The sequence below is a fragment of the Flavobacterium xizangense genome, from assembly GCF_054075145.1.
In genome coordinates, this window is the sequence record NZ_JBSIPG010000010.1 from 115,343 (window position 1) to 172,898 (window position 57,556).

The window sequence follows — 57,556 nt, forward strand, 5'->3', positions numbered from 1 at the left end:
AGACTGCCGAAATATAAAATATTTAGTTTGGTTTGCTTATTTTTATCTTTTTTAAACAATTCAATATTTATAAGATTTTGAATTACTTCAAACTTCTTATTTAAGCCAAAAACAGCATTTGTTTTGTCTGCTGCAAATTGACTTACAGACAACAAGCCATCTGCTTTTTGAATTGCTCTCTTTTCATGAAACTTATTTATCCATTTTACAGGACGATTATCTAAATCACAAAAATAGGCATCCGAGCCGTGCAACCTTACAATTATTGGACATTTATCAGGTTTTATGAATGAAGTAATTCCTGTCCAGTCTGGTGCTTCGACTAAATCAATTTCTTTATTAGAATATAATTTATTAATAATTCTTTGGATTTTTTTTCTTGTTAAGAGCCAAGAAACCCCTTTGAACTTTATATTTTTTATTTGCTGAATAATAATACCATTGTCTTCAAAAACTGCATCTACTTTTTGACCATATATAAGAACTCGAACTGAAACTCCCTGCTCTAGAAGTCCAATTGCTAAATTTTTTATACTTGTACCAATACCTCCTGAATTACCAGTTTTGGCATGCGGATATTCTGGTGTCAAAAAGGCTATTTTCATGTTTCTATTTATTGAAAAAATCTTTTAAAATTCTTGCTGTAAAAAGTTTTGCCCCTTCATCAGTCATATGCCCGCAGGAAGAAAAATACATATCTTCAACAACAACATTTTCATAATTATGAATTTCTGGATATGCTTTCTTTATCTTCTCAAAATAATTCATCCCTACAACATTTTCACACATTGGTGTCATTACGGTAATAAGATTTATGTTATTTTCTTTACATACTTTCTTAATTTCTTCGTAATATTTGTTATGTGGAATCGGATTTAAATTGACAATATTGTTTTTCATATTGCCATTTTTGTGTTTTTTTAATGGATAGAATCCTAGATTATCTAAAACGTTTGTTTTTTTATGAACTGCAGCATAAAAAACTTCTCTAAATCCAATTTTAGTTTCATATTTAATATATCTGTAAAATGGGATATAATATAATTCATTGAACAGTTCTGTAGATTCGAAATGCTTTTTTATAACCTCAGAATTATGAATATATGGTAGAAAACGACATGAAATACCTTCTGATTGTTGATCATTTGCAAGGCTTAAATCTGCTTCAAGAATTACATTTTTTATGATATATTTTCTGTCGAGCATTAGTTTTAAAAGCAATGAAGTTTCAAACATATGCCCGGCACTTATTCCATAATTAAATGTTTTTAATCCCTTATCTTCAAACATTTGAGCAACAAAATGATTATGTGCTCTTGATGTTCCCAAAAAAACAACATCATATTTTTCAGCATTTGAATTAAAAACAGTTTCTATTTTTCCTCTATTTCTGGATTGTAAGAAGACAGCTGTATAAATCCCATCTAAAATAACAGCCAACAAAAAAGTCAGAACAAAAATTTTGCCTACAAAAATTAAAAAACGTTTCATTAAAATTGAAAATATATAAATTCCTTATAATCCGAAAAAGTCCCTAAAGCCATAATTGCTACAATTGCCAAGCTAACTTTCAGCATACTTCTTTTTCCTGAAAATGGCTCAATCCTATTACGATTATTCCATTCAATTAAAGCAAATAAAAATATCATTATTATTAATTCATAATTACTTCGGTCATTTGCTAAAAACTGAATTCTAAATTCGTGGTTAACAAAAATTCGCTTTATATACAAAAGTGCTTCTGTAATTGTTTTTGCTCTGAAAAAAATCCAAGCAATACATGTTAATGAAAACGTATATAAAATGCTAAACAATACTTTTATAGAATCAAAATCAAATTTTAATTGAATATCATCCATATTGTTTCGATTACTATTTGATAAAAGCAAAGGCAAAAAATAAACAGCATTAATAAATCCCCAAACTACATAAGTCCAATTTGCTCCATGCCAAAATCCGCTTACCAGGAAAATGATGAATGTATTTCTAATTTTCATCCAAAGTCCTCCTTTACTTCCTCCTAATGGAATGTATAGATAATCTCGAAACCAAGAGGAGAGCGAAATATGCCAGCGACGCCAAAACTCGGCAATATCACGAGAAAAATAGGGATAATTGAAATTACGTAATAAATCTAAACCAAAGAGTTTTGAAACTCCTAAAGCAATATCAGAGTAACCTGAAAAATCTCCGTAAATTTGAAATGCAAAATAAACGGCACCTAGAATTAATGAAAATGAATTCATTGCGGTATAATTATCAAAAATAGCATTGGCATAAGTTGCACAGGTGTCTGCAATAACAACTTTTTTGACTAAACCCCAAATAATTTGATATACACCCTCTTTTGCGATTTGAAAATCAAACTCTCGTTTTACTTTTACCTGAGGAAGCAAATGTGTTGCCCTTTCGATTGGACCAGCTACAAGAAGCGGAAAATAACTCACGAATAGCGAATAATCAACAAAATTATACTCGGCTTTAATTCGTTTATAATAGATATCGATAACATAAGAAAGTCCATGAAAAGTATAGAATGAAATTCCGACAGGAAGAATAACTTTAAGTAAAATTGGACTCGCCTTAAATCCAATTGTATTTAGCAAATCTGAAAAAGAGGCAGCGAAAAAATTATAGTATTTAAAAATGCCTAAAAAACCAAGATTAACTATTATACTTAACCAAAACCAGAATTTACGACTGTTTTCAGATTTTCCTTTTTCAATTTGGATTCCTGTATAATAATCAAGAAATGTAGAAAAAACGAGCAAAAACAAAAACCTCCAGTCCCAGCAGGAATAAAAATAATAACTCGCTACAATTAATAAAGCATTTTGCGTGCTTTTAGTTTTATTAAAAACAAACCAATACAAGAAAAAAACGATTGGTAGAAAAATAGCAAATGCTAATGAATTGAAAAACATTTATTTATTTATGAAATTGCAAACTTATCTATTTGTAAAACAGTTTAAAATGGTCATTTACCATTTTCGGCAAAGAAAAGGAATTGCAAATTAATTCCCGCGTATTAATCAATATCTTTTTGTCTCCTAAGTAAATATCTTCAAGGGTTTTAGTTAGAGCCATTATATCTTTGGCTTCAAAAATATATCCGTTCTCAGCATTTTTTATAACCTCTACATTTCCTCCAACATTAGTGGTTATAACTGGAACATTTGCTGCCAAGCTTTCTAAAATAGACAAACTAAAACATTCCATATGTGTGGGTTGCAACATATAATCGTACTGAAAAAAAATCTCATTTAAATTGGGTTTGCTTCCTTTAAAATCAAAACAATTTTGAAGTGAATGTTCTTCAATTTTCTTTATCAGCTGATTTTTATAAGGCCCGTCGCCATAAATATCAATCTTAATTTCTTCTTTTATTTCATTTGGAAGAAACGAAACAGACACAATTAAATCCTGTATTCCTTTAGATTCTCTAAGATGCGAAGCTACTAAAAAAGTTGGCCTAGACATGCTTCTATTATCTTTGACTAAAATTTCATCTACAACAACTCCATTATAAATTGTTTTAGTTTTGGATTTTAAATGTGAACCAAAATCTTTCAAAATCTCATTTACCGTATAATCAGAAACTCCAATGAACAGATTTATATATTTTGAAAAAAGTATTCCCTTTAATTTTTTATTTATTCTTTTCTTAAATGAATATCCGTTTAAAGGTCTTGGATTATGATCAATTGCAATAATTTCTGCTTTCGAAAGTTGTTTTGCTTTCTTGAAAAAAGGAGTACACAATTCTACAAAATGAGTAATGATGTGAGAATACTCTGTTTTGTTCTCTTCAAGAAATTTTAGAAAACCATTTTCTATATTAGTTTCAGAACTATAAATTTTCAATTCTGAATAATTTCCATGATCTGAGCTATTTGGAAAAAACCAGTCAACTTCAATATCATTTTCTTTGCATTTTTTATCAAACTGCCAAAAAAAATAGTCCATTCCTCCAACTCTTTCAGGAAGCAATTTGTAATTGCAGATAATTGCGATTCTTTGAAACATTGTAATTAATAACTATGAGATCAATTGATTAAAAACTTTCCAGATTTTTTCTGATGCCAGTGAAGGCTCTTCACCAGCCACTAAAGAAAGCCAAGTTTTACACTCTGCTACGTTAGAAATTTCGTTATTAATAACTTTCTTCACTAGTTCTTTTAGTTGTTTTTTATTAGCACAAAAAACAGCGGCTTCCTTACTGGGCATTGACCTAAAATGAACATACTCATAATTTTGGCCAATATCTCGAATTCCTTTTTTTAATTGTGGCTGTTCATAATTTAAATAAATGCATGGTTTATTATGCATTACAAAATCAAAAATAGTAGTCGAACAAATGTTTACAACCATTTCACTATGCTCGCAAATATTATAGAGCAATTGCGCATCTTCTGGAAGAGGCATTAAATCCCCTGCACCACCAATCTTTTCCCACAATGGATAAATTTCGGTTACTACATCTTTATTTTGATCTAAAACAAGATCATATCTATCAGAAACATCAAAAGGACATCTTCTATAAATAACTCCTAAGTTTTCTCCTTCTAAATTTAAACTTCTTACTGCATTAATTAAATCTTCTAAATAATACTGATCCAACGGAGAAGTAGTAAAATCATCTCCAGAATAACAAATATATTTTTTAGTCAGATCCAGACCATGCACTTTAAAGAATGCCTCTCTAGACAAAGCTAAAGTTTCATCAAAATGGGGTTCAAATTGAGGAGTCCCCGTGACAAAAATCTGGTTTTCTACTATTGTCGGATAATACTGTAGCAACTCATTTTTCATTAAGTCACTCCACACGATATAATAATCAGCCTCATAAACATTCATTGCCTTAGGAACATTATCCCAGGATTGTATAAAACAAACAGTCTTTATTCCTAAATCTCTTGCTGCCAAAATTACACTAATAGCTTGCGAATTTCTTTGATTAGAACAAAATACAATTTGAGGTTTGTTTTCTAATAATTGTTCCTTGCAACTTTTATAACGTGGATTTTTTCGTTCCTGCTCCTTAATTTTTTTTCTTAATCGAGCTAAACCTTTCTCTGAGGCATAAATCTGAATCAAGAAAATAATAAAAAAACTCTTCACTGAATTGTTCACCCCTTCAAAACTTAATGGAAATTTATATTTACTATAAATCTTATCATTAAATTTTTTTTTCCAAAGATTTAATTCGATATGTTTTTTAGCTCTTAAAAAAAGAGGTGTAAAAGAGGAAACTCTGCCGTTTTGAATTTTTACTTCTTCAAATCCGAACTTTTCGTTGATTGGAAAATTACTGGCATTCCAATAAATTGAATCAATTCCCGATTTATTACCTACCTTTTTAAATGAAGAATAAACGAAATTTCTTAATCCTCCTCCATCAGGCAAAAAAACCATTATTTTTTTTGAAGACATAATAAAACCTTTAACTATAAAAACTTAAACTTTCTTATTTTTTAATTTTTCTCTTTGTACTTGTTCAATAGGTAAAACATCTTGTGTTTTAAATGTTAAAGCTTTATTAACAGCTTTTAAGTCACGAACTAACTTACGCAAACCTTCTGGTTCTAATGAAGCTGCATGATCAGTACCTTTCCAAGTTCTGTCTAAAGTATAATGTCTTTCAATAATATTTGCTCCCAAAGTATAAGCGGCTACATCTACTGCAATTCCTAAGTGATGCCCAGAAAAACCAATATGTTTTACAATATTTTCGTATTTTGCCTTTAGTAAATTAATATCCAATAAACACACGTCTTCAAACGGAACAGGATAACCTGAAGTACAGTTGTACAATACTAAATCTTGATTACGTTTACTTTCAACAAAAAAGTTAACTAAATCATCTGCTTCAGATTTTGTTGTCATTCCTGTGGAAATATGAATTTCACCTTTATAGTTATTACAAAGCCAAGACAGCATTTCATAGTTATTATTGCAAGCCGAAGGAATTTTTATAAACTCTGGTTTTAAAGAAGCTATTTCCTTGGCAGAAGTCAAATCCCATACAGAAGTAGAGTATATAATTTCTAAAGATTCGCAGTATTCTTTCAACTCAGCATGCTGTTCAAGATTGAACTCTAAATATTCACGGTGCGCTCCATAAGTTCCTCCATATGAATTTGCTGGATTAGGGTGAGGAGCATTGTATTGTTCTTCAGTTAATAATTCTACATTATTTCGCTTTTGAAATTTTACGGCATCGGCCTGACAATAAATTTTCGCCATTCGTATTAATTCTTTTGCAATCTTCATATCACCTTTGTGATTACATCCAATTTCCGCAATTACATATGGGGCTTTGTAATTTTTCATTTCTTATTTTTATTTATATTTTAATATTCAAAATTTTTAGTTTTTTTAATGAGAAAACTAATTAATATCTGACATTGTATTTCATAATCCATTCGCATACTTCTCTAATTGCTCCTGCACCGGAAATATTGTTTAACACTAAGTCAGCGTTCTGTTTTATGGCCTCGACGGCATTGGCAGGAGCAAATGACCATCCTACACTGCACATATTAGCCATATCGTTTACATCATCCCCTACATAAGCTAATGCTCCTTTTGTAATTCCTCGCATTTGCATATAATTTTGTAAAAAACTATATTTATCTTTTACAGCTAAAAAAGTATCTTCAATTTGCAACTTTCGCATGCGTTGTGCTACTAATTCAGAATCTTCTGAGGTCAAAACAATAACCTTAACGTTATTTTGCCTTAATATTTCTAATCCCATACCATCTCGCATGTCAAATACTTTAAAATCTTCACCATTTTTATTGTATGCCACACGCCCATCTGTAAAAACTCCGTCTACATCCAAAACCAAATAGTCAATACGTTGCTGTGATTTTTCTCGTTTCAAACGTTGTATCAACAAATTTTCGACAATAAGCCAATCAGACATTGAGTCTATTTCAGTCAAACTTTCCTCAGACATATGTACAAGGCCAATACTTCCACTCACTCGATTTTTTGTTTCTAAAAAAGCTTTTTTGGTAGTGACATATATTGCACCATTTTCAATTAACAATCCTTCGAAATCTTGACGTCGCGGTCTTTGAAAAACATCATAATTTTGAGGCGTTCCATCAGCATTCCAAGTAAAACGATGTGTATTTACTACCGTTAAAGCTGCATCTTTACCATCCATCACTTCTTTCAAAACAGCATTAATGTCTGTAGCTCGGGTAAAAGGAGATGTAGCCTGAAGCAAACATAAAATTTCAAAATCGGCCGTTACATTTTCGACAAACTCAATCATTACACTTTCTGTAGAGGCAGTGTCTGTCGCACTTTCTTCTGAACGCAAAGCAGTTTTCACTTTTGGAGTCCAAGCGTATTCTCGATTAACATAATTGATAATTTCGACATCGTCTGTAAACACGTACACTTCATCTAGATTAGAAAAAATAGCTTCTGAAAGCACCCAAGAAAACAAAGGGCGCCCAACTAATTTCTTTTTATTTTTTCCTGGTATTCCCTTCGATCCTTTCCGTAACGGAATGATAGCTGTTTTTTTCATACTAGTTATTTCAATATTTTTTCTCCCTTACCAATTACTTTGAAAGAGATAATTGCGATAAAAAACTTAATATTCATGATCAAATATCTTTTTCTAAACTTAAAAAACCTATATATTACTTCAAAATATATCTTATGTATTTTTTCAGATTTACGAACTAATGGATACAGCCTTATCATTTGTCTATAAACAAAAAATTGAGTCGTATCGCTTATATTATTCCCCAAAAGTAATGTATTCCTTTTAATCCCTTCTTTTAAAACTGTAAGCGCTGTAGTTTCACTCATATTGCTTGAAATACTTTTAGGATTAGTTCTGTAGTAATATAAATATTTATCTAATATTTGGATTTTTGGATTTTTTAATAACATTCGAATATGAAAATCCCTATCTTGTTCTTTTAAAAGATTTTCGTTAAATAATTCTTTATCTATTAAAAATTGTTTTTTCCATACTGGATCAACAATATACCAACTTACTTTTAGAGTAATAAAATCATCCAGTAAAGAACTCGTTAGTTGCGTACGATCTTCATATTTTATTACTTCCTCAATATTTAATGAAGTGATTATCGTTTTTGATAGTACAACATCTGCAGAGCTATCAGAAATTGCTTTTAATTTATACTTTACAAAATCAGGATGCAAAATATCATCGCTGTCTATAAAATTAATATAATCTCCCTTTGATTGTTGAAAGCCAAAATTTCGAGCACCATTTGCTCCTTTGCTATAATTAGAGGGCCTATGGTATAATCTAAAACGAGAATCGTTTTTTATGTAATTCAAAACAACATTGAAGCTATTATCAGTCGAACCATCATCGATAATAATACACTCCCAATTAGAATCGGATTGACGTGTTATACTCTCAAGAGTTGACAAAATAAAATCTTCCCTATTAAACAAAGGAATTATTAAAGATACCATCTAAAAACTTGTTGCATATTTATATTTTTCAGTTGCGACAATAAAAACAGATTTTACACCTGTATATGATTTTGTAAATAATTTTATTTCCTTACTCTTTAGCATTTCAATAACCTCATCAACAGTTTGTTTCTCACCAAATCTATTGTAATCATCAAACAAAATTATGAAATCATCCAAAGGTGTCTTGTCTTTTAAAATTGTAAAAATATCAAACCTTGAAAAATTTTCAGAGCCATGAGGGCCATCTATCAAATAAAAATCAATAGAAATATCTTTAATACTTTCTATGTTATCATAACTTTTATAGGTTGCTCCTTTATAAGTTTTCTCTAATAAAGGCATTATCTTCATAGTTGAACTATCCGAAAAAGTATTATTATTCAAATAAATATTTTTCCAATTTTCGTCGTGCTCGATTACTATATGATCTTTGAACTCCTTGTTTGAATCAATATTTAGTGATCAGCTTTGTAGACTCTCCTAAACCAAATTCTAATGTTTTTTTTTGTTTATAATCATTTAAAATTCTAAACAAAACATAAAAAAAGGTATAACTTCCAGCCCATCTTCCAATATTCAAAGCTACCTTATCTACCAACGTTTCTTTTATACTATCATGAAAAACATTTGCCCATAACAACTCTTCATTTAGCCTCTTACTAGCATAAATTGCTTTTACAACATTTTTTATTTTTTTTTATCATTTTTAACAATTTTATGCATCCTTTTTATATTCGCTTTTTACTGCTTATCAACTATTATAAAATTTTATAGTGATAAACTTCCCTTTTTGGCAAGTTTTATTTCTATTCTTTCAAAAATATTTATTTTTCTGCCCTCCAATAAATTTTAGTCTCAGGAAGTTGATTATACATTTCAATTTCACGTTGAGTTAATCTATTACTGTTTTTTATTATCTTAGGAATTGAAAACACTAAATCTAACATAGCAAACAAAAGTGCTTTAAAAGCTCTAAAATCGCCTTTTAAAACTTTTAATTTCAATTGCATCAAAATAGAATATACCATTTTCCTAGGTATAAGTTTTAATGGAAAGAACAAAAAGTACAGATACCATCCAGCACGCAAAGATCTCTGCAAACGTAAACTATAATCTTGATTATTTTTTCTGGCCTTAACATTAACTCTGTGATTTATTAAAATTTCAGGCAAATAATGTATTTCCCATTTTTTTTTAAATAATTGATAAGAAGCGAAATCTTCTTCACCATAAAAAACAAACCAATCTGGGTAATCTGGTATATCTCTCCATGCGGACATTCTCCATACATGGCCACATCCTACAAAGCTTTTCATTCTGTACGAAATTTCATTGGATTGAATTGTCGCAGGCTCTTCTAGATTCCAATAAATTCTAAATCCCAATACCCCTATATTGGCATTTTTATAAAATTTTTCTTTTATGACCTCTAATGGATTATGTGTAATAAAATGTGAATCATCATCAATTATAATTGCAAACTCAGTGGCTACTAAGTTCATAAGACGATTTCTACTATAAATTAATCCTTTGCTTTTCTCATTCTGAATTAATTGAATACTTGGGTATTTCTCTCTTATAAAAGCAGAAGTCCCATCTATCGATCCATCATCACATATAATAATTTTCACATCTTGGCATTGTAATAAATTTTGGCTTTTTTGTAATGTAAAAGCCAAGTCTTTTTTACGATTCTTAGTTGTAATTAAAATTGAAAATTTTGGATTTGACATTAATTGGTATGCAACTTATTTATTACTTTTTTCAAATTCTCCACTGAGACATATTCCTCAAGGTCTTTTCGGTCCAAATGTAGCTCTTTAGAATTATGTTTCCATAATTGATATAACTTTTCAATCAATGAAGCGATTTTTCGCACATCGTCTACTTCTGCCCAAAATTTATAATCTTCACCTAATAATCTTCTCGTTTCACTATAATATGGTGCTAGAGATAGAATTGCTCTGTTTGCCTTTACACAATGTGGAAATTTAGCTGGAAGAAAAGGACTAATCTCTCCTTTTGCTTCCAAAATGATATTGACTGATACATTCTGCTGCAAATGATAAACCTCATCAAAAGATTTATTTTTGTTATAGAAAAAAATTTCAGGATTACTTTTTTTATAATTTTCCAACATTTCACTATGATAAGAAGCAGTTCCTATTAACAAAAGTCTAGCATACTCCCTTGCATCTGGATTTTGTTTGAGAAACAATACAAAACCTTCAACCAATCCCTTTGGAGAACGCTGTTTCATCAAATTTCCAGCATGGAGCAAATTAAATTTCGATACATCAAAATAAAAAGGAAAATCGGTGTTTTTAACTTCATATTTTTCATTTTGATGCGGAATTATTATTCCACTTTTAGAAAATTCTGGAAAATAATTACTCATCCATTCCTTTAATAACTGACTTGGAAATGCACTATATTTAGCCTTTTTTGACAATTCCTGAAAGAAAAATTCTTTAAAATGGTATCCTGGTTCTACCCAGTTGTAAGGCCTAGGATAATAGTGAAATGGATAGGGATCATGTATGTATGCCATCCATTTATTGTGAAAATTAGGTATTTTTAAAACTGCATAATGAGGTCTAAAACTAGCTCCTTTACTTAAGGTAAGCACTAAATCTGATTGAAAAGATTGTTTTTTTAGTGCTTTTCGTATACTGCTTACATCATTAAAAAACGCAAAAGAAAAACCAATTTTTCTTTCAAAAAAAGGGGCAAGATTTACTTTAAAGCGTCGGCTAAAAACTCTCTGAAATCTACTTAAAAAATATGAAACACTATACTTAATTTCAGTTATCTCAAATGTATTTATACTTTTTAGTTTTATATCTTTTCGAGTGTAATGACAAACTAAAACTTCAAATCCTGCTTCATGTAAATTATTAATGAATGCCACATTGGCTTTAGATCCACTGCTATCTTCAATGTTTATAGAATCAACTACTATAAGTATTTTTTTTATCATTTCACCAATTTATTCTCCAGTCACTATTTATTTTTACAAAATTAGGGTTTGGCTATCTCTTTTTGTAAAAACCTAATTATGTTTTTAGAAGCATTGCCATCCCCGTAAGGATTTGATTTGTTTTTAAACCCATCAAAATTCTCTAAAAGTCCTTGAATAATGTTTATAATTTTATTTTTATCAGTGCCCACTAGTTTTGAAAAACCTGCCATTACTCCTTCGGGCCTTTCTGAAGTATTTCGGGTCACTATTACTGGTTTTCCTAAAGATGGTGCTTCTTCTTGAATACCGCCTGAATCAGAAACAATTAAGAATGATTGTTGCATTAACCACACAAAAGCAGGATACGACACGGGATTAACAAGTAAAATGTTTTCTTTTCCAGACAGTAATTGATTTACAACATCTTTCACATTAGGGTTTAAATGGACAGGATATATAATTATAACATCTTCGCGTTTAGAAATTGTCAATAATGCTTCACAGAGATTTTTCATTCCTGCACCAAAATTTTCCCTGCGATGACCTGTTACTAAGACAATTTTTTTACTTGTCGGAATTATATCTTTTAATTCTTCTATTTCAGAGTGGAAATAGTTTTCTTTTTCAATTTTATTAATAGTCCAAAACAAAGCATCAATAACGGTATTCCCTGTTTCAATAATATCAGATTGAGAAATTCCTTCTTTTACTAAATTATTTGTTGCATCGTTTGTAGGCGTAAAATGAATATCAGCTAATTTTCCTGTTAACTGTCGATTGATTTCTTCTGGAAAAGGAGATTGCTTATTATAAGTTCTTAGTCCAGCTTCAACATGAGCTATTTTTATTCCTCGATGAAATGCTGCTAGTGCAACCATAGAAGATGTTGTTGTATCTCCATGTACAAAAACCAAATCTGGATTAGCTTGTAAAAGGACTTTATCCATTTTACTTAAAATGTTAGCACTCAAATTATTTAAAGTTTGATTTGGTTGCATTAAATCTAAATCAAAGTCAGGCTTAATATCAAAAAAATCTAAAACTTGATCCAACATTTCGCGATGTTGCGCAGTAACACACACAAGAACTTCAAAATTATTATTTTTTAGTTCATGATATAATGGAGCAATTTTTATAGCTTCGGGGCGAGTGCCAAAACAAAGGAGAATTTTCATTTTTTAGTATTTAGAAGTCTTTTTTTTATTTTATATAAAGGCATTCGTAAAAAATAAGATTTATAAAACAAGGTCCATCTTACTTTTCCCAAACAATTAAAATCCAAAACAGTAAGAATTCTATTAAATAAATTAAATTCTTTAAAACTTATAGAATCACTTATAAGATAACGAATAAATGAATTGGTAAGTAATTGTTTTTCTTTAAGATTTTGAACTACCATCACAACGGCATCTGCTTGTGAAGATCTTCGTATAGGGTTATTTTGAAAAAACTCTCCAGTATTAGAGTTAGGATGTTTTCTGCCATAAAATAAATACTTGTCTATTGATATACCTTCTATCCCAGCCGATATAATTCTAGAATACAATTCCCATTCTTCGGCATACATCAAATGTTCTATAAAACGATTCTTTTCAAAACATTCTTTCCTCCACATTACTGCACAAGAATTAAAAGGCAATTGATTTTTTAAGATTTTTTCAATATCATTTTTATTAATTTTAAAAGATGAGTATTTTTTAGAATAATCAAAGCTATAATCGAATTCATTAAAAAAAACTTCTCTTAAGTATCTACAAAAGGAAAAGTTTTTATTTTTATCAAGTTCATCCACGCAAATCTCCAAATTTTGAGGATGGACTATATCATCATCATCAAAAAAAATAATATACTCTCCTTGTGCTAAGTCTAAACCATAATTGCGCGTGCCTGGTAATCCTTTTTGATAATTATCTGTTCTTTTATGAAAAGAAAATCTTTTATCAGCTTTTAGAAGTGGCTCAATTTTCTCAAAAGTATTATCGTTCCCTCCATCATCAATAATAAGGCACTCCCAATTTGAAAAAGTTTGTTTTTGTATCGATTGTAATGTTTCAACAATAAAATGCTCCCTATTGTAGGTCGCCATGATAATGGTTACTTTTAATTTCATTTATTTAAAAAATGAATATTTAATTAGCGTTTTAACTGTGTTTTTATCTATGCTATTGATATAATTTTTAATTATAAAAATAGATCTTGATAAATTTCTTTTGACGTCTTTTTCATTAATCATAACTTCTATAGTTTTTTGCAAAAACACTTTTTCTACGTTTTTTTTATTAGAGAAATTTTGATTCTTCTTTATTTCTGATTTTATATTTTTAATTTTAATATTATTAATAATTAACCAGTCGAATTCAATCTTTTCAAAAAGCAAAAGTTTGATTGATAGTTCGGCCATTTCAGAATAATTATTTTTTAAAAACTTCTTCCAAAAAGCAAGAAACATTTCTTTTATATTATTTTTCCAAAGAATGTTTTTTGCATCATCAACATTAATTTGATTTGTTAAGCTTGTTTCATGCTTTCGATAATTGTATAAAGACTGATTTACTTGATAAAATTTGCTGTGTAATACGGCTCGCAACCAAAAATCATAATCTTCAATTAAAAAATATGCCTCATTGTAACCATTATTTCTTTGATATACTTCTTTTTTATACATGAAGCAACAACTGATAAAATTGCCGAAAATCAAATTTTCAAAACCTGGAAGTGTTACACTTCTAATCTTTTGATCTTTATGATCTATCAAAGTAAAATTGCTGTATACAATGTCAACATTTTTCTTCAAAAGATTATCTAATAAGATCCTTAATGTATCTAGTTCATAAAAATTATCATCGCTTGTCCAAGTTATAAAATCACCAGTACATGCATTATGTCCAATATTTAAGCTGGCAGGTAATTTTTTATTTTCGCTATTAGTAATTACTTTAACCCTACTATCCTTTTCAGCATATTGATTTGCAATATTTAACGTACCATCATTTGAAGAATCATTAACAATGATTAATTCAATATTTTTAAAAGTCTGATTCAAACAACTCTCGATAGATTTAGCGAGAAACTTTTCACCATTATAGACTGGAAGTATAATCGAAATTTTAAAATCTGTCATGTCAAACTAATTGTGAGTATTTACTCTCCCAAACACTATCAATATAATTTTGGGAAAAATGCTTATCTATAAAATCTCTTGTATTAGCACCCATTTGTAGTCTCAATTCTGAGTTTGAATGTAATAAATTAATTTTTTCTACTATTTCTTGCAGATTATATTCAGGGCAAATCATTCCTGTTATTTTATCATTTATAGTATACTTAACTCCTCCTGAATCAAATGCAATAACTGGCAATCCGCAAGCTTGAGCTTCAAGAGTAGCTAATCCTTGAGTTTCCCTTCTGCCGTCTTTCAAAGCAACTGCGGTTAACAAATAAAGATCATGTTTCCATAATTCTTCCCTAACTTCAAACTGTGACTTTTTACCCTTCATAAAAACTCTTTCCTGTAGATGATAATTAGCAATTAACCTCTCAAGATTTTCGCGTTCTTCTCCCTCACCAATTATTGTTAATGTTACATCTTTACCTTGATTGACCAAATCAGCTAAAGCCGATATACAAAATTCATGACCTTTGACCTTGTCTAAACGGCCTATTGTTATTAGTTTTAATGTATTCTGAATTGTTTTATTTTCGGAATTTGGATGAAAAAAATTAGTATCAACTCCCACTGGAATAATTGAGAGTAATTCCTTTGGACATCCTAATTCAATAATTTTATCAGCTAAATAAGAAGTGTTTGCAGTAACTAAATCCGCATATTTAAACAAATTGTCATAATACCCATTGTTAGGAATATATCCATTTATAGGAAAAAAAGCATCATGACCATGAAAAGTAACAATTAATGATGGCTTAAAACCTGTTTTCTTTAAAATATCCAATGGTTTCGAATTAGTCCCATACTGAACGTGGAAAATACTTGCATCATTAAATTTTTGGTAAAAACACCATTGATATAACCATGTGAGACTAAATTTGGAAAATTCTTTGTGGAATTTTATAATAGAATTCAACTCTGTAAAATTTATCAATATTAATATCATCCATTTAATTAAACGTAAGAGTTTACTTTTAGGAATACAATAATCTTCAAGAATTACTTTATCTAGTAAATCATACTTTTTAATTAAGATTGAATTAAGGTTCTTATCATTATTGAGAACTCGTCTAACTAAAATTTTCACTTCGTATCCTTGCTTTAAAGCTGTTACAATCTGAGCTACAATAAATGTTTCTGATAAATGTGGAAATTCGGGAACTTTAAAAATAATTTTCTTTGTCATAAAAAGCATTTCTTTATTAATGCAAAGTATCTATTTATTGCTAATCTTAAGACAACATCTTTTCCTGCTCTATGTAATGCAAAAAATGAACTTGGTTTTTGAAATTCTTTCTTTATCATTATCGTTTGGATAACATCATCTATAATAATTCTTTTCAGTTTTTCTAGAGAAAACCCAATTAAAGAGTCAGTTGCGTATTGTAAATCTTTAAAAAATGTCTTTGAATCAATACTATCAATACTTTCATTTGCACCGTAAATAAACCTATTTATAAGGAAAGAAATAAGTCGATCTTTAGCTTTTATTCGAGAATCAGTAAATAAATTATCATACAGGTCATATAAGTTGCTCAAAAATTGATTTTTCAGCTTTTGATCAAATTTCATTCTTGTCGTTAAACTATTTTCGTGATATCTATAGAGATAGTATCCTGAATTGTCAACCTTACGATAAGTACTATGTTTCATGGCGCGTAACCAAAAATCATAATCTTCTACTAAAAACAATTTTTCGTTATATCCCTCGTTTCTATCGTAAACTTCTTTTTTATATAAAAAACACGCTCCAATGACTCCATAAAACATTAAGTATTCTATAGATTTTAATTTGGCCTGTCCAGTAATCACACCATCATCGTCTATGACTAAATAATCGCAATAAACAATATCAGAATTAGATTCTTTTGAAGTAGTATACATTTTATAAATAGCATCTTTTTGATATATATTATCATCCGAAGTCCATGTAATGTATTCTCCTTTTGCCTCCTTATGTCCAATATTTAAGCTTGCGGGTAATTTTTTATTCTCAGAATTATTTATTAATCGCACTCTGCTATCTTGCATAACAAATTCATTCACAATTGCCAAAGTATTATCTGTAGAACAATCATTAACTACAATAACCTCAATTGTTTCATAGGTTTGCTCTAAACAACTATTTATTGCTTGTGCTAAATATTTTTCTCCATTAAAAACCGGGAGTATGATTGAAATAAGAGGATGCTTCATTTACCTTTTAGCATTTTTTTTAATACTCTGATGAAAAAAAAATCATTACTACAGATTTCTTCTTTAAAAAAGAGTTTATTCTTTTTTATTGTTTCTATATTTTCTTTTACAATCCTTTGGTATAAGTATTTTTTTGAAATACTTACCAACCTTGTACTTTCCCCAAAATGAATTTTAAAGTATGACTCTATTAATTGCCAACTTAAGAGAGCATGTTCTATCTTTTTTTCATTATTTAAAATACTTACATTATCAATATTATTCCTTCTATAGAATACTTTAGCATCTGGAACATATACGACCTTATTTGTTTTTATAAATATTCTGGCAAAAAATTCCCCATCTTGGTTTATTTCTAATCTGTCCATCCAATTGCCTGCATTTAAAACCAATTGCCTATTTATTAGATAAGTATGGGGTGGCAAAAAACAACCCGACAAAGCCAAAGCATCAATAAAATCTAGAATGGAATCAAAGTTACTATAAACTTTTAATCCTTCATTTCCCTCATTTGCATCAGAAGAATTTCCAAAAAATTGCCACTTACAGATCGCAATTGTATTTACATCACATTTTTCAAGTTCATTAACCTGTTTTTCAATTTTATTTGATGATATATAATCATCTGAATCTAAATATTGAATATACTTGCCTACACTCTGTTCAAAACCAAAATTTCTACATGAATTTGCTCCTTTAACTTTATCTTTTGGACGACGATATAATTTAAAACGAGAATCTAACTCAACATATTTAGAAATTACTAACTCAGAATTATCTGTAGAGCCATCGTCCACAATAATGCATTCCCAATTAGTATATGTTTGTGTTGCTATAGAATCAAGAGTTTCACTTATAAAATGTGCTCTATTATAAGTCGGAATAATTATAGAAACAATTGGACTAATGCTCGATGTATATTTGTCGATAAATTTATCTAATTTCATTTTATTCTTTTTGGCTTTTATAAGCTTCATTTATTGTGTAAAAATTCAGAAACATATAAAAAAATGTATCACTAAATTTTTAACAACATTCAGTCCAAAAATGTCAGATTAGGTATCCTACTTTCATTTCTTCTATTTATCACAGTTTTTTTATCTAATCCATTAAGTATTTTAATCTGCGAAATGATTTTTGAAAAAAGCCTGAATCTTAAAGAAAATACAGCTTTAAAAGCAAATCCACATAGTTTTTTATTTTCTGATTGAAATGAAAATTGCTCAAAAGGATTAGAGGCTTTTAATGTGATACTTCGTTTATAAAGCATCTGCAAATCTTTAAAATAAATGCTAGTATTTTGTTCTTCTCTATCATGGTACAACATTACGGTTGGCAGAACTCCAATTTTTAATTTATGGAAATACACGCGCTCCACATAATTATCATCTTCGCTATAATGAAAAAAAGAAGGATTAAATCCGCCAACTGTTTCTATACATTTACGTGACAATAACCAACCCGCGGCGTTTACAAATTCGACTGGGTAAATATTCGATTTTATTTTATTCAAATAAATATCAGAATACAGTCCTTTACATTTAAAAGGAATAATGTAATTTGCAAAATTAAAATCCAATTGATCTCCTTTACCATTTAAATGCATTGGACTTACGATTCCGTATTCGGGCTCTATTTGTTGCGCTAAAATTAATTTTTCAATAGTATCAGGCTTAACCCAAGCGTCTTGGTTTAATAGAAAAACAAAATCGGCATTATTGTTATAAGCCTTTTTCATGCCTATATTATTGGCTGCCCCAAAACCTAAATTAACTGCACTTTGTATAAGATTAATTTGAGAATATTTAGATTTTAAAATTTCTTGAAACCCATCAGCAGAGTTGTTATCAATAATCAAAACCTCAACAGGAATTGAGCTCAATAACAAACTATCTAAACATCTTTCAATCCATTTTAAAGGATTGTAGGTTACTATTACTACTACTACTTTCATTTATTTAAGATTTTCTTTAAAATCTTTTTACCCTTTCGTTTACATTTAATCCAAAACCCGAATTGATTATACAATCTTCTTTGAGTATTTTTGTGTAATAATTTATAATAATTATCAAACAAAATTTTGTCATAAATAGCATAATCTCTTATGTCATTATTTCTATTTACATTTGTAGCTTGCATGCTATGGATTCTGAAAGAAACCAATAACTGATTTATGACAATAATTTTATTTTTTTTTAAAATTCTATACCAATATTCATAGTCTAAAATTTGTTTTAGATCTTCATTAAACCACCCAATCTCTTTAATCAAACTTTTTCTAAATAAAACCGTACTTGGTTCTCCAATTTTATTTAAGGGTGAATTAAGAAAACTCTCCCTCTTAAATATAGTCTTATCTAAAATTATATTTCCATTAGGCAATGTAGCAACAAATTCCTTTTGTAAATCGCCATATTTAGATATCCATTCATCGATAATATCATTTTTACTATCTTCTTCCAGAATAAATTTTCTTTTTGATGCTACCAGTTTCACTTTTGAATCTACAGAAAAAGCTTCCATCATTAATTTTATGCAATCTGGTTCCAAAACATCATCTTGGAAAAGAAATTTAATATATTCTCCATTTGCCTTTTCCATACAATTATTCCAATTTCCTCCAATGCCGTTTGGCGGATGATGACAAATGCAAATAGGAATCGTTGTTACATTTATAAAACTATTAACGATTGACAAAGTATCATCTATAGAATTATCATCAGACACTATAATTTCCAAATTATCGTAAGTCTGATTAGCAATACTATTTAAAGCTTCCAAAATGAATTTAGCTCCATTATAAGTTGGTATGCAAACTGAAACTAACGGATTCATTTTATAATTGTTTTTGAATTATAGAAAAAAGTTGCGGACAAATTAGTTCTGGTGTAAATTGAGAAAAATTAGTTTTATTAATATTACCATGCTCTGCCTTTAAGGTAGGATTTGTATAATATTCAATTACTTTATGAGCCATTTCTTCAATGTCTAAGTAAGGAACTATAAAACCACCGCCTTGTTGCAAAACCTCATTAGTCCCTACTGCTTTCTCAAAACTAATTATAGGCTTACCAAGAATTCCAACTTCTATACAAACCAATGGAAATGGGTCTTCTCTTGAAGTCATCAAAAAAACGTCAAAATCTTTATAATAATCTTCTGGGGTTTCAACCTCTCCAACAAAAAAAACTTTATCTATTAAACCTAATTTCAATAAATCTTCTTCAACTATTAATTGTTCAGTTTTTGATATTTTACCAACCCAAATAAATTTAAAATTAATTTCAGGGCGAATTTGAGATATGTAACGAGCTACCTGAATAAAAATATCATGCCCCTTTCTCCAGTGAACTGTTCCCGAAGCTCCTATTACAAATTCTTCTCTTTTATTATTTCCTTTCCTTTCATTTGTGTGTTCTTCTATTCCTGATATTGAAGCGAATTCATAAACCACTTCAATTTTACTCTCAGACACTGCCCAATTCGTTAGTAAGTTGTCTTTTACTATTTGGGCCGGAGTAATATATAAATCGATTAAATCTGTATAATTATTAAAATCAGGCAACATTAATCTAATTATAGCATTAAGCTCATGTAAATGCACAATAAACTTTGCTGATTTATTCTTTAAAATTAATTCATAAGCAAATTTTACGCTTGCAATAGTATTTGCATATACTAAGTCATAATTATTTTGGCTTAACTCTATTAAAAATTTGTCTTTCAAATTAGGTCTCTTTAACCATCCCAACTTTAACAACAAACGTTCTTTTCTATTCAATCTTTTTGATTCAGTTTTTATCTCGTAATTAAAGTAATAATGTACTATCTCTTTAAAGTCTCTTTCTAAATTCCCTCCTTTTAGAACTAGTAAGTCAGCCTGAATTTCTAGCTGATTTAATCGTAACCATTTCAAAAAATGAAACAATACCATTGGCGCTCCAGTTCTTGAGGCATCATGGGATATGAATAAGATTTTCATAAAACAAAAGAATTTACCAAACCATTGAACATTAGTGCATTTTCCTTAGGATAAGCGAAAATTTTATTTTCAGATTTATCTAGGCACTCAACTACATAATTAAAGCGATCAAAAATTGTTACCCCACTGTCTATAGCCGCTGAGTAATGTTTTCCTGAACTATCCATGAAGGCTTGGGTCCAATCGTATCCTAATCCTGTTATTTTATATAAGACTTCAATTTCTTCGTCGAAAAAGTATTCCTTAGTAGCTAAATCAACACCTAACATTAAGACATTTAATTTTGGATACTTTATAGAAACTAAATTCAATACACTCGTAAGGCTGCCTCTAAAGTGAAATAATTCTTCATCAAGAGTATTTGCCCATACATTATCCAGATCCCAAAGATAGTGTACGTTAATATTATAAATCTCATGACGTTTATTGAGTAATAAAGGTTTGCGTTGATTAAATTTATCTAAATAACTTAATATTCTATCATGCTTATTTTTGCTGAATGGCTTTATAAGCTTTCTGCTTATTTTTTTTAAAAATGCTCTGTTTAAGATTATTATATATCTAAAAAACAGATAAGAGAAAGAGAAGAACGACTTAGTTATAAATTCTTTAGAAATCGGAGACACATAGTAAGTAGTTGCGACGCTCTTTGTTCGATTAATAGTTTCATAAAAAAAATACTCCGAAGTTTTATCATGGAAATCATGGAAATAAATATCTGTTGGAATTATACCTGCTTTTTCATAAAACGCCCCATATTTATTTATTGCGATTCGAGCTCGAGTTTTATTAGCCCAGTTTTTAAGATCTTCAGTTAAATTATTAATACTTGCTCCCGAACCTAGAACCACTATCCATTCTTCAGGATTAAGGAATTGTTTATTCAAAGTCATATTTTATTTAGTTCAACAATTAATTTCTTAATTAATTTTCATTAAATAAGTATCTAAAAAAAAGGTAGGGTGGTCTTCAATATCTGAATTAACAAATAACTGCTGTACATTATTAACTCTATAAATATTATGAAAATTAAAAGATTCATTTACAGTTACATTTATTGAATAAACTCCTCTTGACAGTTGCATTTTTTTATGACAAAAATCCAATACGAACTTACCTTTATCAATTTCCTTTAATTCTTCTTTGTAATACATAAGAGCAACTGGCTTATTTTCCTTATCAAATAATGAAATTGAAAAGTAAGGCATTTTAGCAAGTCGTATATTTTCGAAAGAAATTGTGAAAAGGAAATCATCACCCCAATCGATTGTATTATTGTTTGCTTCTATTTTAAATTCAAAATTCTCAATAACTTTATCGTCAATCAGCACGCTTTCTGAATTATTTACAAACTTTCCATAATATTTATTTACTCCCTTAGCAACATCAAATCCTTGAAAATCTACAACACCATGATCCATCAAAATAATTTGATTCGAAATTCTTGAAATCATAGGCATAGAATGCGAAACAAATATAATTGCCGTATTTGGAATTAATTGATCAATTCGTTTAAAACATTTCAGAACAAAACCTAAATCACCGACTGCCAACACCTCATCAATAATTAAAACATCTGGCTCCATTTGTGCAGCAATGGCAAACCCCAATCGCACTTTCATTCCACTGCTGTAGTTTTGAACTGGCATATCAATAAATTCATGAATTTCAGCAAAATCAATAATTTCTTCAATTTTTGAATTAATTTCATTTTTTGAAAATCCTAATATAGCCCCATTATTATAGATATTTTCTCTCCCAGTCAAAATAGGATTAAAGCCAGCGCCAAGTTCAATCAAAGCACCAATTCTTCCTCTCATTGTTACTTTTCCTTCATCTGGATTAATTAATCCATTTAAAATTTTTAGCAACGTAGATTTCCCAGCACCATTATGTCCAATTAAACCAAGACATTCTCCTCTTCTTAATTCAAAATTAATGTCTCTTACAGCCCAAAATTCCTTTGGACGCAAATCTGTGTTATCATTTTTATTTCCCAAAACATTGGAGCATAAATCTTTTACACCATACCAAAGACTGGTTTTTAAATCTTTACAAAACTTTTTAGAAAGATTCTCTACTTTTACTAATACTTCGTTTTCCTCCATTATTAAGCACTCATACGTTCAACAATTATCGGAATAGAAATTCTGTAAAAAACTAATCCTAAAAAAAATAAAGGAATACAAACAGCAAAAACTCCAAAATAATATACTAGATACTCTAATTCTTGTCCGAATAATAAATTTTTAGAAGTTAACAATAAAGGTGTTAATGGGTTTATTTCCATCAAAGTCTTCAACAATCCAGTTTTAGGAATGGCATAAACTACTGGCGTAGCATACATCAAAAAACTGAGTCCCAAACTAACAATTTTTCCAATATCATTATAAAGCATTCCTAAAGGAGTAATAAACAAACCTATAGTTGTCCCAAAAAAGATAATTCCTAAAAAAGCCAATGGAAATAACAAAATAGAAGAATGAAAACCCACTCCATAAACTATTAAAAAAACTAAAAGCAAAACTATTTTTACAAAACTATTAGACAACAACTTGTAAACACCTGATAAAATTAAAGCTTCTTTTGGAAAATTAATTTTAGAAAGTATTGATTTGGCTCCATTTGTATTTGTCATTGGCGCGTTGATGGACTCAATAAGAATTGACCAAAGCAATGTTCCCGAGAAAACAAAAACAGGATAAGGTACTCCAGTATCTGACAACGTCACTGTTCCAGACTTGCTTAAAATGATCCAAATTAAAGCTGTTGACAATGGCGTGATAAATGCCCAGATAATGCCTAAAAATGATTGGCGATATTGCGCTTTAATGTCTCGAATAGCGAGCTGTTTTGCTAAAAAACGAGAACTAAGCATGTCATTGAGACTATCTCGTAAAAGTTTACCAATTTTATTATTGTTTACTTTTTGGTAAACCGTAGTTTTTAATTCCATTTAAATTGGGGACAATAATTATTTAATTTTCGTGCAATATAGAAAAGATGAATTTATAAAAGCAATGATGTTATTTTTAAAATACAATTTGACATGCCAAAAATAAAAATTTAACAAATTAACAAGATTTTTACCTGTAAGTAAATTCTTAAAAATACAAAAAGGTGTTTTTTTTTAAAAAACACCTTTTTCTTACAATTAGAATTAAAATCTACTATATTTTACGAATATTACTTATCTAAAACCTCAAAAGCAGAATTCATGCTTTTGAATTCAGGAACGATTTTTTTCATTTTTGCAACAATATCATCATTATCATAAAAATCAGCTATACCAATAAGTTCATCTATATCGGTATGCAAATTTTCATATTCATCTTGAATTTCTTGCGCTATCATAATTTTATTGTGGTATGTTGGTAACGTTTTTGAAGTATCATTTAGTAATTCTTCATAAAGTTTTTCTCCTGGACGCAAACCAACAATCTTAATTTTAATTTCTTTATCTGGAATAAAACCAGCCAACTTAATCATTTTTTTAGCCAAATCTATAATTCGAACTGGTTTACCCATATCAAAGATATAAATTTCACCTCCGTTACCCATAGCTCCAGCTTCAAGAACTAATTGACAGGCTTCAGGAATAGTCATAAAATAACGGATGATATCCTGATGTGTTATGGTTACTGGTCCTCCTTCTGCAATTTGTTTAGTAAACAAAGGAACTACTGAACCGTTTGACCCTAAAACATTTCCAAAACGTGTCGTTATGAATTTTGTACTGCTTTCAATATTTTCTCTTTGATTTTTTAAGAATAAAGACTGTACATACTTTTCTGCAATTCGCTTACTCGCACCCATGACATTACTAGGGTTAACAGCCTTATCTGTTGAAACCATAACAAATTTCTTGACGTGATATTTACATGACAAATCTGCTAGGTTTTTAGTTCCCTTAATATTTGTTAAAATCGCTTGGGATGGGTTTTCTTCCATCAAAGGAACGTGTTTATAAGCTGCAGCATGAAAAACAACATGGGGATTATAGTTTTTAAAAACCTTTTCTAATGCTTTCTTGCTTTTTACATCAGCTATTACTGCAACAATTTTTGTTTCAGCTTTTGTTGCAAATGTTTCTAAGCATAAATTGTGCAAAGGTGTTTCAGCATGATCTAAAATAATTACAACTTTTGGATTAAATCCAAGAACTTGTCTAACTATCTCACTTCCAATTGAACCTGCTGCGCCTGTAATTAAAATCGTTTTATCCTTTAATTGTTTAGAAATCGACTTACTATCTAAAACAATTGGTTTTCTTTCTAATAAATCCTCAATCTGAATATTTTTAACTTTCTGAGAAATTTCTTTTTGATTTTCCCAATCTGAGATAAGCGGAACTGTATAAACTCGATAATTGAATTCCAAACATTGATCAACGATAATTAATTGCTCATCTTTAGACAAACTTTTATCAGCAATAATTACTCCCTCAGCTGCGACTGAACGCATTAATGCTGGTAATTTTTTTCTTAGAATCAAAATTGGCAAATCAAGCATTCTCTTTGATGCGTTTTGATTGTTTTTGTCAACGAATCCAACAATTTTAAATCGGGAAGGCGTTTCAAATTTTAACGCATTTGCAACAGAAATTGCATTTGCATCTGTTCCGTAAATTACCGTTCTGATAAGTTTTGTATTTGCTTTTTCTGAAAAATATAATTCAAAAGTTTGCTTAACAATTACACGATATAAGAACAACCCACAAAACGATAAAACTAAATTGATAAAGAGAGCTGTATTTAAAAATGCTTTATGCCCTGTGTATAATTCGAAAACTAAATTAAAAAACAAAAAGAACACTAAAACCGACATTTGTGAAAATAAAAGTTTTATAGCGTCGATGTAAGATGAATGCCTAATAATTCCCGAATAAGTACGGAATAGCCAGAAGAAAAATATATTTACAATTATTAAACTTGAAACAAAATAAAAATCGTGAGATGTAATAATATATCCTAATGCCGTCCCTTCAAACAACATATAAGTAAAACTAAACGAAAATATTAAAACCATTACATCAATCGCAACAATAATCCACCTAGGCAAATAGCTAAGGTTGTTAATATGCGCCCTTAGATTTCTAGGAGATAATGAGTTATGTAAAACGTCAGCTATTTTGGCCTGTTTATCTGTATTCAATGGTATTAGTTTTGATTCTGCAAATTTTTAGGTCTTACAAAAATACAAATTAAACGTTTAAAAATGTATTTCTGTAAGTAAATTAAAATTTAACTCCTTTTTTCTTTTGTTTTAAAAATTCGATTAAGTACGTACCGTAACCTGATTTTACTAAAGGTAATGCCAGTTCTTCTAATTGAGCGTCATTAATAAAGCCTTGTCTCCAGGCAATTTCTTCAATACAACCTACTTTTAGTCCTTGTCTTTCTTCCAAAACTTGGACAAATTGCCCTGCCTGCATTAAACTATTAAATGTCCCCGTATCTAACCAAGCCGTACCTCTACTTAAAATACCAACTTTCAAATTTCCTTTTTCAAGATAAACTTTATTAACATCTGTAATTTCATATTCACCGCGAGCACTAGGTTTAATATTTTTTGCAATTTCAACGACAGAATTATCGTAGAAATATAATCCTGGAACAGCGTAATTTGATTTAGGTTCTAAAGGTTTTTCTTCAATAGAAACAGCATTTTTATTTTCATCAAATTCAACTACACCATATCTTTCAGGATCAGAAACATGATATGCAAAAACAACACCACCATTTGGATTAGCATTATCTTTTAATAATTGCTGCATATTTGTTCCAAAGAAAATATTATCTCCAAGTACTAAAGCAACTTTATCTTTACCAATGAACTCTTCTCCAATTACAAAAGCCTGAGCTAATCCATTTGGATTTGGCTGTTCTGCATAACTGAATTTACAACCAATTGTGCTTCCATCTCCTAGAAGCTTTCTAAAATGTGGCAAATCGTGAGGTGTTGAAATAATCAAGATCTCGTTAATTCCAGCCATCATTAAAGTTGACAGTGGATAATAAATCATTGGTTTATCATACACTGGCATTAATTGTTTACTAACCGCTAACGTCAATGGATGCAATCTTGTACCAGAACCTCCAGCTAATATAATTCCTTTCATATTTTTAATTTAGATTTTTAGATTTCGAATATATCTCAATTATACTAATAGATATTATCCAATCATTTTTTTTAAGCTTTCCTTGTAATGTGGAATATTTAAATTGTAAATCCTTTTAATTTTTTGTTTATCTAATAATGAAAATTCTGGGCGTTTTGCTGGAGTTGGATATGATGATGATGGAATTCCTCCTACATTACAATCATATTTTCCTAACTCTTTAATGCTCAACGCAAATTCATACCAACTTATTTCACCTTCATTCGAATAATTATAAATTCCAGGATTCCATTCTGAATTTTTTAAAATATCAATCATTGCCTGAGCTAAATCTGTGGCATAAGTTGGAGAGCCAATCTGATCATTCACTACATTAATGGAATCTCTCTCTTGCATTAATCGCTGCATAGTTTTAACAAAATTGTTTCCAAATTTGCTATATACCCATGAAGTTCTAATAATTATTGAATCAGGATTTTCTTTTAGACAGGAAACTTCACCAGCTAATTTACTTTCTCCATATACATTTATCGGATTTGTTTGAGCTTCCTCAGTTAATGCTACAGAAGAAGTTCCGTCAAAAACATAGTCTGTTGAAACATGTATCAACTTGGCTTTATTTTCAAAAGCATATTTGGCAATTTCTTCTACTGCTAGGTGGTTTACTGTAAATGCAATTTCTTTTTCACTTTCAGCTTTGTCAACTGCTGTATAAGCTCCACAATTGAATATTACATCAGGATAAATTTCATTCAATTGCTTTTTAAGCAAATCGATATTATCGAGAGTTATTTTGGTACGATCAGCACATATCCATTCATATTGTGAATAATTCTCAGATAAAACTTTTAGTTCTGAACCTAATTGTCCTGTTGCTCCTGTTACTAAAATTCTTTTCATTAAAATAAACTATTACAATTTTCAATAAAAGGAAGAATTTGATCTTTTTCTGAAACTATTGCTTCCTCTAAATTCATTCCCCAATCAATGTTTAGAGATGGATCATCATATTTAATTCCGCCCTCAGAAGCTTTATTATAAAATTGATCACATTTGTACATCACAGAAGCGGTCTCGCTAATAACTGAAAAACCGTGAGCAAATCCTTGTGGAACCAATAATTGTTTTTTATTTTCTGCTGATAATAAAATACTGAATGCTTTACCATAAGTAGGAGAATCTTTTCTCAAATCAACAGCAACATCAATAATTTCTCCTTCCAGTACACGGACTAATTTGGTTTGAGCAAAAGGCGGATTTTGATAATGCAAACCTCTTAAAGTACCTTTTTTAGAGAAGGATTGATTATCTTGAACAAAATCAATATTGATTCCCAAATCCTCAAACTTGGTTTTACTATATGATTCAAAAAAATATCCTCTTTCGTCTCCAAAAACGGTTGGTTCTACAACTACTAAATCTTTTATAAAAGTTTCTTCTATTTTCATATTTTATTTACTTCATTAAAAAAAGTTCTACCGCTTCTTTAATTCTATTTTTATCTTCGTTTTTTAAATTTGATCCTGATGGCAGGCATAAACCTTTCTTAAATAATTTCTCGGCAACTTTATCTCCATAATAGGGATAATTTTCAAAAATTGGCTGCAAATGCATCGGTTTCCATAAAGGACGACTTTCGATATTAGCATTATCAAAGGCAATTCGTAAATTTTCTCTTTGCTCTTCTGATTCCAATAATATCGTATTTAACCAATAATTTGAAAAATAGTCTTTATTTAAATTATCAAACAGTTCTACATTTTGAATTTTATCAAAAAGTTCTTTATAAAATAAATGATTCTCTCTCCTTGAATCGATATTATCTTTCAGTATTTTCATTTGCCCTAGACCAATACCTGCACAAATATTACTCATTCTGTAATTATAACCAATTTCACTATGCTGATAATGAACTGCTTCATCTTTTGATTGAGTGGCATAAAATATTGCCTTCTCTTTTTTCTCATTCGAGTTCGTAATTAATGCCCCCCCGCTTGAAGTTGTAATAATTTTATTCCCATTAAAGGATAAAACTCCAAAATAACCAAAAGTACCACATTTCTTCCCTTTGTACTTGCTTCCTAGTGCTTCTGCACTATCTTCAATAATTGGCATTTCATATTTATCAGCGATTGCATGCACTTCATCAACTTTATAAGGCATCCCATATAAGTGAACCGCAATAATGGCTTTAGGTTTTTTACCTTTTTTAATTCGGTCCTTAATAGCAACCTCTAATTGCTCTGGGCAAATATTCCATGTCTCAGATTCACTGTCTACAAAAACAGGAGTTGCATTTTGGTACAAAATAGGATTTGCTGAAGCAGAAAATGTCATGCTTTGACATATCACCTCATCGCCTTCTTTAACTCCCAATAAAACCAAAGCCAAATGTATTGCTGATGTTCCAGAGTTTAATGCTACTACAAAATTATCTTGACCGAAATAATTCTGCAATTCATTCTCAAACTCGTTTACATTTGGTCCTCCCGAAGTAATCCAATTTGATTTTAAAGCTTTCTGGATATATTCTTGCTCAAAACCGCTCTCCTCAGATAGTGATAAATAAATTCTTTTACTTGTCATTTTTAATAATCCAATAATCTGAAGGATAACGAACATCGTCTTCCTCAACTTTTGTTAAGGGCAAAGTCGAAAATGACATTAATTTTGAATTTTCTTCCAAGGATTCTACTGCATTTGCATAGCCTGCAGGAATATGGACAATTTTACTATCTGCTTCTGAAACAAAAACAGTCTCAATGATTAAATCTTTTGATGGATTTTCCCAATTATCAATTTTTATGAAATGAATATTGAAAGAACCTGCTAAACAATAAAAATTTTTAGCATCTAATTTATGTCCTTGCCACGCACGAATTGGATTTTCGACAGAATTGCTTATAACATAAAATCTTTCAATATCCTTAAAACTGAAATCATTTACATAAGAAATACTGCCTCGTCTATCTGAGAATGATCCTCCTTGAATTATTTTAGGCTTCATGTTTTAAACGTAAATTAACTTTGTTCAATAAATAAAATTTTGACGAATAAATACAAATCAAAGGCAAAATTACAATTCCGAAAACAATCTCGTCTTGAACTTTTTGATAAAGAAATATAACTAGAAAAGAAATCCCTGCTTGAACTATAGCATAAAGTAGCGAAACTAATCTATGCTGTATTTTATATTCATTACTTAACACCTGATATAAATGCAATCGATGTGCTTCAAATATATTTTGTTTCAAATACAAACGATGCATTATCGTGCATACAGCATCTACTCCATAAACAGCTAAGAATAATAACCAAATTATCGATTCTGTGCTAAGAATTAATTTTAAAACTAAATATATTACCCAAAAAGCTATGGCAATACTTCCAACATCTCCTGCAAAGCACTTTGCTTTTTTTCGATAATTAAAAAACAAAAAAACAAGGCTTGCAATTATAGCATATTTTATAAATAAACCATCGGTAAAAAGCTGGATTTTTGTATTTACATACAGTAAACTCCCCATTACCACTACACTATAAAGTCCAGTAATTCCATTTATTCCGTCCATGAAATTGTATGCATTTATAACTCCTATTGCTAAAATATACACCAGCAAAATTTGCCAAATGGGAATTAAACTAAAAATTCCTAAATCATAAAATATCAAACTAATGGCTAAAAAATGAATTGATATACGAATTTTGTTTGACAAGCTCTGAATGTCATCCCAAAAGCTGACTAAGCTGACCAAAGTTATTCCCGTAAAGAAAAAATAATTACTCTGGAGATGTTGTGTAAAATAAAGCAAGGCTGAAAACCAGAAAACAACTCCACCTCCACGTAGCGTTATTTCTGTATGTGAGCTTCTTTGATTTGGTTTGTCTATAATATCAAAACGATCAGCTACTTTAAAGTATAGCAACATTAAAATCATTAAAACGATTCCTAAGATTATATATTCCATTAATTACTTATAAAGCTTTTTATAGTTTTTTCTAGTCCTTGTTGTGCTGTATTTGGAAGTTTTTCGATTCCAATAGCTGATTTAATTTTTTTATTCGAAACGCGATAATTTTCAGTAAGTTTTTGAATTGTTTCTGAATTCAATGGTAGTTTTATCAGATCCCCAACCATGGCAATAGTGCTAATTAGAACTTTGGGAACTGCAATTAGCCTCTTTTTTTTATTTAATACTGATGATATTATACCAACCAAATCGTTTGTTGATAAAACTTCATCATCAGAAAAATTGTAAATGCCAGAAGGGATTTCTTTTTTCTCAAGAATTTCTCTAATTAAAAAATTAAGATTATCAATACCTAAAAATGATCTTTCGTTATAAAAAGATGCCAAAGGATACGGAATTCCTTTTTTCACTAAATTAAAAAGTAAATTTAGATTTCCCTTATTTCCAGGGCCATGAATCATACAAGGTCTTATTATAAAAACTCTTTTTCCGTTTGGAATCTCTTTTGATAATATATATTTTTCAGCTTGCCATTTAGACTGCCCATAAGGAGTTTTCGGGTTTCCATTTACATCTTCAGACAAAACTTCTTGAACTTTATCAGCGACTGCTTTTACACTGCTGAAATAGATAAAGTCTTTAATTTCGCCCTCTAAGAAAACATCAAATAAGTGTTTAGTCAATTCTGTATTAACTTTAAAATATTGAGAAGCATCAGAGTCATTCTTAGTATCATGAGCTTTTCCCGCAAGATGAATTAATGCTTCACCTTCGGAATCAATTTTGAAGTTTAAGTTTCTCAGAGAAATACAATCTACCTCATAAAAATTATCCCTTAAGTAGTTTGAAAGATTTGTTCCCACGAATCCCTTCTTACCTGTTATTATTACTCTATTCATTAAATGTTTTTCTTTTTAAATCATTTATAAGATTTAATTGTTCTTGAACAAAAAACGATCGAGAATAAATTTTCCTATTTAGCAAGCAATTTGAAGATAAAATTTTAATAGCACTTTCATTTTTATACAAATATTCAATCTTTTCAACAATTTCATCAATATCATTTTCCTTCGAAACTGATTTGATTAAATATCCATTAAAATTATCTTTCACTACATCAGAATTCCCTCTTTCATCTAACGTAATAACTGGCACGCCCATAGACAAAGCTTCTACTATACACACTGGCAATCCTTCTTTTTTACTTGGGAATAAAAAAACATCTGTAACGTTCAAATATTTTTCAACCTCTGAAGTGTAACCGATATTCACAATTTCTTTATTGTTTTTTAAAACAATCTCTTCATCTTCGGTTAGACCTGTTGGATGTATAGGATCTTTTCCTCCAAGTAACAATAAAACAAAGGTCTCCGGATATTTTTTACATAAATTTACAAAGCTATGATATACTAAATCAAAACCTTTGAATTCTACAAACCTACCTGTAAAAGTAATTACAAACTTGTTTTCTATTCCCAATTCCTTTATTATATTTTCTGTATCAACAAATTGAAAGTTGTTTCTATCAAATTTAGTGATATCACATCCTACTCCGCATGAGTTGTACTTGTAAGTTTTCTTTTTGAAGATGCTAGAAACCAAATCAAAATCTTTTTTATTTATAAGAAACACCTTGTCTAACCTCATAAAACAAAACATTTCTACAATAGTAAACATGATTTTTCTTAATCCTGAACTTGCATTCATTCCCAATCCATGGAAGGTTCCCCAGTATTCTATACTCTTACGTTTAAATAATATTACCGGAAAAATTCCAGTTGTAAAATGCGCATAAACCAAGTTAATTTTCAGCTTAGTAATTAGGTTAGTAATTTTAAAACCAGCTTTTACTAATTTCACTATAGAAGTAGATCTTGGAATGTCAATAAAGTGAAAGGTTAAATTATATTTCTTGTAATCAAATTTATCAATGATATGAATTACATTCGAAGGTGAGCAAACAACATGAATTTCATTATCCAAACTCAAAGCCACACTGATTTCTGATAAAAAATTATTAAAACTACCATAATCAGTGATAACAATCAAAATTTTCATTCTATAATTAATTTATTTGGTTAATTTGTTATACAAATTGATTTGTCTATCTATCATCAAATTAATATCAAAATGCTTTGCTCTCTCATAACCATCATCTGATTTTTTCTTAAAATACTCTGCATTACTAAAAAGTTTTTGTATTTTATTCGCCAAATCTATTTCATTGCCTTTCTCAAACAAAACGCCACCATTTCCTACAACATTTGCAAGCCCTAAAACATTCGAGGCAACTAGAGGTTTTCTTGAAGCCATCCCTTCAACAGCTGCAAGTCCAAACCCTTCCCAATGCGAACTTATTATTGAGATATCACATGTCTTCAATAGATTTGGAACATCGTTACGAACTCCTAGAAAAAAAACTCTATCTTGTAAATTTAGTTCGTTCACTAACTCTTCGCAATTCCTTTGCAAATTTCCGTCGCCAACAAGAATCAATTTAACATCAGAATTTAAGTATCTAAGTGATCTAATTACTGTTTTTTGATCTTTTTCAATTCTAAACCCTGCAATTTGTATTATTAATTTATCTGTTTCCTGTATATTTTTATTAATCAAATTTCTTGGTAAAGGAATCGCTTCATTAATTTTTTTTAGATTTATGCCATTAGTGATTACTTCAAATCTAGATTCTTTTAGATTTGTATGAGACATAAAAACATTTTTCACTTCTTCTGTTATACAAATTATAGTTGTGTAAAATGAATATATAAAACAATCTATTGGTTTAAAAAATTTATTTTTTAAACGTTTGTTTGATGTACTATGTTCTGTAAAAACTAATTTTACATTGGAAAAAGAAATAAACTTTGCTAATGCTGTCCAATATAATGCAGGAAATAAATGCACATGAATTAAATCATATTTCTTTAAGTAGGGAATAATTTTGAAAACATTTAAAGGAGAATAAATAGATCTATTTCCAAATGAATATATTGTACAACAATTTTGTTTTTCCAATTGCTCAAGATAAGGATATTTTTTATTACTCAATAAAAGTAAGTCTATATCAATTCCTTTCTTTCTTAACAATGGTAATGTTTCCAAAATTAATTTCTCTGCTCCACCTGTTATTAAATTATTAATAATTATTAATATTTTCATTCGTTTTTATTTGGATGTAATTTTATAATTCTAATGAATTTTATATTTTTATATCATAAAGTTTCAAGTTCTTTATACTTCCCATTTTACATTTGTCTTTATACAATTTATTGGGTTGCCAGCATACAAACAGTTTTCAGATTCTAATTTTTTACTTACGGTGGTGTTTGCTCCAATTATACTATTAGGAGGAATTATGGCTCCTTTTAAGATAAGACATCTACATCCGATCCAAGTATTCTCTCCAATTATTACGTCTTTAGGTTCATTAATTATGGAGTTATTACCATCTTTAATCTTATGAAAATCCGTATCCATAATTAATATATCCCAAGACAAAAGGCAATTATTTCCAAATTTAATCTTTGTAAAAACTACAATTGAGCTTTCAGCGCTTATAGTAAAATTATCACCTAAAATCAAAGTCCCTTTATTTGCTACATTTATCTTAGCACCATGTCCAATATTAGCAATTCCTTGAAAAATAACTTTCCCTGAAACTTGCCAAATTGTTCTTGAATTCTTCTTGTCAAAAATACCGACATCTCCAAATCCCAAATAAATCATACCTGTTTTTAAGGGAGCTTCTACTAGTACTTCACCAGAAGTTTTGCTTAAATAGACATTTCGTGATACAAAAACTGGAAACTTAATTGCATCATTAAATTTAAAATACTTAAAATTAAAAAATAAAGTATTGTAGTTTAACCGATATAAAAGCTTCAAAAAAGAAATCATATAAGTATTAATTAGATTTTAACACATCAAGAAACCACTTACTAATTATTCAAAAACAGATTTGTATGGAACATAAATTAAATAAGAAGCAGGGTCATTTAAAACAACAATATATTTAAAGGCTGAAAATATTACAAAAAAGAAAAAAAGAAAAAATCTTGCATTTGGTTTAGCTAAGTATAAGCTCATTGGTATTACAAGAATTTGAAAGATATCATAATATCTTGTGAATCTTAAAAAAACAATTCCTAAAGGGCTGAATATAATAAACAAAACAATTCCAAAAAGCATGAGATTTAGTGTTTTAAATAGTAACGAGTCATAATCTTTATTACTCACGATTACATAAATCGGTACTATAACAAGTATAAATCTATTTACTAATCCTCTTATTAATAAGAAAATTGGATCTCCCATATTCATAGTTGCCTCTTCAGGAGACATATCCGTATAAGTTAATACTTTATAAGCCGCTGAAGCACTAAAAATAGATGCGATTTCATTAATTTTTGATAATCCAAAATATAATACTGTTACTGAGATGATTGTATACATTAATAATTTTTTATTCCATTTTATATTGTAAATCCAATATGCAGGAATAAATATTATTGCCGACTGATGAAACAACATTGCAACATATACCGTTAAGAGAAATAAATATAGAGATCTTTTTACTATAAAATAAAGTGAAAAAAATATCAATGCAATGGATAAATCTTGTCTGTAACCAAATCCACTAGAGTTAATGCTATATCCTAAAAGAAGTAAATATGAGAATACAGGATATGGCGAATAACGCTTTAAAGTCAAAGAAGTAAACAAGATAATAACAAAACCTGTTACGAAAAGAACTACTGTATAACTATCAAGAATTAATTTTGAAAACCTTACCAAACATTCAAATAGAATTTCAAACCCCGACTCACCAAAATTAAAATTATCCATATTTTCAAAATTTGAATAATAATTTTCCCAGTCAGTTCCTGTTTCCCAACGCAAACCAGCAAACATTAAAAAAACAAAACAAAAGATTATTAGCGAAATACCTTTAACAGTCTTATTTCTTGAAACTATATCAATTAAAGTAAAAAAAATACAAGCAAATAAAATAAAAAAATAAGGAATCATAATTGATCTATAAATTTATATTTCAGATTATTGACCGAAATACTTTCCTTCATTTCATTAATAGCACTTATATAGTATCCAAAATCAAAAGTCTTATCTATAAGATTTGATTTTACAAAATTTGACATTTCAACAGAATTTGAAAATTTCTCACCAATTCGTCCATAATGATCAAAGTAATAATTTACAAAATCATTTTCTAATGTAAGAATAGGTATTTCCCATTTCATACAATCAAAAAAAGCACCACTGGGAGTAGCCTTATAATAATCATCATTTATAAAAGAAATCACAAAATCTAACTTTTTTATCTCATTTTCAAATTCAACTTTTGACAGAATTTCACTATAAAATGAAAATAAATTTAAATATTCCGTTTTAATATCAAAATTTACTTTTCCAACAATTTTTATCTGTATTTTATTAGTTAACAATTCCTCCTTTAAACTCTCAATGAATACAAAAAAATCTTTTACATTCTTAGTCTTATCAAATCTCCCTACAAAACCTAATACATATGGTGGTTTTTCTCTTGATAAAAGACGTTGGTTTTCATTATACAGATAAGGTTGATCTATACTAATTAATCTCTTCTTTTTGTTGAAAAGAAATAATAAATTAGCTTTTATTGATTCCCCAAATATTATATAGTCAATAGCATCTTTTCTTTTAAATACAAACTTGGATAATCTATAGTAATATTTAGTTTTTCCAATCTTTGTTCCATCGATAAAAGCTTCCATTTGCCCATGCAAACAGATAAAAATCTCTCTTTGAAAAAATTCATTTAGAAAAGAAAGAAAGATATGAGCAATTGGCATTATTCCCAGAAAAAAAAATTTATCTCGTTTTGAAGATTTGAGATATAACCGTATAATTTTATAAATTAAAATTAATTCATTTATTAAAAAAAAAAATGGAGTATAATTAAAAACTTTTGAATCTACAATATTCCATTTATCCAAGTTTGTTAGTTCTTGAATCGCATTCGAATGTCTTTTATCGGCAATAAAAGTATAGTTATTACTTTCAAAAACACTCTCTATTAAAACAAGAAACCCTGCATTAATTTCCGAATGGGGTATAGAATTCATGTTCGGTTCAATAATAATTATATTGTCAACTTTATCCCCCATTTTAAAAATTATTTCTTATATGATACAATTTAATCATTAGATAATTCTTAATAATTATTAATTCCGACACATCTAAAAGTATATTATCTATAATAGCCTTAAAATCACTGAAATTTATTTTATATGATATTGAAGCAATCTGGACAGACAGCCAATGCAGAATATCTTTATCTTGAATTATGATTTTATTTTTAGCTAAGGTATTTTTAAGCCAGTAACAATATTTAATGCTTGCTTGAATCTTATTATGATTTACAGTATCGTTAACTCTCGACATTGAAATATTACTTCCACTTGATCTCCAGCTCACAATTGCTGGTATGCATTTAATTTTTTTTGCATCTATCGAATAAGTTAACCAGCTGGCATCATCGGATGCCCAAGCTAAAGGAAACTCAATAAATTTATTTCTTGTATACAACTCTCTTGAAAAGATATATTCAACAGCAAAACTTCTAAACCCATTACATTTGATTCTATTTGAGATAAATTCTTTACTATCTAAAAATTCTTTATAAGCATTTTTTTTATCGAACTTTTTAAATATTTTTTCATTCTTCTCATTAATTATTTCTGTTTGAAACTTATAAAATTCATTTTGATCATCAAGAAATTCATAGAATTTTTCAACACAACCATTACTAACAAGATCATCGTCTGAAAATAGCCAAATCCATTTTTCACTGCTTAAATCGACACATCTCTCCCATTGTTTTATTAAAGATATTGCGCCTAAATTATCCTCGAATTTATGATAAACAATATCAAGTTTACCTTCAAACTTATTAACTATAGATTCAATATCATATGGACTATTATCATTACCAATATAAATTGTAAAATTTTTATTAGTCTGGTTCAAAAAAGATTCCAAAGTTTGCTCTAAATAATTCGATTTATATGCTGGAATTATTACAGCTATTTTGTTCTTATCCATCTTAAAAAATTTTATTCACTAATGAGATTATTACAAAAATCATAATGCCTTTTTGACTAAAAGATTAATATCAGCACAAATCTTTTTTAATGAAAAATTATTATATGCAAAATCTTGCACTTTATTACAACTTTCTTCCATCAAAGCTGGATTATCAGCAACCTTAAGCATTAATTCCGTCAATTTTTTACTGTCTCCCGATTCAAATAGCAAACCATATTTTTGATTGTCGGTAATATCATGTGCTGAACTAAAATTAGTAGTTATTAAAAAACATCCTTTAGAAATTGCCTCCACTAGAACAATACCAAAAGATTCCCATGGAGAAGTAAGTACAAAAATTTTCGCCTTCTTATACTTTTGTTCAAGCAAATTTCTATCCGAAATATTTCCAACAAATGTAACTCTAGAGATTAGATTTGGATTCTCACTAAAATAATTTTCTATATAGGAATTAAAACCCTCCTCTATAGGACCAATTAATTCAAGTTTCCAATCCAAGTTTTGAGTGGCAAAATCTTTAAATCCTTCTAATAACAATTCATTATTCTTTTGAAAATTTCCAATTCTTCCAACAGTTATTATTAAATTTTCCTTGTCCTTAAAATCGATATTTTCTCTCTCTTTACTATGATAAAACCCATTTGGAATATATGCTACCTTTTTCCCTAATATGTTGTTTCTATTCATATAGTGAGTCATCTTTTTAGTTTCTACACTCAGAATATTAACATGCTTTAAAACTAACTTGACTTTTTTACTAAATCCTTTGCTCACTTCTCTTTCATCAATGTCTAGTTTGACATACGTAGCTGATTTAGTAAAAGTAATAGTTTTTAACAATTTAAATAAAATTAAATAAATTATAGTTTCTTTCGAAATGTGATAACATTGTAAAACATCATATTTTCTGAAATTTTTTAAAATAAATAAACAAACATTGAGAATTTCAAACTTAGAAATTTGAGAAATAAAAACTTGCTTTAACCCTTTTACGTCAGTATTCATATAAGGATATTCGCCGTTTTTATAACTTGCTATAGTTGAATCATAATCAAAATCTTTATGAAGGATATAAGGAATCATACCGACGTCCTTAATTAAATGTACATTCTCTGATTTGACAAATAGCGTTAAAAACCTTGGCATCGTTTTTTAAATTTTATGTATAGATATTCTAGCTGTTTTTTTTCTTCTAAATTAAATAATATTACAAGCATTAATATTAACGACATCATTAATACGCCATTAATAAAAACGGTCATGAAATCGTTAATTCTATAATCAAAAAATAAGTTTATAGAAGTACCAAATATGGCACAAAAAATTATTAAAATTATATATTTCAAAAGAATATAAATAATCCTTTTATCTTTAAATGGGAAATATAAAGACATTACTAAACCAACTGCTAAATGAGAAATCATAAGAGAAATTGGAAATATATATATCCCTACTGATTTGACTAAAGTAAAATTTAACAAAACACTAAAAATCTGAGCTATAACTCCCCAAAAAGCATATATTTTACTTTGATTAGATGACAATAGTGCCATTCCGAAAATTAGATAAATAAAAATGGAAAATGATGACCAACTATAAAACATTGTTAAGTTAGAAATTTGACTTAACATATCAACTGGAATTTTTCCTTTATCAAAAAAAATATTAATTATAGATCTGGATGATGATGAAAACAAGGCGATGACAAATGACAAAAAAATAATACCTAATTGAAAAATCTGTTTAAAATTTAAAACAAATTCTTTAGGATTTTTTTCTATAAATTTTGAAGATAAAACAGGAACCAACATAGTCACTAAAACACTTGTCACAACACTTGTTAATATATCTGTAAATTTCCTCGAATAATCAAGTGCTGAGACATTTCCCTCTCCAATACTAGCTACCAAAGTTTTCTCAATAATAGCAGAAATTTGACCACAAAAATAGGGAAAGAAAAAAGGCAAAGCAAAAAGAAAAAAAATCTTAAAGTCATTAAATCGAACTTTATTATAATCCTTAAAAATAGGTATCTTCAACTTATTTATTTGAAGAATTAACAGAACCAAAAGAATAACAATTCCTACATAATAAGAAACAACTAATGAATAAATTCCAATATGTGGTACTAAAACAATTAATAAAAATAAGTTTAGAATTGCTGATGCAAATCCCGCAATTTCGGGAATAAAAAATGAGTCATATGCATTTAGTATACTCGTCCCAAGAGCTGTAAGCTGTGTTATAAGCAAGATTGGCGCTGCCACAAAAATCATTTTAGCTAATTTTTCACTTTGGCCAACTGAAAAATTTGGAGCAATAATGTTCGCGAAAAATTTAGGAAAGCAGCAAACAATTAAAATTAAAAAGAAAGAAATAATAAATGTAAAAAAAAGAAGAGACTTTGTGCTGTCCAATGCTTTAACCTCTCCTACTTCGCCTCTTAAAAAAATAAATTTTGAACGAAATGTTTCATTGACTGGCCCCCATAAGGCGGTATCTAAAAAAAGTATAACAGATATTGCTAATAACCAAACATCTTTTTCGACACTTACTCCAAAATATTTTGCTGTTAGCGATAAGTTTACAATACCTATAAGCAACTTTATTATCCTTAACAAAAATAATAGGCTAGTATTCTTTTTCAATCTTTATTATTTACTTATTAAAAATCAAGTTTTCACACATTGAAATAATTTTTATCTATTTTTTTGCCAAATCCATGAAAGGCTTTTCAATAAACTTATATCCTAAAAAACTAAAAAAAACAAGAAAAGGAGTTATCAAAAAAACAACTAGACAAAATTCTACAGGAGAAAAAATTTTAAGTCTTTCAAACCCAAAAACAAAATAAAATACTACAAAAAGAATTATACCATGTATCAAATATGTACTATAACAAACTTCGCCTAACAATTTTAAAATGGGGCTACGCAAAATTCCAAATATTGTATTACCTGCCGCGATTAATATAAAAATAATTATAATTATTGCTTTACAGACCAAATTATCAGCATCTTTAAACTGCCCCACTAAAATAAAACAGCCTAAAATTACATAACTAAATAAATTATTACTTAAATCTAATTTTAACGGTTTTGATTTTACAACATAAGCAGCAATGGCACCACCCAAAAAAGAAAGAAAGTGTTCAATATGTAATGCATTTGTTAAAAAATAAGCTACAATAAAAAGTAGACTAATAAGAAGCACAAAAAATGACGGCCTTTTTTTTAAAATAAAAATTGATAATATTGGTAACGAAAAATAAAAAAACCATTCATATGGTAAAGACCATACAACACCAGCATTAATTTTATTTGTGAAATCAAAACCATTAATACTAGTATTGCGAAAAACAGTAAAAGTTGCCCACATTAAAATCTGTCCCAAAAACTTAAAAATTCCAACTTTCAATTCCCAATTACAAATAATCATTACAATAACTGCAATTATAAATACCGAAAAATAATACATTGGAACTAATCTATAAAATCTTGATTTAAAAAAAGATTTCCAGTTATAATCTTTTCCATATATATTTAAAAGCTTTGAAACAAATAAAAAACTTGTAATCATAAAAAAAAAGGCAACACCGGAAGATCCTAACTGTGTGTAGAAATTAGATTTTGGAGAAGACCAGGTACCTTCCTGAATATATGTATGCCATATACTTGAATGATGCACGAACACACCTAAGGCCAAAAAACCTCTTAGACCATCTATACTTTCTGATCTTGACGAGGCAAAACTTACTTTGTACTTTAAATTAATTAGGTATGCCGTTGCAAAAGCTATCAAAAACACGCAAATTGCAAATATTGGATTTAAGGGATTTATAATATTATTCAACAACTATCTATTTAATACAATTTTTATTTAATTATAAAGGTCTCTAAATTTTATCATCCCAGATCTTTCCATATCAAAAATAATAAAGAACATTATTAAGGGAGTTATTTTGCTAATAATGTTATCAATCTTTTAAATACTAAAAACAATGTAGCAACACATGTAAATAAAATTGCCCCTAATATCATTCCTTTAGTCTTAGTAAAAGATTCTTTTGCTAATGGCAAAATTGGTCGATCAATAACTTGAATCAATGGTGTTTCTTTACGTAAAGTAACTTTAGCTAATTCAGCTTGCTTAACTAATTCCGTTAAAATTGCAGTATTTGCCTGAACATCGACCTGTCTTCTTGCTGATGGAGCTCTACGAACATTAAGTGCTGGGTTTAAATTAAATGTGTTATCATTTGCAATGGCAACACCAGTAATAGCAGCATTAAGTTCACCCCGAATGGAATCAACTTGATGTTCCAAAATTGACATATTCATTCTGGCTTTTTTACTTTTTGTTTCGACATAAAACTCTCCAACTTGTTTTGCCAGAGCTTCGCAAAAAAATTTCGCAAATAATTCATTGGTAGAACGAACATCCATAGTTATAATCGAAACTTTTTTATCCTTTTGGGAAACAGATAAACTTGACTTAGACAAAGCATCGTACATTACCCCTAGAATACTATCCTGAACTCTTGTAAAGTTTTTACGGTCGGCATTTGGCAAAAATTGAATATTACTTAAAGAAGCTTTATCATTCCACCCTTTACGCCAATTATTATTCTGAATATACATTTCTGCGATAGAGATTTTTTTTCCGTTTAACTTTATGGGAGACAACAATGTCTTTTCTACCATTGCCCTTGATTTAAATAACTCAGCTAAGTTAGAACCAGTAAATATTCCTCCTCCGCTTCCCCCGACATCTAAACCAAAAGAGCTGGCCAAGCCTAATGCGCCACTTAAACCTCCTCCTGATTTCTCATCCTCTAATGCAAATGATAATGATGCTGTATATATAGGCTTTTTAACCAATGAATATGTCAGCCCCAATACAGATCCTATGATCCCTACTAATAAAATGATCTTCCATTGTGAAAGTAAATAAACAATCCACTCTTTGGCTTTTATAATTAAATCTTTTAACGAAATTTCGTCGTTTTCAATAGTCTTTTTATCCATTAAAATTTTATTTAAAAGCAGTGACAATTAATAATGCTAAACTAGTTAGCACACTACCAATACTTACCCATTCTCCTGTACTCATCCTCTTAGTCTCTGGTTTTTCAGGAACTACAATTTGAGAATCTGGCTCAACTGTTGGATAAGATCTAAAAAATAAAAATGATTGTGTTACAGCAGCTTTTCCATTAGGATAAATGATATAAGCTTTTTTCTTCCATCCTTTACTATCTGCTCCGCCAACTGCATTTATATAATATTTAAATCCTTTCCCGCTTCGGTATGGAATTTCAGAAGTCAACAATACATTACCTGTAACTTTAACTCCTTCATTATAAACAGCTACTTCAATTTCATCACCAGGAAATAACGTTACATTTGAATAGTGGTTTTTATCCTTAACGATTTTTTCCCAGTTAACAGGAATTGTCGCGTATTTTAAATCTTCTTTTAGTTTTTTTGTTAATTTTTCTTTTAGCGTATCGTTTTTAGACAAATTCAAATCAATACTTTCAATTTTTTCGATCTGTTCTTCTTTAATTGGTCTCTTAATTTTCATTCCATCAAGGTTAGCGATAGATGTTAATCCACCAGCTCTCATAACCACATTATACACAGTTTCTTTTTTATTAGCTAAAACGTATTTCCCCGGATATCCTACTGCTCCAGAAACAGTAACCATTTGGGGCTTTTCATAGACAGCCATTTTACGAATATTGATTACATCAAAAGGTTTTAGAATAAAATTTTTCACCTGTTCGTTGTTATCTGCGGTAATTTCTAGCTCAATTAATTCAACACGTTTTGGGTCTGCATCATCTATTATATCAGACTTTACCATTCTGGCAATTTCAACTCTTTTTGAAGCTGAACCGGTAAGCCCTCCAACTTGAACAACTAAATCATTTAAAGTCAAATTTTCAAAATACTCATACTCACCTGGATTTTTAACTTCTCCATCAATTGTCACCTTATATTCTTCTCTAAAATCCAAAATTGAATAAACAGTAATCATGTCTTCTCTTTTTAATTCGATATCAGCATTTAGGTCGCCTGACAAAGCACTAGCCAAATCAACATTTACAATTTCAGTAGTTAAATCTGTTTTTAAACGAATGATTCGTGCTCTTTTTGTATAAGCATCTTCTTTAAGTCCTTCAGCTCTCGTAATAAGATCTGAAATTCGCATTCCTTCATTATAAGAATAATAATCTGGTCTAAAGACAGCACCTTCAATTTTAATACGGTTTTCAAAACGATTTAAAATTTTAGTTACTCTAAAAACATCTCCTGATTGAGGTGTATAAGTATTATATTCACTTTCATTAATATCGTGAACTTTAAATTCTTTTCCTGTTTTTTGCAAAACATTTACAGACGCTGTATAAGCAAACTCGTTGAAACCAGAAGCAAAATTTAATAAATCAGAGAATTTTTCTCCATTTTTCATTTCAAAAATTCCTGGACGTTTTACTTCTCCTTCCACAACTACTCTTTGGCTATAAGCTGGAATTCGAATTACATCATTGTCTTTTAAACTAACGTTATCAGATTGATCTCCTTTAACTAAAAATCTATAGATGTCAATATTTCGATATACCTTATTATTTCTAATTAATTCAATATTTCTATAACTGCCATTTTTTCCAGGTCCACCAGCTAAATGTAGTGCATTATAAACTGTGGCTAAAGATGATATAGAATAATTTCCTGGTTGCTTTCCTCCAACTATTGTAACTTTAATAGTACGGATTCGACTTAGACTAACACTAACCTGTGATTGTCCTGATCTTACTGTACTATAAACACGAGCAATTGATCCTTTTATTTTTTGAGTCGCAGCCTCAATTGACATTCCTGATACTGCAATTTGTCCAACATAATCTATAGTTATTTTTCCTTCAACACTCACAGGAATACTTGCATTATACTCTTGAACTCCATAAACACTAACTTGTAATTCATCACCAGGTCCCAAAACATAATTCATTGGGGTTGCCAATTTTAAATCGGGCTCAAAATTTAATGTAGGATTATCAAATAATTCAGAACCAAAGATTAATGCATTGACAGAATCCTTAACTTTATCGTTTTTAATTTTTTCCTGTTTTCTGCCAAATTCAGAATCTTTATCTGTCTTTTTTTCCTTACTTTCTTTTTCAGAATTTTTACCAGAATCTTTAGATTGTCTCTTTTCGTATTCAGTAAGTTTAATTCTCAATTTATTAAACTCCGTTTGACTCATCCCTTTTGATAATGCCATCGGCTCAACTTGATCAAGGGTAGTATTATTGCTTTTTAATTGAGCACTAATTTTTGCCAAATCATCATCTGCTAAATAATCGACTTGTACCGTACTTAAATCTTTAGATTTCAATAAATCTTGCGCATGTATATTAAAAGACATGGTCACAATAAATATTAGGGTAAGAACGTAAGTTATTTTTTTCATATTAAATTATAATTTAAACTTAAAATTACTGTTTAAAAAAGTTTAAGAATATTGTTTTTTATAATAATCTTTATAAGCACCTGAAGTGACATTTTTCAACCATTCTTCATTATTTAAATACCAATCAATAGTTCTTTCTAAGCCTTCTTCAAAAGTTACGGATGGTTTCCATCCTAATTCCCTATTAATTTTTGATGCATCTATTGCATAACGCAAATCGTGTCCCGGTCTATCCTTTACATAAGTAATAAGTCCTTCAGAAGTACCATTTTCACGACCTAGTTTTTCATCCATAATCTGGCACAACAACTTAACTAAATCAATATTTTTCCATTCATTAAATCCACCAATATTATAGGTTTCATGATTTTTACCCTCATGAAAAACTAAATCTATGGCGATAGCATGATCTTCAACGAAAAGCCAATCACGGGTATAATTTCCATCCCCATATACCGGCAATGGCTTATTATTAATAATGTTATTTATAAAAAGAGGGATCAATTTTTCTGGAAAATGGTAAGAGCCATAATTATTCGAACAATTTGTTAGTACGTAAGGTAAGCCATATGTTTCGCCATAAGCTCTTACAAAATGATCTGAACTTGCTTTTGAGGCTGAATAAGGAGAATTGGGATCATAAGGTGTTGTTTCTGTAAACAAGCCTTCCGCCCCTAACGAACCATAAACTTCATCAGTGCTAATATGATAAAATCTCTTTCCATCAAAATTATCTTTCCATTGATTTTTTGCTGCATTTAACAAATTCATTGTCCCAATAACATTGGTTTTAACGAATGCTAATGGATCTTCAATAGAACGGTCTACGTGAGATTCTGCAGCTAAATGCAAAACTCCATCAAAATTATTTGAAGAAAAAAGTTCATTTATAAAATTTTCATCAACTATATCGCCTTTTACAAAAGTATAATTCGGTTGGTTTTCAATATCTTTAATATTTTCTAAATTTCCAGCATAAGTCAATGCATCTAAATTAAAAATTTGATATTCAGGATATTTATTTACAAAACGTCTAACAACATGTGACCCAATAAAACCAGCACCACCAGTGATAAGAATTTTTTTCATTTTAATTAATTTAATAATTCAGAATTTTGCTTTTCTAGCTCGCTATAAATATCTTTTACATCTTGCGAATTTTCTTTTTGCAAAATTAAATTAGCAGAATCTGTGTGAACAAATATTGTATTTTTTAATCCAAGGAAAGTTGTATGCTTATCAGAACCAATAACCATATTTCCATTTTGATCCGTTGGATGCCCTTTAGAAACTAAATAATCATAAACTGATTCAAATGACCCTAAATCTGACCAAGAAAATGAAGCTGGTACAACTTTAATTTTTTTACTGCGTTCCATTACAGCATAATCTATACTAATCGATGGGATTTCTAAAGATAAATCCAAATCTAAAAATCCTTCTTTACTTGCTTCCCAAACTGCTTTAGATTTTTCATAAACATCGGGTTGAAATTGCTTCAATTCATCCAAAAGAACTCCCGCTTTAAAACAAAACATTCCACTGTTCCATAAAAAATTTCCTCTAGCAATAAATTCTTTTGCTGTGGTTTCGTTTGGTTTTTCGCGAAATGAGATTACTTTGTCTCCTTTCGATTCTATATAACCATATCCAGTTTCTGGTTTGGTTGGAATAACCCCAAACGTAACTATAAACCCATCATTAGCTTTTGAAACTGCTTCCTCAATAGCCCCATTATAATTATCCATCAAATCTATGATATGGTCTGAAGGCGTAACTATCAATATATCTTCAGGGTCAGAAGCAAATGCAGCAAATGCAATTGCGGCTGCAGTATTTCGAGGTGTTGCTTCAACAATATTGATATATGAAGTCAAAGTTTTCTCCATTACTTTTCCGCTCAAATGATGATTATCGACATTGCCAACAACCATTACTTTGTCAGCTAAATGGCTGTTACGGTCAACTGTCATTTCAAACAAAGATTTGCCTTCAAATATCTCTAAATATTGTTTTGGCTGGCTTTTACGTGAAAGTGGCCATAATCTGCTGCCTACTCCTCCCGTTAAAATTACATGCGTTATTGTTTTTTTTGCACTCATTCTTTTTCTAAATAAAAAAAGAATCTCAGCCACTATAGTCTATTATCAGCTATAGCACCTAAAACTCCTTTTACATCGTATAATAAACTATTCTCTTTTTGTAATTCTGAAAAATTCAATTGTAAAAATTCTTTATGAGAAACCCCTAGAACAATTGCATCAAATGTATCATTTGGAATAGTGTCAATCGTTATTAAATTATATTCTTTTTTTACATCATTTGCATTAGCCAACGGATCAAATATTGTTACTGAAATACCATATTCTGTTAGTGCTTTCACAACATCAACAATTTTAGTATTCCTGACATCTGGACAATTTTCTTTAAAAGTTATTCCCAACATTAAGAGACTGGCTCCATTAACAGAAATGCCTTTTTTGATCATTAATTTAACTACCTGCGATGCAATATATTCGCCCATGCTATCATTTAAACGTCTTCCAGCCAAAATTATTTCAGGATGATATCCAAATTCTTGAGCTCTTTGCGCTAAATAATAAGGATCAACACCAATGCAATGCCCTCCAACCAAACCAGGTTTAAAAGGCAAGAAATTCCATTTTGTAGCGGCCGCCGCTAATACTTCCTGAGTATCAATATTCATTAAATTAAATATCTTAGCAAGCTCATTCACAAAAGCGATATTTATGTCTCTCTGTGAATTTTCAATAACTTTAGCTGCTTCAGCAACTTTTATTGTTGGTGCTAAATGTGTTCCAGCAGTAATAACAGATTTATACAAAGCATCGACTTTTAATCCAATTTCTGGTGTTGAGCCAGAGGTAACTTTTAAAATTTTCTCTACTGTATGTTCTTTATCTCCTGGATTAATTCTTTCGGGAGAATATCCTGCATAAAAATCTATATTAAATTTGAGTCCCGAAATTTTTTCTAAAACAGGTACACATTGTTCTTCTGTTACACCTGGGTAAACGGTAGATTCATAAATAACGATATCGCCTTTTTTTAAAACCTTTCCAACAGATTCACTTGATTTGTATAACGGAGTTAAATCAGGACGGTTATTTCTATCAACTGGAGTTGGGACAGTAATAATAAAATAAGTGCAATCTGCGATATTTTCAAGAGTACTTGTACAAAACAATCCTATTTCTGAAGTTGGTTTGTCAACTAATACTTTTTGCAAATCATTCTGATCAACCTCTAAAGTGGAGTCTATCCCAGATTTTAAACTTGAAACTCTCGTTTCATTAATATCAAAGCCTACAACTGGATATTTTGTAGCAAACAATCTTGCCAAAGGGAGACCAACATAACCCAAACCTATAACAGCTATTTTTATGTCTTCGTTCATTTAAAAAATATTAGCTTTATTCATAACAACACATGGCTTCGCCGTTCCAAGTCCCATTAATATGCTTGGTTTACTAAAAAAAGTATAATCTCGGCAAATATAGCACATTCAATCAATTTATTCAATACGGTTTCCCATAATACAAACAAAACAAAAAATAAGAAAATTTTTAAATACGCCAACTCGTTATCTATCAGCCTGTAAAAAAATACACTATAAAAAAAACAGAAAATAAAACCTCAAATCTGAACTTTTTTATTTTCTGTTTTTGTTTTTTTTAACTAAAATTATTTATATTTTATCTTGAGAACACAACCCAAAGACTCTAATACTAAAATATAATGCGTTTTTGAAACTTCCTGGACAATTGCATCTTGATTAGTAAAGGCTCCCGATTCTAATTTTATTCTATCACCTACTTGAATTGAAGATACCGAGATGTCACTGACATTTGTAGCTTTTAGACTTGATTTAATTATATTAATCTCCTCATCTCTAACAATTGCCGGCTTCCCCAACCAAAACAAATATCTTACAACTCCTGGAACATTAAAAACGGAATTTCTATCAATTTCAGAAAGCTGTACAAATACATAGGAATTAAAAAGAGGAACTTCAACTTTTTTCTTCCTGTCAGACCATTGTTTTACCTGCGTAATCAAGGGACAATAGCATTCAACACCAATTTGCGTAAGTTTCTCTGCTACTTTTTTCTCCCATTTAGGCTTTGTATAAATGACATACCAATTCATAACACTAATTTATTGAAATAAAATATCTAACACCATCTCCATTATTAACTTAATACTAAATTTCACTTCAATATCAATTGTAATTAAGAACCTATTCCTCTATAAATAAATCCAATTGATTCAAGTTCTTTTGCATTCAATATGTTTCTTCCATCAAACAAAAAAGCAGGCTTATGCATAGAATCATATATTTTTTGCCAATCATACCCAACAAATTCATCCCATTCTGTTAGGATTGAAATCGCATGTGCACCTTTACAAGCCTCATAAGGATCTTCAAATACCACTAAAGCCTTATTATTTTCTTCACTTGATCTTGTTTGTAAATAATCCAAATCATTTAACATCTTGCTTTCTGATACTTTAGGATCGTATACCGAGATACATGCTTGCTCATTAATCAAATCGTCAGCAACGTAAATTGCAGCTGATTCACGAGTATCATTTGTATCTTTTTTGAAGGCCCAACCCAAAAATGTTATTTTCTTATCAGCAACAGTGTTGTATAAAGTCTGAACTATTTTATTAGAAAATCTTCTTTTCTGATGATCATTCATTATGATTACCTGTTCCCAATAATCAGCTACTTCATTTAATCCATATGATTTCGCAATATAAACCAAATTTAATATGTCTTTTTGAAAACAAGAACCTCCAAATCCGACGGAAGCTTTTAAAAACTTTGGCCCAATTCGACTATCCATTCCAATCGCTTTTGCAACTTCACTTACATCAGCTCCAGTTTTTTCACATAATTCAGACATCGCATTTATTGAAGAAATTCTTTGTGCTAAAAATGCATTTGCCGTAAGTTTCGACAATTCTGAAGACCAAACATTTGTTGTTAAAATTTTATTTTTATCGACCCAGTTAGCATAAACATCAACTAAAGCATTTATTGCCAATTCACCTTCAGGAGTCGTATCTCCACCTATTAAAATTCTGTCTGGATTTAACAAATCTGTTACGGCAGTTCCTTCTGCCAAAAACTCTGGATTAGACAAAATCTGAAACTGCACACCATTTCCTGTATTATCTAAGATACTTTTTATAGCTTCAGCTGTTCTTACAGGCAAAGTAGATTTTTCGACAACTATCTTGTTTTCCTTTGCTACTTTTGCAATTTGTCTGGCGCACAATTCAATATATTTTAGATCAGCTGCCATCCCCTTTCCTTTTCCATAGGTTTTTGTTGGCGTATTAACTGATATAAAAATCACCTGAGCTTCATCAATTGCTTTTTCAACATCTGTCGAAAAGAAAAGGTTTCTTCCTCTAGCTTCGGCTACAATTTCAGACAAGCCTGGCTCATAAATTGGAATATTATTAGTATCTGGATCATTCCATTCTTTGATTCTTTGTTCGTTCAAATCGACAACCGTCACTTGAATATTTGGACATTTTTGAGCAATCACTGCCATAGTTGGACCTCCAACATAACCTGCACCTATGCAACAAATTTTTGTAACTTTCATTTATTATACTATTAACTTAGTCTATTTTTATTTTAAATTATTCCAATACCAGCTTACTGCTTCCTTCAAACCATCTTGTAAAGAATATTTTGGATCATAACCTAGCATACTTTTAGCCTTATCAATACTTGCTAAAGAATGCGGAATGTCGCCTGTTCTATTTTCGCCATAGATAATTTTGACATCAGCAATTTTCGAATCAAATTCTGAAAGATATTCTTTTAAATATTCTACCAAATCATTTAATGTATTTCGCTCACCAAATGCGGTATTGTAAACTGTATTTATAGCTTCAGGGTTTTGGCTTTTCATTGCCAATTCATTCATCTGAATTACATTTTCTATATATGTAAAATCTCTTGAATAATTCCCATCACCATTTATAATTGGACTTTCATGTTTCATTAATTGCATAACAAACTTTGGAATCACCGCAGCATAAGCTCCTTGAGGATCTTGTCGCCTTCCAAAAACATTGAAATAACGCAAGCCTATAGTTTCTAAATTATACGTTCTACTAAAAATATCCGCATACAATTCGTTAACATACTTTGTAATGGCATATGGAGATAATGGCTTACCTATTACATTCTCAACTTTTGGCAGTCCGACAGAATCTCCGTATGTTGACGAACTTGCAGCATATACAAAACGTTTAACTTTTTCGTCTCTCGAAGCAACGAGCATATTCAGAAATCCCGAAACATTTACATCATTTGTGGTAATGGGATCATTTATCGATCTCGGAACAGAACCTAAAGCTGCTTGGTGCAAAACATAATCAACCCCTTTCACAGCTAAAATACAATCTGCTAAATTGCGAATATCACCTTCTATTAATTCAAAATTTGAATCTTCAATAAAACTATCCAAATTATGGCGATATCCAGTTGAAAAATTATCTAGACAAACTACTTTATCGCCAAGTGTCAAAAAATATTCACACAAATTTGAGCCAATAAATCCTGCGCCGCCTGTAATTAAAATAGTCCTTTGAATTGATGTTTCCATTTGAATCAAATTTATTTTTTCAATTTTTTCAGAAAAGTTTTTATTGATTTCTCCTTTTTTTCCTCATCCAGATATCCGTTAGAATAATCTCCATAACCATATCCATAACCATAAGCTGAACCATATTTTGCTTTGTTTTCATATCCATTGAAAACGATACTTGCATTACTTAGCTCACCTCTTTTTACTCTGGTATTCAACAACGTTATCATATCCTTTTTAGTATAATTCTGTCTCACGATATACAAAGTTACGTCTGAATATTGAGATAATTCCAATGCATCTGAAACCAAGCCAACAGGAGGTGTATCCAAAATGATATAATCGTATTTGTTTTTTAATTCTTCAATTAATTCCCTCATAGCTTCACTCAAAATCAACTCTGACGGGTTTGGAGGAATTGGCCCAGAAAGAATAACATCAAGATTTGGAACTTCTGTAGAATTCGTAATTTCATCCAGACTATTTTGCCTAATTAAGTAATTGACAACTCCTGCCTGAGTAGTTAATTTAAACTCATCTGCTAGTCTTGGTTTTCTTAAATCCAAACCTACAATAACCGTTTTCTTTTCACTTAAAGCAAAAACTGTTGCAATATTTATAGAACAAAATGTTTTTCCTTCACCACTTATTGATGAAGTTATCATTAAAGTCTTTGAACCGTTTACTTGCTGTTTTTTATATAAAAATTGTAACGAAGATCGAATTGCTCTAAAAGCTTCAGAAAGTGCCGATTTAGGTTTATCAAAAACTGCAAGATTAACTCCTTCTTTATTTACACCGATTACCCCAATTATTGGTATTTGACTCAACTTTGTAAGTTCCTCAGTATTTTGAATAGAATTATTAATAAAAAAAATCGTCAAAACAACTAACAAGGGAATCAGTATTCCTAAAAACAGAGCCAATATATAATTAACAGAAGTTTTGGGACCTACCAAAGCTCCACTTATTTCCTTGGCGGGATCAATAAAATGAATGTCAGATAGGTTAGATGCTTTTACAATTTCAGCTTCATTTCTTTTTTGCAAAAACGTCGTATAGATATTGTCGTTTAAATCGTACTTTCTTTGAATTTTCAATAATTCTTGTTGCTCTTCGGGCAGCCTCTTAATCGTATTTTCTGCTTCTCCAATTTTAGCATTGACTAATGACAAATCATATAACAATGATGATTTCGCAGAAGCAATATTTTCGAGCAAAACGCTTTTTATAGCTTCCATCTGATTATCGAAATCCTTAAAAATCTTATCGCTTTTTACAGCATAAGCCATTTCTGATCTTTGTGTTGAGAGTGCAATTAGCTTAGAAATATTTGCAACGATATTAGGATCATCAATTCCTGCAACTGATGGAGCTGGCAATCTCGAATAATCAACACTACTATTCAAATATGCTTTCAGCGAATTATAATAGGTGATTTTCCTCGTAACCTGATCTTTTTGAACATCAAAATTCGTTATTTTATCAGAGAACTTGGCTCCGCCACCTTCTATTTCATAGATGTTTTTATCTTTTCTAAACGATTTTAACTCATTTCCAGTTTGCTTTAATTGTGACTCCATAGCAACTAGAGTACTGTCAATAAATTTAATTGTATTGTTCGCAAATTGATTTTTTCCATCCAATTGAATTTTGATCAACATTTTTACTGTTGAATTAAGATACTCAACAAGTCTCGCCTTGTTTGTGCCCTGCATTCCCAAAGTTAAAATTGAACCACCCTTATCATCAGAACCTACACTTATGCCTTTATAACGCGAAACTGTTCCGTCAAAATCATTGAATTTAACAAAATACTCATTTCCTGTATACAAACCCGGATTATCATTAATTTGTAATTTCCAATTTAAAAAAGGCAAAGAAACGCGTTCACCCACTTTGTATTTTTTTACAAATTCTATAGGCTGAACCGCTGTTTTAGAATATGCATTTTCAGCATAATTAATCAATGAAACTGAGTTACTCTCAAAAGGAATACGTATCTCATATACATTTGCACTGATAAATTTAATTTTTATTAAAGTATTAGCAAGCTGTCCTCTGGATTTATCGATATCAACATAAAAAGGCACACTACCATAAGAATCAATTAAATTGTATTCACCCATGGTTAGGTAATCAATATAATATTGAAGCTTATTAACTACTAACTCATTATGAGATCTTGACTGTAAGATTGTTGTTATTCCGTTTACCTGATCTGAAATTCCTCCCCAATTAAAAACTAAACTTGTATTTGAGGTAAAAAAAGGATTGCTTTCTTCTTTTATAGAAATCAAAGTCTGCATTCCATAAATTTTTTCTTTTCGAATATTTATTTGATATGCAATAGTAAGCGCAATAATTAAACTCACTAGAAACCATTTCCAATAGCTTAAAATTTTCAGCAACAAACCTTTAAAATCAAAACTTGAATGATTTTCAAAAATCGACAAATCCTTTATATCTAACATTTCCGAGCCTAATTTTTAGTTTTGATTCTTATTTTATAATTAAATACACTGTTGTTGCCAGTGACAATAAAGTAATAATGGTACCTATTGATTGTATCCCTGTTTGCCCAGTTCCCCATGTTTTTTGTCTCAATGGTTTGACATAAATATAATCATTGGGTTGTAAATAATAATAAGGAGATTTCATGACGTTTATGTCAGTGAGGTCAATCTCGTTCATTTGAACTCCGGTGGGTGTTTGTCGAATTATGGTCACAGATTTTCTATCTCCTACTGTATTAATATCTCCTGCATTTGCAACAGCTTCCATAATATTTACATGCTCTTGGAACAATGTTTTTGTTCCTGTACTTCCAACCTCTCCGTTTATTGTATATCTAAAGCCTGCTAATTTTACTGTTACAAATATATTGGCATCTGTTTTAAAATATTCTTCAAGCAATTTTTTCTCAATTATAACCCGAACTTCTTCCAGAGTATAACCAATAACATTTATCTCACCTAAAATTGGGATTCTGATATTCCCATGATCATCAACTCTAAATCCATCAAAATACAAGGCTGACTCAGATCTTCCAGCTGTTAGAGATGCACTCTCTGTTTTATTAAAAATTGCAACTAATTTAGGGTCTATGGCTTTTAAATTAATACTTAAAACATCATTAACCTGAAGTCTGTAAGGCTTAGATTCAACTGCTGTAACAGTATTTGAGTCTTCAGAAGAATTTTTATCCTGCAGATATACTAAATCTTTTATAGGAATACATGAAGTAAAAAGCATACTAATCAGCGCCAGGATATAGAAACTATTTTTTGTCATTGTTAAAATTTTATCGCAAATATAGCTTTTCCATTAATCTTCGGGAAATCTATATTCCATTTGGGGTTTTATTTAATTGTTTTTGAATGTTTTTTCAAATGGAACGCGATGCAAAATACTTCTACCAAGAGTAACTTCATCGGCATATTCCAATTCATCTCCTACTGATATTCCTCTTGCAATCGTAGAAATTATAATTTGAGATTCTGCAATTTGTTTATAGATATAAAAATTGGTCGTATCTCCTTCCATGGTTGAACTCAGAGCAAAAATGATTTCAACAACTTTACCAGATCTGACTTTTTCGACCAAGCTTGAAATATTCAACTGACTTGGACCAACACCTTCAATTGGAGAAATTTTTCCTCCCAATACATGATATATACCTTTATACTGACCTGTATTTTCAATAGCCATAACATCACGAATATCTTCAACAACACAAATAGTCTGATGATTTCTGGATGAATTCGCACATATTTCACACACTTTTGTATCTGAAATATTATGGCAGTTTTCACAAAACTTAATATCCTCACGCATATTTAAAAGCGCTTGAGACAAAAAGCCTGTTTGCTCCTTTGGCTGTTTGAGCAAATGAAGAACTAATCGCAGAGCTGTACGTTTACCAATACCAGGCAATTGCGACATTTCATTAACCGCTTTCTCTATTAATTTTGATGAAAATTCCATGACGACAAAAGTAACATTTTTAACCGTATCAGCACCTTTGAAGCAATTAAATTCAATTCTAAAAGAAATAAGGATTTATCTTATTCCTATCTGTCAATAAAAAACAAAACTTCCCAATACAATTGGAAAGTTTTTAAAAACGCTTTTTTTCGATTAATATTGGTTTGTAGCCAATAAAACTAATGTACAAGCAACTTCAACCTCAATATTATTTAATTCCAATAATTGATATAATTCAGGATTTTCTGTTCCGGGATTAAAAATTACCCTTTTAGGTTGTGCTTCAATAATATAGTTATAATAATCACGCTGACGTGCCGGATTTAGATATAAAGTTACCGTATCGATATTTTTGACAGGAATAGCTTTTGTATGAATTTTTACACCCGCGACTTCTCCAGTATTTTGACCAATTGCTAATACTGTGTGTCCTTTTTGAGTAAGCATATTTATAGCTCTAAATGCATAACGATCTGGTTTTGTCGTAGCGCCTAGAAGTAATGTCTTTTTATTTTTCATCTTTTTAATTTAAAGTGCAAAAGTAGTTAAAAAGAATGAGCTTAGTTTATCTTATCAATTCAGAATATTGACTCTAAAGAAATAATATCATAACTCAGTTTTAGCTATCAATATAAAAAAATAACTACTTTTACTTCACTAACCAAAACTTTATGGATTTATTCATTTACTTATTTGCTGCACTCTTTTCCGTTTTAAACCCAATTGGTACTGTGCCAATTTTTGTTGGATTAACACAGCACGATTCTCAAAAAGAACGTTCCAGAATTTCCCTATGGACCGCGATCAATGTTTTTATCATATTATTGGTTTCCTATTTTATTGGCCAATACGTCTTGACCTTCTTCGGAATTAGCATTGATGCACTTCGAATTGCAGGCGGAATTGTAATTGTGAATTCAGGTTTTTCGCTGCTTTCAGGAAAATTCAATAAAAAACGAGGAATCAATAAAAAAATCGAAACTGATGCACAGCAAAGAAACGACATTGCCTTGACGCCATTGGCAATACCAATGCTAGCCGGACCAGGATCAATTTCATTACTTATTGCTTTTTACCAAGAACATCATGAAATGAACGAAATCATCATTTCATGTCTTGCAATTTCAGCAATTGGTGTCAGCATTTTTGCCATTTTAAAAAGCGCACATTACCTTGCCCGCATACTAGGCGCATCCGGAATTGTTGCAATTTCCCGAATAGTTGGATTCATTGTAATTTCTATCGGAATTCAATATATCGTAAGTTCTATTGTAAATATTATTAAAGGAAATTTTTAATCTAAAAACTCTTTTAAATAAATAAAAAAGGGATAAACTTTAAACTTTATCCCTTTTTTATTTATTTAAAAACCTGTTTTTAATTCCTTGGCAAGAAAACTTCAGCCATCATGCAGCGTGCGCTTCCACCGCCACAAGCTTCAATTGTATCCAAGCTCGAACTTAAAA

Annotated in this window: 54 protein-coding genes (1 of these 54 only partly in view); 1 reads left to right on the forward strand and 53 read right to left on the reverse strand. The window is 29.7% G+C overall.

Going from position 1 to position 57,556, the window contains the following annotated elements; all coding sequences use genetic code 11:
- From ACWA1B_RS18440 to ACWA1B_RS18695, 52 genes are all read right to left on the reverse strand, one after another.
- Window positions 1–605, reverse strand: the 5' portion of a protein-coding gene (locus ACWA1B_RS18440; protein ID WP_456909437.1) for a glycosyltransferase family 4 protein. Its footprint begins 538 nt before the window's first position; only the first 605 of its 1,143 coding nucleotides appear in the window; it begins with the start codon at window positions 603–605; the stop codon falls past the left edge of the window.
- Between the two features lie 4 nt (window positions 606–609).
- A complete protein-coding gene (locus ACWA1B_RS18445) occupies window positions 610–1,491 on the reverse strand; it encodes a hypothetical protein (RefSeq protein WP_456909439.1) in 882 nt (293 codons plus the stop codon).
- A complete protein-coding gene (locus tag ACWA1B_RS18450) occupies window positions 1,491–2,924 on the reverse strand; it encodes an MBOAT family O-acyltransferase (protein ID WP_456909441.1) in 1,434 nt (477 codons plus the stop codon). Before ACWA1B_RS18450 ends, ACWA1B_RS18445 begins: the two co-directional genes overlap by 1 nt.
- Before the next feature lie 28 nt (window positions 2,925–2,952).
- On the reverse strand, window positions 2,953–4,026 hold the full coding sequence (locus ACWA1B_RS18455; protein WP_456909443.1) for a glycosyltransferase family 4 protein: 1,074 nt from the start codon (window positions 4,024–4,026) through the stop codon (window positions 2,953–2,955).
- 12 nt (window positions 4,027–4,038) lie between these two features.
- Entirely contained in the window at window positions 4,039–5,433 is a 1,395-nt protein-coding gene (locus ACWA1B_RS18460) for a glycosyltransferase family protein (RefSeq protein ID WP_456909445.1), read from the reverse strand.
- 24 nt (window positions 5,434–5,457) lie between these two features.
- Complete coding sequence (locus ACWA1B_RS18465; RefSeq protein ID WP_456909447.1) at window positions 5,458–6,333, reverse strand: N-acetylneuraminate synthase family protein; 876 nt, start codon at window positions 6,331–6,333, stop codon at window positions 5,458–5,460.
- Between the two features lie 61 nt (window positions 6,334–6,394).
- Window positions 6,395–7,549, reverse strand: a complete 1,155-nt coding sequence (locus ACWA1B_RS18470; RefSeq protein ID WP_456909449.1) for a cytidylyltransferase domain-containing protein — start codon at window positions 7,547–7,549, stop codon at window positions 6,395–6,397.
- A gap of 5 nt (window positions 7,550–7,554) precedes the next feature.
- A complete protein-coding gene (locus tag ACWA1B_RS18475) occupies window positions 7,555–8,478 on the reverse strand; it encodes a glycosyltransferase family 2 protein (RefSeq protein WP_456909451.1) in 924 nt (307 codons plus the stop codon).
- Window positions 8,479–8,823 carry a class I SAM-dependent methyltransferase gene (locus ACWA1B_RS18480; protein ID WP_456909453.1) on the reverse strand — a complete coding sequence of 115 codons (345 nt, stop codon included), beginning with the start codon at window positions 8,821–8,823 and terminating at the stop codon, window positions 8,479–8,481. It abuts the gene before it with no gap.
- A gap of 482 nt (window positions 8,824–9,305) precedes the next feature.
- Window positions 9,306–10,214 carry a glycosyltransferase family 2 protein gene (locus ACWA1B_RS18485; protein ID WP_456909455.1) on the reverse strand — a complete coding sequence of 303 codons (909 nt, stop codon included), beginning with the start codon at window positions 10,212–10,214 and terminating at the stop codon, window positions 9,306–9,308.
- Window positions 10,214–11,461: a glycosyltransferase family protein gene (locus ACWA1B_RS18490; protein ID WP_456909457.1), complete on the reverse strand. Its 1,248-nt coding sequence runs from the start codon at window positions 11,459–11,461 to the stop codon at window positions 10,214–10,216. Before ACWA1B_RS18490 ends, ACWA1B_RS18485 begins: the two co-directional genes overlap by 1 nt.
- 41 nt (window positions 11,462–11,502) lie before the next feature.
- Window positions 11,503–12,618, reverse strand: coding sequence for a non-hydrolyzing UDP-N-acetylglucosamine 2-epimerase (gene wecB, locus ACWA1B_RS18495; protein WP_456909459.1), 1,116 nt, complete (start codon window positions 12,616–12,618; stop codon window positions 11,503–11,505).
- Complete coding sequence (locus tag ACWA1B_RS18500; protein WP_456909461.1) at window positions 12,615–13,553, reverse strand: glycosyltransferase family 2 protein; 939 nt, start codon at window positions 13,551–13,553, stop codon at window positions 12,615–12,617. Before ACWA1B_RS18500 ends, wecB begins: the two co-directional genes overlap by 4 nt.
- Window positions 13,554–14,564 carry a glycosyltransferase family 2 protein gene (locus ACWA1B_RS18505; RefSeq protein WP_456909463.1) on the reverse strand — a complete coding sequence of 337 codons (1,011 nt, stop codon included), beginning with the start codon at window positions 14,562–14,564 and terminating at the stop codon, window positions 13,554–13,556. It abuts the gene before it with no gap.
- A 1-nt stretch (window position 14,565) separates the two neighbouring features.
- Window positions 14,566–15,795, reverse strand: coding sequence for a glycosyltransferase (locus ACWA1B_RS18510; protein ID WP_456909465.1), 1,230 nt, complete (start codon window positions 15,793–15,795; stop codon window positions 14,566–14,568).
- Window positions 15,792–16,805 carry a glycosyltransferase family 2 protein gene (locus ACWA1B_RS18515; protein WP_456909467.1) on the reverse strand — a complete coding sequence of 338 codons (1,014 nt, stop codon included), beginning with the start codon at window positions 16,803–16,805 and terminating at the stop codon, window positions 15,792–15,794. The genes ACWA1B_RS18510 and ACWA1B_RS18515 overlap by 4 nt, the downstream gene beginning before the upstream one ends.
- Complete coding sequence (locus tag ACWA1B_RS18520; protein WP_456909469.1) at window positions 16,802–17,752, reverse strand: glycosyltransferase family 2 protein; 951 nt, start codon at window positions 17,750–17,752, stop codon at window positions 16,802–16,804. Before ACWA1B_RS18520 ends, ACWA1B_RS18515 begins: the two co-directional genes overlap by 4 nt.
- Window positions 17,753–17,841: 89 nt before the next feature.
- Window positions 17,842–18,759 (reverse strand): glycosyltransferase family 2 protein, encoded by a 918-nt coding sequence (locus ACWA1B_RS18525; RefSeq protein ID WP_456909471.1) that lies wholly within the window; start codon window positions 18,757–18,759, stop codon window positions 17,842–17,844.
- Entirely contained in the window at window positions 18,756–19,640 is an 885-nt protein-coding gene (locus ACWA1B_RS18530; RefSeq protein WP_456909473.1) for a glycosyltransferase family 2 protein, read from the reverse strand. Before ACWA1B_RS18530 ends, ACWA1B_RS18525 begins: the two co-directional genes overlap by 4 nt.
- A gap of 1 nt (window position 19,641) precedes the next feature.
- Window positions 19,642–20,787, reverse strand: a complete 1,146-nt coding sequence (locus ACWA1B_RS18535) for a glycosyltransferase (protein ID WP_456909475.1) — start codon at window positions 20,785–20,787, stop codon at window positions 19,642–19,644.
- Complete coding sequence (locus ACWA1B_RS18540) at window positions 20,784–21,674, reverse strand: hypothetical protein (RefSeq protein ID WP_456909477.1); 891 nt, start codon at window positions 21,672–21,674, stop codon at window positions 20,784–20,786. Before ACWA1B_RS18540 ends, ACWA1B_RS18535 begins: the two co-directional genes overlap by 4 nt.
- Window positions 21,675–21,707: 33 nt before the next feature.
- Window positions 21,708–22,787 carry an ABC transporter ATP-binding protein gene (locus ACWA1B_RS18545; protein WP_456909479.1) on the reverse strand — a complete coding sequence of 360 codons (1,080 nt, stop codon included), beginning with the start codon at window positions 22,785–22,787 and terminating at the stop codon, window positions 21,708–21,710.
- 110 nt (window positions 22,788–22,897) lie between these two features.
- Window positions 22,898–23,743: an ABC transporter permease gene (locus ACWA1B_RS18550; protein WP_456909481.1), complete on the reverse strand. Its 846-nt coding sequence runs from the start codon at window positions 23,741–23,743 to the stop codon at window positions 22,898–22,900.
- Between the two features lie 230 nt (window positions 23,744–23,973).
- Window positions 23,974–25,941, reverse strand: coding sequence for a polysaccharide biosynthesis protein (locus ACWA1B_RS18555; RefSeq protein ID WP_456909483.1), 1,968 nt, complete (start codon window positions 25,939–25,941; stop codon window positions 23,974–23,976).
- Between the two features lie 82 nt (window positions 25,942–26,023).
- Complete coding sequence (gene rfbA, locus ACWA1B_RS18560; protein WP_456909485.1) at window positions 26,024–26,908, reverse strand: glucose-1-phosphate thymidylyltransferase RfbA; 885 nt, start codon at window positions 26,906–26,908, stop codon at window positions 26,024–26,026.
- A 54-nt stretch (window positions 26,909–26,962) separates the two neighbouring features.
- Window positions 26,963–27,808, reverse strand: a complete 846-nt coding sequence (rfbD, locus tag ACWA1B_RS18565; protein ID WP_456909487.1) for a dTDP-4-dehydrorhamnose reductase — start codon at window positions 27,806–27,808, stop codon at window positions 26,963–26,965.
- Window positions 27,808–28,356 (reverse strand): dTDP-4-dehydrorhamnose 3,5-epimerase, encoded by a 549-nt coding sequence (rfbC, locus tag ACWA1B_RS18570; protein ID WP_456909489.1) that lies wholly within the window; start codon window positions 28,354–28,356, stop codon window positions 27,808–27,810. The genes rfbD and rfbC overlap by 1 nt, the downstream gene beginning before the upstream one ends.
- Before the next feature lie 7 nt (window positions 28,357–28,363).
- On the reverse strand, window positions 28,364–29,494 hold the full coding sequence (locus ACWA1B_RS18575) for a DegT/DnrJ/EryC1/StrS family aminotransferase (RefSeq protein ID WP_456909491.1): 1,131 nt from the start codon (window positions 29,492–29,494) through the stop codon (window positions 28,364–28,366).
- Window positions 29,484–29,915 (reverse strand): cupin domain-containing protein, encoded by a 432-nt coding sequence (locus tag ACWA1B_RS18580; RefSeq protein WP_456909493.1) that lies wholly within the window; start codon window positions 29,913–29,915, stop codon window positions 29,484–29,486. The genes ACWA1B_RS18575 and ACWA1B_RS18580 overlap by 11 nt, the downstream gene beginning before the upstream one ends.
- Window positions 29,905–30,846 (reverse strand): MraY family glycosyltransferase, encoded by a 942-nt coding sequence (locus tag ACWA1B_RS18585; protein ID WP_456909495.1) that lies wholly within the window; start codon window positions 30,844–30,846, stop codon window positions 29,905–29,907. The genes ACWA1B_RS18580 and ACWA1B_RS18585 overlap by 11 nt, the downstream gene beginning before the upstream one ends.
- 29 nt (window positions 30,847–30,875) lie before the next feature.
- Window positions 30,876–31,778 carry an NAD-dependent epimerase/dehydratase family protein gene (locus ACWA1B_RS18590; RefSeq protein WP_456909497.1) on the reverse strand — a complete coding sequence of 301 codons (903 nt, stop codon included), beginning with the start codon at window positions 31,776–31,778 and terminating at the stop codon, window positions 30,876–30,878.
- On the reverse strand, window positions 31,771–32,937 hold the full coding sequence (locus tag ACWA1B_RS18595) for a glycosyltransferase (protein WP_456909499.1): 1,167 nt from the start codon (window positions 32,935–32,937) through the stop codon (window positions 31,771–31,773). The genes ACWA1B_RS18590 and ACWA1B_RS18595 overlap by 8 nt, the downstream gene beginning before the upstream one ends.
- Before the next feature lie 12 nt (window positions 32,938–32,949).
- The gene (locus tag ACWA1B_RS18600; protein ID WP_456909501.1) at window positions 32,950–34,041 is read right to left on the reverse strand and encodes a glycosyltransferase family 4 protein; all 1,092 of its coding nucleotides are present in this window, start codon (window positions 34,039–34,041) and stop codon (window positions 32,950–32,952) included.
- Between the two features lie 72 nt (window positions 34,042–34,113).
- On the reverse strand, window positions 34,114–34,779 hold the full coding sequence (locus ACWA1B_RS18605; protein WP_456909503.1) for an acyltransferase: 666 nt from the start codon (window positions 34,777–34,779) through the stop codon (window positions 34,114–34,116).
- Window positions 34,780–34,824: 45 nt separating this feature from the next.
- Complete coding sequence (locus ACWA1B_RS18610; protein ID WP_456909505.1) at window positions 34,825–35,910, reverse strand: EpsG family protein; 1,086 nt, start codon at window positions 35,908–35,910, stop codon at window positions 34,825–34,827.
- Window positions 35,907–37,046: a hypothetical protein gene (locus tag ACWA1B_RS18615; protein WP_456909507.1), complete on the reverse strand. Its 1,140-nt coding sequence runs from the start codon at window positions 37,044–37,046 to the stop codon at window positions 35,907–35,909. The genes ACWA1B_RS18610 and ACWA1B_RS18615 overlap by 4 nt, the downstream gene beginning before the upstream one ends.
- A gap of 1 nt (window position 37,047) precedes the next feature.
- The gene (locus ACWA1B_RS18620; RefSeq protein ID WP_456909509.1) at window positions 37,048–37,983 is read right to left on the reverse strand and encodes a glycosyltransferase family 2 protein; all 936 of its coding nucleotides are present in this window, start codon (window positions 37,981–37,983) and stop codon (window positions 37,048–37,050) included.
- A 39-nt stretch (window positions 37,984–38,022) separates the two neighbouring features.
- Window positions 38,023–39,132: a glycosyltransferase family 4 protein gene (locus ACWA1B_RS18625; RefSeq protein ID WP_456909511.1), complete on the reverse strand. Its 1,110-nt coding sequence runs from the start codon at window positions 39,130–39,132 to the stop codon at window positions 38,023–38,025.
- A complete protein-coding gene (locus tag ACWA1B_RS18630) occupies window positions 39,117–40,634 on the reverse strand; it encodes a lipid II flippase MurJ (RefSeq protein ID WP_456909513.1) in 1,518 nt (505 codons plus the stop codon). The genes ACWA1B_RS18625 and ACWA1B_RS18630 overlap by 16 nt, the downstream gene beginning before the upstream one ends.
- 55 nt (window positions 40,635–40,689) lie before the next feature.
- Window positions 40,690–41,838, reverse strand: coding sequence for an acyltransferase family protein (locus tag ACWA1B_RS18635; RefSeq protein WP_456909515.1), 1,149 nt, complete (start codon window positions 41,836–41,838; stop codon window positions 40,690–40,692).
- Window positions 41,839–41,942: 104 nt separating this feature from the next.
- Window positions 41,943–43,013: a Wzz/FepE/Etk N-terminal domain-containing protein gene (locus ACWA1B_RS18640; protein ID WP_456909517.1), complete on the reverse strand. Its 1,071-nt coding sequence runs from the start codon at window positions 43,011–43,013 to the stop codon at window positions 41,943–41,945.
- A gap of 7 nt (window positions 43,014–43,020) precedes the next feature.
- Entirely contained in the window at window positions 43,021–45,465 is a 2,445-nt protein-coding gene (locus ACWA1B_RS18645) for an SLBB domain-containing protein (RefSeq protein ID WP_456909519.1), read from the reverse strand.
- Between the two features lie 42 nt (window positions 45,466–45,507).
- Window positions 45,508–46,554, reverse strand: a complete 1,047-nt coding sequence (gene rfbB / locus ACWA1B_RS18650; RefSeq protein WP_456909521.1) for a dTDP-glucose 4,6-dehydratase — start codon at window positions 46,552–46,554, stop codon at window positions 45,508–45,510.
- Between the two features lie 5 nt (window positions 46,555–46,559).
- On the reverse strand, window positions 46,560–47,567 hold the full coding sequence (locus ACWA1B_RS18655) for a mannose-1-phosphate guanylyltransferase (RefSeq protein ID WP_456909523.1): 1,008 nt from the start codon (window positions 47,565–47,567) through the stop codon (window positions 46,560–46,562).
- 32 nt (window positions 47,568–47,599) lie between these two features.
- Window positions 47,600–48,883 carry a nucleotide sugar dehydrogenase gene (locus ACWA1B_RS18660; protein WP_456909525.1) on the reverse strand — a complete coding sequence of 428 codons (1,284 nt, stop codon included), beginning with the start codon at window positions 48,881–48,883 and terminating at the stop codon, window positions 47,600–47,602.
- 287 nt (window positions 48,884–49,170) lie between these two features.
- A complete protein-coding gene (locus tag ACWA1B_RS18665) occupies window positions 49,171–49,635 on the reverse strand; it encodes a UpxY family transcription antiterminator (RefSeq protein WP_456909527.1) in 465 nt (154 codons plus the stop codon).
- A gap of 83 nt (window positions 49,636–49,718) precedes the next feature.
- Complete coding sequence (locus ACWA1B_RS18670; protein ID WP_456909529.1) at window positions 49,719–51,110, reverse strand: UDP-glucose 6-dehydrogenase; 1,392 nt, start codon at window positions 51,108–51,110, stop codon at window positions 49,719–49,721.
- A 27-nt stretch (window positions 51,111–51,137) separates the two neighbouring features.
- The gene (locus tag ACWA1B_RS18675; RefSeq protein ID WP_456909531.1) at window positions 51,138–52,121 is read right to left on the reverse strand and encodes an SDR family oxidoreductase; all 984 of its coding nucleotides are present in this window, start codon (window positions 52,119–52,121) and stop codon (window positions 51,138–51,140) included.
- An 11-nt stretch (window positions 52,122–52,132) separates the two neighbouring features.
- Window positions 52,133–54,577, reverse strand: coding sequence for a polysaccharide biosynthesis tyrosine autokinase (locus tag ACWA1B_RS18680; protein WP_456909533.1), 2,445 nt, complete (start codon window positions 54,575–54,577; stop codon window positions 52,133–52,135).
- A 28-nt stretch (window positions 54,578–54,605) separates the two neighbouring features.
- Window positions 54,606–55,397 carry a polysaccharide biosynthesis/export family protein gene (locus ACWA1B_RS18685; RefSeq protein WP_456909535.1) on the reverse strand — a complete coding sequence of 264 codons (792 nt, stop codon included), beginning with the start codon at window positions 55,395–55,397 and terminating at the stop codon, window positions 54,606–54,608.
- Window positions 55,398–55,469: 72 nt separating this feature from the next.
- Window positions 55,470–56,090, reverse strand: a complete 621-nt coding sequence (gene recR / locus ACWA1B_RS18690) for a recombination mediator RecR (protein ID WP_456909537.1) — start codon at window positions 56,088–56,090, stop codon at window positions 55,470–55,472.
- A 153-nt stretch (window positions 56,091–56,243) separates the two neighbouring features.
- Window positions 56,244–56,609, reverse strand: a complete 366-nt coding sequence (locus tag ACWA1B_RS18695) for a CoA-binding protein (RefSeq protein ID WP_026727856.1) — start codon at window positions 56,607–56,609, stop codon at window positions 56,244–56,246.
- Window positions 56,610–56,761: 152 nt separating this feature from the next.
- On the opposite strand from ACWA1B_RS18695, the gene ACWA1B_RS18700 reads away from it, so the two are divergent.
- A complete protein-coding gene (locus tag ACWA1B_RS18700; RefSeq protein ID WP_456909540.1) occupies window positions 56,762–57,388 on the forward strand; it encodes a MarC family NAAT transporter in 627 nt (208 codons plus the stop codon).
- Between the two features lie 79 nt (window positions 57,389–57,467).
- Here ACWA1B_RS18700 and ACWA1B_RS18705 read toward each other — a convergent pair.
- The coding region (locus ACWA1B_RS18705) for an arginine deiminase-related protein (RefSeq protein WP_456909544.1) at window positions 57,468–57,556 on the reverse strand (89 nt) is incomplete at its 5' end.

Coding starts and splice junctions, on each gene's coding strand:
- wecB (WP_456909459.1), bottom strand. CDS start 12,618: ATGAAAATTCTCCTTTGTTTTGGCACTCGCCCCGAAGCTATAAAAATT.
- ACWA1B_RS18620 (WP_456909509.1), bottom strand. CDS start 37,983: ATGGATAAGAACAAAATAGCTGTAATAATTCCAGCATATAAATCGAAT.
- ACWA1B_RS18645 (WP_456909519.1), bottom strand. CDS start 45,465: ATGAAAAAAATAACTTACGTTCTTACCCTAATATTTATTGTGACCATG.
- ACWA1B_RS18590 (WP_456909497.1), bottom strand. CDS start 31,778: ATGAATAGAGTAATAATAACAGGTAAGAAGGGATTCGTGGGAACAAAT.
- ACWA1B_RS18575 (WP_456909491.1), bottom strand. CDS start 29,494: ATGACAAGTAAAAGAATTTATTTATCACTATCTGAGGAGAGCGGTTTT.
- ACWA1B_RS18605 (WP_456909503.1), bottom strand. CDS start 34,779: ATGATTTCTTTTTTGAAGCTTTTATATCGGTTAAACTACAATACTTTA.
- ACWA1B_RS18450 (WP_456909441.1), bottom strand. CDS start 2,924: ATGTTTTTCAATTCATTAGCATTTGCTATTTTTCTACCAATCGTTTTT.
- ACWA1B_RS18480 (WP_456909453.1), bottom strand. CDS start 8,823: ATGCCTTTATTAGAGAAAACTTATAAAGGAGCAACCTATAAAAGTTAT.
- ACWA1B_RS18595 (WP_456909499.1), bottom strand. CDS start 32,937: ATGAAAATTTTGATTGTTATCACTGATTATGGTAGTTTTAATAATTTT.
- ACWA1B_RS18530 (WP_456909473.1), bottom strand. CDS start 19,640: ATGAATCCGTTAGTTTCAGTTTGCATACCAACTTATAATGGAGCTAAA.
- ACWA1B_RS18665 (WP_456909527.1), bottom strand. CDS start 49,635: ATGAATTGGTATGTCATTTATACAAAGCCTAAATGGGAGAAAAAAGTA.
- rfbB (WP_456909521.1), bottom strand. CDS start 46,554: ATGAAAAAAATTCTTATCACTGGTGGTGCTGGTTTTATTGGGTCACAT.
- ACWA1B_RS18525 (WP_456909471.1), bottom strand. CDS start 18,759: ATGAAAGTAGTAGTAGTAATAGTAACCTACAATCCTTTAAAATGGATT.
- ACWA1B_RS18515 (WP_456909467.1), bottom strand. CDS start 16,805: ATGAAGCATCCTCTTATTTCAATCATACTCCCGGTTTTTAATGGAGAA.
- ACWA1B_RS18655 (WP_456909523.1), bottom strand. CDS start 47,567: ATGAGTGCAAAAAAAACAATAACGCATGTAATTTTAACGGGAGGAGTA.
- ACWA1B_RS18610 (WP_456909505.1), bottom strand. CDS start 35,910: ATGATTCCTTATTTTTTTATTTTATTTGCTTGTATTTTTTTTACTTTA.
- ACWA1B_RS18510 (WP_456909465.1), bottom strand. CDS start 15,795: ATGACAAAGAAAATTATTTTTAAAGTTCCCGAATTTCCACATTTATCA.
- ACWA1B_RS18675 (WP_456909531.1), bottom strand. CDS start 52,121: ATGGAAACATCAATTCAAAGGACTATTTTAATTACAGGCGGCGCAGGA.
- rfbD (WP_456909487.1), bottom strand. CDS start 27,808: ATGAAAAGAATTTTAGTAACAGGAGCAACAGGACAATTAGGTTCAGAA.
- ACWA1B_RS18490 (WP_456909457.1), bottom strand. CDS start 11,461: ATGATAAAAAAAATACTTATAGTAGTTGATTCTATAAACATTGAAGAT.
- ACWA1B_RS18485 (WP_456909455.1), bottom strand. CDS start 10,214: ATGTCAAATCCAAAATTTTCAATTTTAATTACAACTAAGAATCGTAAA.
- ACWA1B_RS18460 (WP_456909445.1), bottom strand. CDS start 5,433: ATGTCTTCAAAAAAAATAATGGTTTTTTTGCCTGATGGAGGAGGATTA.
- ACWA1B_RS18580 (WP_456909493.1), bottom strand. CDS start 29,915: ATGAAGCCTAAAATAATTCAAGGAGGATCATTCTCAGATAGACGAGGC.
- rfbC (WP_456909489.1), bottom strand. CDS start 28,356: ATGAAAATAGAAGAAACTTTTATAAAAGATTTAGTAGTTGTAGAACCA.
- ACWA1B_RS18445 (WP_456909439.1), bottom strand. CDS start 1,491: ATGAAACGTTTTTTAATTTTTGTAGGCAAAATTTTTGTTCTGACTTTT.
- ACWA1B_RS18615 (WP_456909507.1), bottom strand. CDS start 37,046: ATGGGGGATAAAGTTGACAATATAATTATTATTGAACCGAACATGAAT.
- ACWA1B_RS18550 (WP_456909481.1), bottom strand. CDS start 23,743: ATGGAATTAAAAACTACGGTTTACCAAAAAGTAAACAATAATAAAATT.
- ACWA1B_RS18680 (WP_456909533.1), bottom strand. CDS start 54,577: ATGTTAGATATAAAGGATTTGTCGATTTTTGAAAATCATTCAAGTTTT.
- recR (WP_456909537.1), bottom strand. CDS start 56,090: ATGGAATTTTCATCAAAATTAATAGAGAAAGCGGTTAATGAAATGTCG.
- ACWA1B_RS18505 (WP_456909463.1), bottom strand. CDS start 14,564: ATGACAGATTTTAAAATTTCGATTATACTTCCAGTCTATAATGGTGAA.
- ACWA1B_RS18535 (WP_456909475.1), bottom strand. CDS start 20,787: ATGAAAATCTTATTCATATCCCATGATGCCTCAAGAACTGGAGCGCCA.
- ACWA1B_RS18585 (WP_456909495.1), bottom strand. CDS start 30,846: ATGATTTTAATGTTGCTATACTTTAAAGTAGCTGATCGTTTTGATATT.
- ACWA1B_RS18455 (WP_456909443.1), bottom strand. CDS start 4,026: ATGTTTCAAAGAATCGCAATTATCTGCAATTACAAATTGCTTCCTGAA.
- ACWA1B_RS18695 (WP_026727856.1), bottom strand. CDS start 56,609: ATGAAAAATAAAAAGACATTACTTCTAGGCGCTACGACAAAACCAGAT.
- ACWA1B_RS18685 (WP_456909535.1), bottom strand. CDS start 55,397: ATGACAAAAAATAGTTTCTATATCCTGGCGCTGATTAGTATGCTTTTT.
- ACWA1B_RS18520 (WP_456909469.1), bottom strand. CDS start 17,752: ATGAAATTAGATAAATTTATCGACAAATATACATCGAGCATTAGTCCA.
- ACWA1B_RS18500 (WP_456909461.1), bottom strand. CDS start 13,553: ATGAAATTAAAAGTAACCATTATCATGGCGACCTACAATAGGGAGCAT.
- ACWA1B_RS18640 (WP_456909517.1), bottom strand. CDS start 43,013: ATGGATAAAAAGACTATTGAAAACGACGAAATTTCGTTAAAAGATTTA.
- ACWA1B_RS18600 (WP_456909501.1), bottom strand. CDS start 34,041: ATGAAAATATTAATAATTATTAATAATTTAATAACAGGTGGAGCAGAG.
- ACWA1B_RS18660 (WP_456909525.1), bottom strand. CDS start 48,883: ATGAACGAAGACATAAAAATAGCTGTTATAGGTTTGGGTTATGTTGGT.
- ACWA1B_RS18470 (WP_456909449.1), bottom strand. CDS start 7,549: ATGAAAAAAACAGCTATCATTCCGTTACGGAAAGGATCGAAGGGAATA.
- ACWA1B_RS18625 (WP_456909511.1), bottom strand. CDS start 39,132: ATGCCAAGGTTTTTAACGCTATTTGTCAAATCAGAGAATGTACATTTA.
- ACWA1B_RS18670 (WP_456909529.1), bottom strand. CDS start 51,110: ATGAAAGTTACAAAAATTTGTTGCATAGGTGCAGGTTATGTTGGAGGT.
- ACWA1B_RS18465 (WP_456909447.1), bottom strand. CDS start 6,333: ATGAAAAATTACAAAGCCCCATATGTAATTGCGGAAATTGGATGTAAT.
- ACWA1B_RS18475 (WP_456909451.1), bottom strand. CDS start 8,478: ATGGTATCTTTAATAATTCCTTTGTTTAATAGGGAAGATTTTATTTTG.
- ACWA1B_RS18700 (WP_456909540.1), top strand. CDS start 56,762: ATGGATTTATTCATTTACTTATTTGCTGCACTCTTTTCCGTTTTAAAC.
- rfbA (WP_456909485.1), bottom strand. CDS start 26,908: ATGAAAGGAATTATATTAGCTGGAGGTTCTGGTACAAGATTGCATCCA.